The 55213-nt window shown below is 40.2% G+C and carries 66 protein-coding genes, 2 tRNA genes and 1 other RNA gene (1 of these 69 running past the window's edge); 8 read left to right on the top strand and 61 right to left on the bottom strand.

Annotated features, from left to right (window positions below; translation table 11 throughout):
- Nucleotides 1-496, top strand: partial view of an FAD-containing oxidoreductase gene (locus tag HMPREF2893_RS01590; protein WP_070673892.1) — the 3' portion only. The gene continues 821 nt to the left of window position 1, outside the view; 496 of the gene's 1317 nt are visible here — the last part of the coding sequence; the start codon falls outside the window, past its left edge; it ends in the stop codon at nt 494-496.
- A gap of 35 nt (nt 497-531) precedes the next feature.
- Here HMPREF2893_RS01590 and HMPREF2893_RS01585 read toward each other — a convergent pair whose 3' ends face one another.
- From HMPREF2893_RS01585 to pcrA, 3 genes are all read right to left on the bottom strand, one after another.
- Nucleotides 532-1302, bottom strand: coding sequence for an alpha/beta fold hydrolase (locus HMPREF2893_RS01585; RefSeq protein WP_186822235.1), 771 nt, complete (start codon nt 1300-1302; stop codon nt 532-534).
- A 33-nt stretch (nt 1303-1335) separates the two neighbouring features.
- Nucleotides 1336-2610, bottom strand: a complete 1275-nt coding sequence (locus HMPREF2893_RS01580; protein WP_003006568.1) for a DUF2130 domain-containing protein — start codon at nt 2608-2610, stop codon at nt 1336-1338.
- 85 nt (nt 2611-2695) lie between these two features.
- The gene (gene pcrA / locus HMPREF2893_RS01575) at nt 2696-4981 is read right to left on the bottom strand and encodes a DNA helicase PcrA (RefSeq protein WP_037608341.1); all 2286 of its coding nucleotides are present in this window, start codon (nt 4979-4981) and stop codon (nt 2696-2698) included.
- 198 nt (nt 4982-5179) lie between these two features.
- Here pcrA and HMPREF2893_RS01570 point away from each other — a divergent pair, with 198 nt between their 5' ends.
- A complete protein-coding gene (locus HMPREF2893_RS01570; protein ID WP_031576616.1) occupies nt 5180-6373 on the top strand; it encodes a cation diffusion facilitator family transporter in 1194 nt (397 codons plus the stop codon).
- Nucleotides 6374-6460: 87 nt separating this feature from the next.
- Here the strand turns inward: HMPREF2893_RS01570 and lepB are convergent, their stop codons facing one another.
- The 5 genes from lepB to HMPREF2893_RS01545 all read right to left on the bottom strand — a co-directional run bounded on the left by lepB (nt 6461) and on the right by HMPREF2893_RS01545 (nt 13144).
- Complete coding sequence (gene lepB / locus HMPREF2893_RS01565; RefSeq protein ID WP_070673890.1) at nt 6461-7021, bottom strand: signal peptidase I; 561 nt, start codon at nt 7019-7021, stop codon at nt 6461-6463.
- A gap of 165 nt (nt 7022-7186) precedes the next feature.
- On the bottom strand, nt 7187-8692 hold the full coding sequence (pyk, locus tag HMPREF2893_RS01560) for a pyruvate kinase (protein ID WP_049482315.1): 1506 nt from the start codon (nt 8690-8692) through the stop codon (nt 7187-7189).
- Nucleotides 8693-8761: 69 nt separating this feature from the next.
- Nucleotides 8762-9775, bottom strand: a complete 1014-nt coding sequence (pfkA, locus tag HMPREF2893_RS01555; RefSeq protein ID WP_070673889.1) for a 6-phosphofructokinase — start codon at nt 9773-9775, stop codon at nt 8762-8764.
- Between the two features lie 84 nt (nt 9776-9859).
- Nucleotides 9860-12961 (bottom strand): DNA polymerase III subunit alpha, encoded by a 3102-nt coding sequence (locus tag HMPREF2893_RS01550; RefSeq protein ID WP_070673986.1) that lies wholly within the window; start codon nt 12959-12961, stop codon nt 9860-9862.
- Between the two features lie 95 nt (nt 12962-13056).
- Nucleotides 13057-13144: transfer RNA gene (locus HMPREF2893_RS01545), tRNA-Ser, on the bottom strand.
- A gap of 590 nt (nt 13145-13734) precedes the next feature.
- Here HMPREF2893_RS01545 and HMPREF2893_RS01540 point away from each other — a divergent pair.
- Nucleotides 13735-13926: a hypothetical protein gene (locus tag HMPREF2893_RS01540; protein ID WP_009732644.1), complete on the top strand. Its 192-nt coding sequence runs from the start codon at nt 13735-13737 to the stop codon at nt 13924-13926.
- A 167-nt stretch (nt 13927-14093) separates the two neighbouring features.
- Here the strand turns inward: HMPREF2893_RS01540 and HMPREF2893_RS01535 are convergent, their stop codons facing one another.
- The 45 genes from HMPREF2893_RS01535 to HMPREF2893_RS11050 all read right to left on the bottom strand — a co-directional run bounded on the left by HMPREF2893_RS01535 (nt 14094) and on the right by HMPREF2893_RS11050 (nt 46881).
- Nucleotides 14094-14978 carry a hypothetical protein gene (locus HMPREF2893_RS01535; RefSeq protein ID WP_070673888.1) on the bottom strand — a complete coding sequence of 295 codons (885 nt, stop codon included), beginning with the start codon at nt 14976-14978 and terminating at the stop codon, nt 14094-14096.
- Nucleotides 14979-14989: 11 nt separating this feature from the next.
- Nucleotides 14990-15340: a hypothetical protein gene (locus tag HMPREF2893_RS01530; RefSeq protein WP_070673887.1), complete on the bottom strand. Its 351-nt coding sequence runs from the start codon at nt 15338-15340 to the stop codon at nt 14990-14992.
- Nucleotides 15341-15352: 12 nt separating this feature from the next.
- The gene (locus HMPREF2893_RS01525) at nt 15353-15817 is read right to left on the bottom strand and encodes a peptidase associated/transthyretin-like domain-containing protein (RefSeq protein ID WP_070673886.1); all 465 of its coding nucleotides are present in this window, start codon (nt 15815-15817) and stop codon (nt 15353-15355) included.
- 11 nt (nt 15818-15828) lie between these two features.
- Nucleotides 15829-16674: a lytic exoenzyme target recognition domain-containing protein gene (locus HMPREF2893_RS01520; RefSeq protein ID WP_070673885.1), complete on the bottom strand. Its 846-nt coding sequence runs from the start codon at nt 16672-16674 to the stop codon at nt 15829-15831.
- Nucleotides 16675-16741: 67 nt separating this feature from the next.
- The gene (locus HMPREF2893_RS01515) at nt 16742-17002 is read right to left on the bottom strand and encodes a phage holin (RefSeq protein ID WP_049488172.1); all 261 of its coding nucleotides are present in this window, start codon (nt 17000-17002) and stop codon (nt 16742-16744) included.
- 14 nt (nt 17003-17016) lie between these two features.
- Nucleotides 17017-17301, bottom strand: a complete 285-nt coding sequence (locus HMPREF2893_RS01510) for a DUF7365 family protein (RefSeq protein ID WP_049472248.1) — start codon at nt 17299-17301, stop codon at nt 17017-17019.
- Between the two features lie 19 nt (nt 17302-17320).
- Nucleotides 17321-18010 carry a hypothetical protein gene (locus tag HMPREF2893_RS01505; protein ID WP_070673884.1) on the bottom strand — a complete coding sequence of 230 codons (690 nt, stop codon included), beginning with the start codon at nt 18008-18010 and terminating at the stop codon, nt 17321-17323.
- A gap of 213 nt (nt 18011-18223) precedes the next feature.
- Nucleotides 18224-22324 carry a phage tail spike protein gene (locus HMPREF2893_RS01500; protein ID WP_070673883.1) on the bottom strand — a complete coding sequence of 1367 codons (4101 nt, stop codon included), beginning with the start codon at nt 22322-22324 and terminating at the stop codon, nt 18224-18226.
- Nucleotides 22321-23016: a phage tail family protein gene (locus HMPREF2893_RS01495; RefSeq protein ID WP_070673882.1), complete on the bottom strand. Its 696-nt coding sequence runs from the start codon at nt 23014-23016 to the stop codon at nt 22321-22323. Before HMPREF2893_RS01495 ends, HMPREF2893_RS01500 begins: the two co-directional genes overlap by 4 nt.
- Nucleotides 23016-27323: a phage tail tape measure protein gene (locus tag HMPREF2893_RS01490; RefSeq protein ID WP_070673881.1), complete on the bottom strand. Its 4308-nt coding sequence runs from the start codon at nt 27321-27323 to the stop codon at nt 23016-23018. Before HMPREF2893_RS01490 ends, HMPREF2893_RS01495 begins: the two co-directional genes overlap by 1 nt.
- Before the next feature lie 38 nt (nt 27324-27361).
- Nucleotides 27362-27487 carry a hypothetical protein gene (locus tag HMPREF2893_RS11145; protein WP_009732632.1) on the bottom strand — a complete coding sequence of 42 codons (126 nt, stop codon included), beginning with the start codon at nt 27485-27487 and terminating at the stop codon, nt 27362-27364.
- 65 nt (nt 27488-27552) lie between these two features.
- Complete coding sequence (gene gpG / locus HMPREF2893_RS01485) at nt 27553-27846, bottom strand: phage tail assembly chaperone G (protein ID WP_009732631.1); 294 nt, start codon at nt 27844-27846, stop codon at nt 27553-27555.
- A gap of 44 nt (nt 27847-27890) precedes the next feature.
- Nucleotides 27891-28529, bottom strand: a complete 639-nt coding sequence (locus tag HMPREF2893_RS01480; protein WP_070673880.1) for a DUF4352 domain-containing protein — start codon at nt 28527-28529, stop codon at nt 27891-27893.
- 87 nt (nt 28530-28616) lie between these two features.
- Nucleotides 28617-29222, bottom strand: a complete 606-nt coding sequence (locus tag HMPREF2893_RS01475) for a major tail protein (RefSeq protein ID WP_049506706.1) — start codon at nt 29220-29222, stop codon at nt 28617-28619.
- 14 nt (nt 29223-29236) lie between these two features.
- Complete coding sequence (locus HMPREF2893_RS01470; protein WP_031575424.1) at nt 29237-29617, bottom strand: hypothetical protein; 381 nt, start codon at nt 29615-29617, stop codon at nt 29237-29239.
- Nucleotides 29614-30018 (bottom strand): hypothetical protein, encoded by a 405-nt coding sequence (locus HMPREF2893_RS01465; RefSeq protein WP_049488161.1) that lies wholly within the window; start codon nt 30016-30018, stop codon nt 29614-29616. The genes HMPREF2893_RS01470 and HMPREF2893_RS01465 overlap by 4 nt, the downstream gene beginning before the upstream one ends.
- The gene (locus HMPREF2893_RS01460; protein ID WP_049472237.1) at nt 30011-30388 is read right to left on the bottom strand and encodes a hypothetical protein; all 378 of its coding nucleotides are present in this window, start codon (nt 30386-30388) and stop codon (nt 30011-30013) included. Before HMPREF2893_RS01460 ends, HMPREF2893_RS01465 begins: the two co-directional genes overlap by 8 nt.
- Nucleotides 30381-30566, bottom strand: coding sequence for a hypothetical protein (locus tag HMPREF2893_RS01455; RefSeq protein WP_070673879.1), 186 nt, complete (start codon nt 30564-30566; stop codon nt 30381-30383). The genes HMPREF2893_RS01460 and HMPREF2893_RS01455 overlap by 8 nt, the downstream gene beginning before the upstream one ends.
- A complete protein-coding gene (locus HMPREF2893_RS01450; RefSeq protein ID WP_070673878.1) occupies nt 30560-30850 on the bottom strand; it encodes a head-tail connector protein in 291 nt (96 codons plus the stop codon). Before HMPREF2893_RS01450 ends, HMPREF2893_RS01455 begins: the two co-directional genes overlap by 7 nt.
- A 16-nt stretch (nt 30851-30866) precedes the next feature.
- Nucleotides 30867-31979 (bottom strand): phage major capsid protein, encoded by a 1113-nt coding sequence (locus HMPREF2893_RS01445; protein WP_070673877.1) that lies wholly within the window; start codon nt 31977-31979, stop codon nt 30867-30869.
- A gap of 15 nt (nt 31980-31994) precedes the next feature.
- Nucleotides 31995-32765: a head maturation protease, ClpP-related gene (locus HMPREF2893_RS01440; protein ID WP_070673876.1), complete on the bottom strand. Its 771-nt coding sequence runs from the start codon at nt 32763-32765 to the stop codon at nt 31995-31997.
- On the bottom strand, nt 32746-33897 hold the full coding sequence (locus HMPREF2893_RS01435) for a phage portal protein (RefSeq protein ID WP_070673875.1): 1152 nt from the start codon (nt 33895-33897) through the stop codon (nt 32746-32748). Before HMPREF2893_RS01435 ends, HMPREF2893_RS01440 begins: the two co-directional genes overlap by 20 nt.
- Before the next feature lie 53 nt (nt 33898-33950).
- On the bottom strand, nt 33951-34208 hold the full coding sequence (locus HMPREF2893_RS01430) for a hypothetical protein (protein ID WP_070673874.1): 258 nt from the start codon (nt 34206-34208) through the stop codon (nt 33951-33953).
- Nucleotides 34209-34221: 13 nt separating this feature from the next.
- On the bottom strand, nt 34222-35862 hold the full coding sequence (locus HMPREF2893_RS01425) for a terminase TerL endonuclease subunit (RefSeq protein WP_070673873.1): 1641 nt from the start codon (nt 35860-35862) through the stop codon (nt 34222-34224).
- Nucleotides 35859-36203, bottom strand: a complete 345-nt coding sequence (locus HMPREF2893_RS01420) for a hypothetical protein (RefSeq protein ID WP_070673872.1) — start codon at nt 36201-36203, stop codon at nt 35859-35861. The genes HMPREF2893_RS01425 and HMPREF2893_RS01420 overlap by 4 nt, the downstream gene beginning before the upstream one ends.
- A gap of 130 nt (nt 36204-36333) precedes the next feature.
- Nucleotides 36334-36651: an HNH endonuclease gene (locus HMPREF2893_RS01415; RefSeq protein WP_049496599.1), complete on the bottom strand. Its 318-nt coding sequence runs from the start codon at nt 36649-36651 to the stop codon at nt 36334-36336.
- Nucleotides 36652-36864: 213 nt separating this feature from the next.
- On the bottom strand, nt 36865-37407 hold the full coding sequence (locus HMPREF2893_RS01410) for a site-specific integrase (protein ID WP_009732616.1): 543 nt from the start codon (nt 37405-37407) through the stop codon (nt 36865-36867).
- Nucleotides 37408-37462: 55 nt separating this feature from the next.
- Nucleotides 37463-37537, bottom strand: a tRNA-Lys gene (locus tag HMPREF2893_RS01405).
- A gap of 96 nt (nt 37538-37633) precedes the next feature.
- Nucleotides 37634-38083, bottom strand: coding sequence for a hypothetical protein (locus HMPREF2893_RS01400; protein WP_049506695.1), 450 nt, complete (start codon nt 38081-38083; stop codon nt 37634-37636).
- Nucleotides 38080-38334 (bottom strand): hypothetical protein, encoded by a 255-nt coding sequence (locus tag HMPREF2893_RS01395; RefSeq protein WP_148131902.1) that lies wholly within the window; start codon nt 38332-38334, stop codon nt 38080-38082. Before HMPREF2893_RS01395 ends, HMPREF2893_RS01400 begins: the two co-directional genes overlap by 4 nt.
- A 102-nt stretch (nt 38335-38436) precedes the next feature.
- Nucleotides 38437-38718, bottom strand: a complete 282-nt coding sequence (locus tag HMPREF2893_RS01390; protein ID WP_070673870.1) for a hypothetical protein — start codon at nt 38716-38718, stop codon at nt 38437-38439.
- A 143-nt stretch (nt 38719-38861) separates the two neighbouring features.
- Complete coding sequence (locus tag HMPREF2893_RS01385; protein ID WP_070588615.1) at nt 38862-39263, bottom strand: YopX family protein; 402 nt, start codon at nt 39261-39263, stop codon at nt 38862-38864.
- Nucleotides 39260-39673, bottom strand: a complete 414-nt coding sequence (locus tag HMPREF2893_RS01380) for a DUF1642 domain-containing protein (RefSeq protein WP_070673869.1) — start codon at nt 39671-39673, stop codon at nt 39260-39262. Before HMPREF2893_RS01380 ends, HMPREF2893_RS01385 begins: the two co-directional genes overlap by 4 nt.
- Before the next feature lie 46 nt (nt 39674-39719).
- On the bottom strand, nt 39720-41354 hold the full coding sequence (locus tag HMPREF2893_RS01375; RefSeq protein ID WP_070673868.1) for an SIALI-17 repeat-containing surface protein: 1635 nt from the start codon (nt 41352-41354) through the stop codon (nt 39720-39722).
- Nucleotides 41355-41373: 19 nt separating this feature from the next.
- The gene (gene ssb / locus HMPREF2893_RS01370) at nt 41374-41784 is read right to left on the bottom strand and encodes a single-stranded DNA-binding protein (protein ID WP_070673867.1); all 411 of its coding nucleotides are present in this window, start codon (nt 41782-41784) and stop codon (nt 41374-41376) included.
- Between the two features lie 2 nt (nt 41785-41786).
- The gene (locus HMPREF2893_RS01365; protein WP_070673866.1) at nt 41787-42071 is read right to left on the bottom strand and encodes a hypothetical protein; all 285 of its coding nucleotides are present in this window, start codon (nt 42069-42071) and stop codon (nt 41787-41789) included.
- Nucleotides 42061-42462, bottom strand: coding sequence for a hypothetical protein (locus HMPREF2893_RS01360; RefSeq protein ID WP_070673865.1), 402 nt, complete (start codon nt 42460-42462; stop codon nt 42061-42063). Before HMPREF2893_RS01360 ends, HMPREF2893_RS01365 begins: the two co-directional genes overlap by 11 nt.
- A gap of 5 nt (nt 42463-42467) precedes the next feature.
- Entirely contained in the window at nt 42468-42761 is a 294-nt protein-coding gene (locus tag HMPREF2893_RS01355) for a DUF3310 domain-containing protein (protein ID WP_070673864.1), read from the bottom strand.
- Nucleotides 42758-43252, bottom strand: a complete 495-nt coding sequence (locus HMPREF2893_RS01350; RefSeq protein WP_070673863.1) for a MazG-like family protein — start codon at nt 43250-43252, stop codon at nt 42758-42760. The genes HMPREF2893_RS01355 and HMPREF2893_RS01350 overlap by 4 nt, the downstream gene beginning before the upstream one ends.
- A 3-nt stretch (nt 43253-43255) precedes the next feature.
- The gene (locus tag HMPREF2893_RS01345; protein WP_070673862.1) at nt 43256-44065 is read right to left on the bottom strand and encodes an ATP-binding protein; all 810 of its coding nucleotides are present in this window, start codon (nt 44063-44065) and stop codon (nt 43256-43258) included.
- The gene (locus HMPREF2893_RS01340; RefSeq protein ID WP_070673861.1) at nt 44065-44826 is read right to left on the bottom strand and encodes a conserved phage C-terminal domain-containing protein; all 762 of its coding nucleotides are present in this window, start codon (nt 44824-44826) and stop codon (nt 44065-44067) included. The genes HMPREF2893_RS01345 and HMPREF2893_RS01340 overlap by 1 nt, the downstream gene beginning before the upstream one ends.
- Before the next feature lie 3 nt (nt 44827-44829).
- Nucleotides 44830-46155 carry a replicative DNA helicase gene (gene dnaB, locus HMPREF2893_RS01335; protein ID WP_049472200.1) on the bottom strand — a complete coding sequence of 442 codons (1326 nt, stop codon included), beginning with the start codon at nt 46153-46155 and terminating at the stop codon, nt 44830-44832.
- A 9-nt stretch (nt 46156-46164) separates the two neighbouring features.
- On the bottom strand, nt 46165-46341 hold the full coding sequence (locus HMPREF2893_RS11055; protein ID WP_157915963.1) for a hypothetical protein: 177 nt from the start codon (nt 46339-46341) through the stop codon (nt 46165-46167).
- 91 nt (nt 46342-46432) lie between these two features.
- Nucleotides 46433-46711 (bottom strand): hypothetical protein, encoded by a 279-nt coding sequence (locus HMPREF2893_RS01330; protein ID WP_049472199.1) that lies wholly within the window; start codon nt 46709-46711, stop codon nt 46433-46435.
- A gap of 14 nt (nt 46712-46725) precedes the next feature.
- Complete coding sequence (locus tag HMPREF2893_RS11050) at nt 46726-46881, bottom strand: hypothetical protein (RefSeq protein ID WP_160312932.1); 156 nt, start codon at nt 46879-46881, stop codon at nt 46726-46728.
- Nucleotides 46882-47001: 120 nt separating this feature from the next.
- Between HMPREF2893_RS11050 and HMPREF2893_RS01325 the strand changes: the two genes are divergently transcribed.
- Complete coding sequence (locus HMPREF2893_RS01325; protein ID WP_070673860.1) at nt 47002-47274, top strand: hypothetical protein; 273 nt, start codon at nt 47002-47004, stop codon at nt 47272-47274.
- Between the two features lie 98 nt (nt 47275-47372).
- Here HMPREF2893_RS01325 and HMPREF2893_RS01320 read toward each other — a convergent pair whose 3' ends face one another.
- Genes HMPREF2893_RS01320 through HMPREF2893_RS01305 form a run of 4 tightly spaced genes read right to left on the bottom strand, consistent with a single transcriptional unit; the run spans nt 47373 to nt 49206 of the window.
- Nucleotides 47373-47795 carry an ORF6C domain-containing protein gene (locus HMPREF2893_RS01320; RefSeq protein ID WP_070659773.1) on the bottom strand — a complete coding sequence of 141 codons (423 nt, stop codon included), beginning with the start codon at nt 47793-47795 and terminating at the stop codon, nt 47373-47375.
- Nucleotides 47795-48703, bottom strand: coding sequence for a DUF3102 domain-containing protein (locus tag HMPREF2893_RS01315; RefSeq protein ID WP_070673859.1), 909 nt, complete (start codon nt 48701-48703; stop codon nt 47795-47797). The genes HMPREF2893_RS01320 and HMPREF2893_RS01315 overlap by 1 nt, the downstream gene beginning before the upstream one ends.
- 18 nt (nt 48704-48721) lie before the next feature.
- On the bottom strand, nt 48722-48982 hold the full coding sequence (locus HMPREF2893_RS01310) for a hypothetical protein (protein ID WP_070673858.1): 261 nt from the start codon (nt 48980-48982) through the stop codon (nt 48722-48724).
- 14 nt (nt 48983-48996) lie between these two features.
- Nucleotides 48997-49206, bottom strand: a complete 210-nt coding sequence (locus tag HMPREF2893_RS01305; RefSeq protein ID WP_048688859.1) for a helix-turn-helix domain-containing protein — start codon at nt 49204-49206, stop codon at nt 48997-48999.
- Between the two features lie 283 nt (nt 49207-49489).
- Here HMPREF2893_RS01305 and HMPREF2893_RS01300 point away from each other — a divergent pair, with 283 nt between their 5' ends.
- The 4 genes from HMPREF2893_RS01300 (at nt 49490) to HMPREF2893_RS01285 (ending at nt 52403) form a co-directional block, all read left to right on the top strand.
- A complete protein-coding gene (locus HMPREF2893_RS01300; protein WP_070673857.1) occupies nt 49490-49855 on the top strand; it encodes a helix-turn-helix domain-containing protein in 366 nt (121 codons plus the stop codon).
- Between the two features lie 12 nt (nt 49856-49867).
- The gene (locus tag HMPREF2893_RS01295; protein ID WP_070673856.1) at nt 49868-50251 is read left to right on the top strand and encodes an ImmA/IrrE family metallo-endopeptidase; all 384 of its coding nucleotides are present in this window, start codon (nt 49868-49870) and stop codon (nt 50249-50251) included.
- A 12-nt stretch (nt 50252-50263) separates the two neighbouring features.
- On the top strand, nt 50264-51187 hold the full coding sequence (locus HMPREF2893_RS01290; RefSeq protein ID WP_070673855.1) for an exonuclease domain-containing protein: 924 nt from the start codon (nt 50264-50266) through the stop codon (nt 51185-51187).
- A gap of 130 nt (nt 51188-51317) precedes the next feature.
- Nucleotides 51318-52403, top strand: a complete 1086-nt coding sequence (locus HMPREF2893_RS01285) for a tyrosine-type recombinase/integrase (RefSeq protein WP_070673854.1) — start codon at nt 51318-51320, stop codon at nt 52401-52403.
- A gap of 151 nt (nt 52404-52554) precedes the next feature.
- Here the strand turns inward: HMPREF2893_RS01285 and ssrA are convergent.
- The 4 genes from ssrA to HMPREF2893_RS01265 all read right to left on the bottom strand — a co-directional run bounded on the left by ssrA (nt 52555) and on the right by HMPREF2893_RS01265 (nt 55020).
- Nucleotides 52555-52903, bottom strand: a transfer-messenger RNA (tmRNA) gene (ssrA, locus tag HMPREF2893_RS01280).
- A gap of 103 nt (nt 52904-53006) precedes the next feature.
- Entirely contained in the window at nt 53007-53801 is a 795-nt protein-coding gene (locus HMPREF2893_RS01275; RefSeq protein ID WP_070673853.1) for a hypothetical protein, read from the bottom strand.
- Nucleotides 53802-53810: 9 nt separating this feature from the next.
- Complete coding sequence (locus HMPREF2893_RS01270; RefSeq protein ID WP_021152925.1) at nt 53811-54518, bottom strand: ABC transporter ATP-binding protein; 708 nt, start codon at nt 54516-54518, stop codon at nt 53811-53813.
- Between the two features lie 172 nt (nt 54519-54690).
- Nucleotides 54691-55020: a metal-sulfur cluster assembly factor gene (locus HMPREF2893_RS01265; RefSeq protein ID WP_004220168.1), complete on the bottom strand. Its 330-nt coding sequence runs from the start codon at nt 55018-55020 to the stop codon at nt 54691-54693.
- Nucleotides 55021-55213 lie beyond the last annotated feature (193 nt).

Here is a 55213-nt window from a genome sequence, read left to right as displayed (position 1 = left end):
AGTTAACCGTCATTTGGAAACCAGCGTCCCTGGAGTCTTTGCAGTTGGGGATGTCAATGGTGGTCCACAATTCACCTACATGTCACTCGATGACTTCCGCATTGTCTTCAACTACCTTACAGGCGATGGTAGCTACAATCTCGAAACTCGTCACAATTATGCGACAACACTCTTTATTGCTCCTCCACTTGCCCAAGTCGGCTTGACCGAGCAAGAAGCACGTGACAAAGGACTTCCAGTTGCTGTTAAAGAATTGCCAGTTGCTGCCATGCCACGCGGACATGTCAATGCAGACCTCCGAGGGGCCTTCAAAGCCGTGGTCAACCCAGAAACCAAAGAAATTCATGGAGCGACGCTCTTTGGAGAAGCTGCAGGCGAACTTATCAACCTGATCACCATGGCGATGGACAACAAGATCCCTTATACTTACATCGCAAAACAAATCTTTACCCACCCAACCATGGCAGAAAACCTAAACGATCTCTTTGCGATTTAAATAGCATAAAAAAAGCTGGAATTTTCCAGCTTTTTTTAGTTTAAGAATTTACAGACAGCCTCTTGAAATACTTTATTTTCTTCATAAAGAGCATGCCCAGAATGCTTAAGAATGAGGAGTTGACAATCCGAAATCGCTTTTGCTAGTTCCTTAGATCCGTCCACACCAATCACATCATCTTCAAGGGCACCAAGGATCAGGGTCGGACAATGAATTTCCTTTAAGACCTCAAGGCTATCGTGAGTAAGACAAGACTGAGACTGAATGGCTATTCTATTTTCATCTTTGATTCGCCCCAAGCGACCCATGATATTATAAAGCAACCGCCACTTTTGATAGCTCATTTGCGTATAGGAGTGCTTTGCAATATCCAGCATGAGATGCTTAAAATTTCCAGATTGACTAAGTTTTTGCCAATGCTCAATTCGTTCTCTAGCAAGTTGACTAGGTTTTGCAGTGGTCACAGCTAAAATGAGCTTTTGAACCTTTTCAGGGAAATCCGCAGCTAGCCATTGGGCAATCATTCCACCTTGTGAAATCCCCATAACATAGGCTGTATCTATGTTTAGTGTCTCCATTGCTTCTGCTACATCTGCTGCCATATCCCGCGTCGTATAGCCCTGTCTCAGCTCATTGATTCGAGAAAAAACATAAATCTTATAGCGCTTAGCAAGTAGACGATACGAGAGAGAAAAGAGCTGGGCCTTTCCTTTAACGGTCTGTAACCCATCCCCCAAGCCTGGTATGATCACTAATGGCTGTTTACCCTTACCAAATGTTACATAGTCCATGGTTTTCCCATTCATGGACAAGGTAGCGTTCTTAGCTGAATACAAAGATTATTCTCCTTTCAGAGCATCAAACTTCGCTTTCATGGTTGGATTTTTCCGAGTCAATTTTTTAACGGAAACATCATCCAATTTGTTGTTGGCAAGACGAAGTTGGTTTTCTGATGTGGTGAGGAATTTCTTGACCTCTTCCATCCGTTTGATGGCTTTGTCGATTTCATCGATGGCCTTGCCAAAGTTGACAGAAGCTGAATTGTAGTTCTTAGCAAAGGCAACTTTGAAAGCATCCAGGTCTTCTTCAAAGTGAGTGATATCGATATTTTGTTCACGGACAAGCGCCAATTCCTGCTTGTATTTAAGGGAATTGAGGGCCGCATTACGCAGAAGCCCAATAATCTGGATAAAGAACTGAGGACGGACCACATACATCTTCTCATACTCGTGGCTAACATCGACAATCCCTGTGTTAAAGTAGTCGTTATCTGCTTCAAGCATGGTCACTAAAACCGCATATTCACAGTTCTTTTCACGACGGTCCTTGTCCAATTCCTTGTAAAAATCAGCGTTCTTATGCTTCTTCTCTGTCCCGTCGGCTTCATTCTTCATCTCAAACATAATTGAGATAATCTCTACTCCATTTTCATCACACTCACGGAAAATAAAATCGCCTTTAGAACCACGTGCAGAGACCTTGTTGTCCTTTTCAAAATAGGCATTTGGAAAGGCAAAACTGCGAACCTTGTTAAACTCGCTCTCCGCATACTGTTCCAGACTTTCCCCGATGGCCTTGGTCGACTGTTGGGCCTTGAAATTCTTGTAGAACTCGACCTGTTCATTAGCCGCCTTAAGCTGAGCCTCATAATTTTGCTTAACAGAAGTCAGAGAAAGCTCGTTTTCTTTTTCTTGTAATAGGAGCTGATTTTTGACCTGATCTCTTTCTTTCTCTAGATCAGACAGTGTTTTTTGCAGTTGGTTCTCATGTTCCAAGCGCAAGGTGGCCAACTGATTCTCCAGTGCTTGCACTTCTTTTTCTTTCTCTAGCAGGCTTTGGCTAGCCGTTTGCTCCACCTCTTTTTTGGCCAATTCTTTTTCAGTATCAAACTGTTGAATTTGGTTCTGTAATTGGGCAATTTCTTGGTCCTTCTTGGCTAACTTCTCTTGTTGCTCATTAAGGGCCTTTTGCTCAGCTAAAGCTAACTCTTGCCGAATCCGCCCATGAATTTCCTTGTCAAACTCAGCTGTCCGTACCTGTGACAAGAGTTCGCTGTATTGACTTTCGTTGACTGTAAAGACTTCCCCACAGTTGGGACACTTGATTTCGTTCATAGTATGCCTCTTTCTCTATTCTTAGTATATTATATCATGCCACCAGTAAAATCAAAACCAACAAACGAAGCTTGCTGGTTTCAGTTTATTTCTTTTCAATCGGAGCAACACTGGCCAAGAGTTTTTTGAGCCCCACTTCTGGGAAGTTGATCTTGAGTTCTTGGGTACTACCACTACCAGATACTTCAAGCACGGTTCCTTCACCCCACTTCTTGTGAATGGCAATGTCGCCAATGGACCAAGCGACGCTCTCTTTGGCGCTAGAACGGTTGCTATTGCCAAAGGGGAGGCTTGATGACGTGAGAGTACTTGGAGCTGCTTGTCTCTTGCGCTCTTGAAGAGCTTGTGACAGGCTCATCCCTTTTCCAAAGGTCGTTCCGCCTCCATTGCTATAAGAAGCCTTAAAGCTAGTGTTGGCTGGACGAGCTAATCCTTGGTAGGACAATAAATCCGAGCTAATTTCATTGATGAAACGCGTTGGCCTGTTGTAGCTAGTCCGTCCAAAGAGCAAACGTGAGTTGGCATTGGTCAAGAAGAGAACCTTCTCTGCCCGTGTAATCCCTACATAAGCCAGACGACGTTCTTCTTCCAACTCGTCTGGATCCTCTGCTGCACGACTAAGAGGAAAGACATTTTCTTCCATTCCAATCAAGAAGACGACTGGGAACTCCAATCCCTTAGCCGCGTGAAGAGTCATCAAGGTCACTTCTGAAGTTTCTTGGGCCCCATCATCTGTATCGGCAATCAAAGCCAAATCGTTCAAGAAACGACTCAAGGTTTCCACGCCTGATTCGTCGTCGACGGTTTCCCCGTTTTCATCAAAATTCTTGGTAACAGACAGGAACTCTTGGATATTCTCGATGCGGGCCTGACTTTCCAAATTCCCCTGATTGGTTAGAGCCGTCATATAGCCCGTCTTGTCAAGGACTTCTTCGACCAATTCTGTAATGGTCAGCTGGTCCAATCTTTCTCTCAAATCAAGAATGAGATTGGCAAAGTCCCAGATGGCTTGGGCTGCCTTTCCTTTGATGCCAGAGAGCATGATATTGGCTGAAGCATCTAGGAGTGAGGACTCTTGCATTTGGGCAAAGTCGCGAATCTTATCCACTGTACCTGGCCCGATTCCCCGCTTGGGTTCATTGATAATGCGCTCAAAACTGATATTGTCACTGAGGTTGGCAATCAAGTTCAGATAAGCAATGACATCCCGAATTTCCTTTCGGCTGTAGAACTTGGTGCCCCCCACCATGGTGTAGGGAATGTTGGACTTGAGAAGCGCTTCTTCAATGGTCCGTGACTGAGCATTGGTCCGGTAGAGAACGGCAAAATCACGGTGTTTGTAGCCAGCTTCGCGACTAAGCTCTTCAATCGTTTTAGCAACAAAGACAGCTTCATCCTGCTCATCATTAGCCCTGTAATAGACAATTTCTTCCCCGTCTTCATTTTGTGTCCAGAGATTCTTAGGACGGCGGTGGCGATTGTTTTTGATGACATCATTGGCTGCTTGCAAGATCGTCTTAGTGGAACGATAATTTTCCTCCAACAAAACGACCTTGGCATCAGGATAATCCTTCTCAAAGTCCAGGATATTCTGCATATCTGCTCCCCGCCAGCCATAAATAGACTGGTCCGCATCCCCAACGACACAGATATTTTTAAAGCGTGAAGCCAAGAGTTTGACCAACTGGTATTGGGCATGGTTGGTATCTTGATACTCGTCTACATGGATGTATTGGAACTTCTGCTGGTAATAGGTCAGCACATCTGGATGCTGATCAAAAAGACGCAAGGTCAGCATAATCAAATCATCAAAGTCTACTGCTTCTGACTGACGGAGTTCCTTTTGGTAAGCCTCATAGCACTTGGCGACAATCTGGGTATACATATCTCCAGCCTGGGCAGCATAGGCCACTTCATCGATCAAGTCATTTTTGGCATTGGAAATAGTTCCCAAAATGGTCCGTTCATTCCATTTCTTAGGATCCAAATTCAAGGACTTCAAGATGCGCTTCATCAAGGTCCGTTGCTCACCTGGATCAACAATGGTAAAATTGCGATTGTAGCCAATGTGATCCGCATCTCGACGGAGGATACGCACACACATGGAGTGGAAGGTGGCGATCAAGCAATCTTGGGTGGCTGGATTCAATTGATAAGCCCGCTCCTTCATCTCCCGAGCGGCTTTATTGGTAAAGGTAATAGCCAAGATATTCCAAGGATTGACCATTTTTTCATCGATCAAGTAAGCGATGCGGTGGGTCAAGACACGTGTCTTACCAGAACCAGCCCCCGCCATGATCAAGAGGGGACCTTCTGTCGTTTGGACCGCCTCTGCTTGGCGATCATTCATACCATTCAATAAAGGATTCATCTCATACTCCTCATTCATTCAATCGTTCTATTATACCACATTTTCGCCCTTTCTCCTTTTGGAAACAGTTGGCATCATTTGAATTTTGCACTCAAAAAGGCTATAATAAAGGCTTAAGAAGAACGAATATTTCCTCATCAACAACGATCCAAGTTTTTCGCTTAGGAGGAAATCTACAGAAGTCTGGAGGAGTTATCAGTGAATCAATCACAAAGTAATTTAAAACTAGCCGAACGTGGAGCCCTGATCAGTATTGTCGCCTACCTGATTCTTTCCGCAGCTAAATTAGCAACAGGACATCTCCTTCACTCCTCCAGTTTGGTCGCGGATGGTTTTAATAACTTATCCGATATTATCAGTAACGTCGCCCTTCTCATCGGCATTCGCATGGCCCGCCAGCCAGCTGACCGCGACCACCGATTTGGTCATTGGAAGATTGAAGATCTAGCTAGCCTGGTAACTTCCATCATCATGTTTTATGTGGGCTTCGATGTCCTACGAGATACCGTTCAGAAAATCCTCAGTAGGGAAACCACTGTCATTGATCCTTTAGGGGCCATTGTCGGAGTTGGATCAGCCCTTGTCATGTTTGCGGTCTATCTTTATAACCGGACTTTAGCTAAGAAAGCTCAATCCAAGGCCCTCAAGGCAGCTGCCAAAGACAACCTGTCTGACGTGGTCACTTCTTTAGGAACCTCTGTTGCGATTGGAGCTAGTGCTCTTAACTATCCGATTGTGGACCAATTAGTGGCCATCGTTATTACCTTCTTTATCCTAAAAACTGCCTACGACATTTTCATTGAATCCTCCTTCAGCCTCTCCGATGGTTTTGATGAAAGTCTCCTGGATAAATACAAGGCGGCTATTCTGGAATTGCCAAAGGTCAGCCGGGTCAAATCCCAACGGGGACGGACTTACGGAAGCAACATTTACCTAGATGTCGTCATCGAAATGAATCCAGACCTCTCTGTTTATGAGAGCCATGCTATTACCGAAGAGGTCGAGCGCCTTCTCAAGGAACAGTTTGGCGTCTTTGATATCGATGTCCATGTGGAGCCAAGTTCTATCCCTGAAGATGAGATTCTGGACAATGTCCTTCTCAAATTAAAGACCTATGAGGAACGCTTGCAGGCTCAGCAGGAATACCAAACCCTCCTAGCAGACAACTTCACCCTCATCAATGAGTATGGCCAAGAAAGCCACAAAGAGGACCTGGTCCGTTTGCAGGAAGAACATCAAATTCCCTTTAAGAATTTCGAAATTGAATCTATCAGTCAAAAGACCAAATTGATTCGCTATGAGTTAAATGACCAGATCCATACCAGTCTCTGGCGGCGTCATGAACACTGGCAAAAGGTCTTTCACCAAATTACCAGTAAACAGAAAAAATAGAACCCTCTACCTCAATCTAACCAGAATAAAAAGCTACTGCAATTCTTTTTTGCAGTAGTTTTTTTGTAAGAAAAAATAGCCTTTCGGCTATTCTTCAACTTTTATAAATCCAAATTTATTGAGAGGGTAGAGACGTAGATTCACGACTCCTTCGATCTGATTTTTATGGATATAACCAAACTCACGACTATCTTCTGTATCCCCACGGTTATCATTTAAGACTAGAAAGGTATCGGATGGTACACGACCAGCCTTGGTCCCTTTTAACTCTGATAAAAAGAAATCATCAGTATAATACCCATTACTCGTTGGAGCAGCTAGATGTTTGTTCAGCATTTTATTCAGGTAAGGTTCTGGTGTTGCCTGTCCATTCAAATAGAGGACGTCATCTACGTAGCTGACTTCATCGTTTTCTTTGGCAATAACACGTCCAAGGTATTCTTTTCCACCGACCTTGTATAAGACCAAATCACTGCGATCTACCTGAGCATTTCTAGTCGCTACCACAAGATCTCCATTTTTCACAGAAGCATTGGCCATCTTATCATTGATACTAAATGGATGAAATACAAAGATACGAAGCAAAATCAGTGCTAAAACCAGAACACCGACAATGATGACATTTCTAATTAAATCTCTCCTTGGCATGTATGTCTCCCTTCCTTTTTGTTTATTATACCATTTTTTTGATCTTTAAAAAAGAGAAAGTAAGCATTAGTGAGAATTCTTATCAACACAAACCAGAAGAAAAAGAAAAACCTCGCGGTCAATCCTTTCAGATCAACCAACAAGGCTTTCAGATATAATTGTCTATTAACGTACTGTACGGATACGCATTGTGTTTGTACGAACAGCTTCACCAAGTGGCACACCTGCAACGATAACAATATCATCACCAGATTGTACAAGACCAGCTTCAACTGCTTTACGTTCAGCAATTTCAAACATGTCATCGGTTGATGATGGAGCTTCTGTCAACATTGGGATAACACCCCAGTTCAACATCAATCCACGTTCTGTCAATTCGTCAAATGTCAATGCCAAAATATCAGCATTTGGACGGTATTTAGAAATCAAACGTGCTGTGTGACCAGTCTTAGTAAGAGTTACAACCAATTTGATGTCCATTGAGTTTGTAGCATCTTTAACAGCTGAAGCCATAACTTCTGTCTTAGAGTTACGTTCAAATGAATCTGAGTTCAAACGTCCGTATTCTTTCAAAAGTGTTTGAGCGTTCTTGTCAATTGTAGCCATTGTTGTAACTGACTCAAGTGGGTATTTACCGTTTGCAGATTCACCTGAAAGCATTGTAGCATCAGTACCATCGATAACAGCGTTGAAAACGTCAGATACTTCAGAACGAGTTGCACGTGGTTTTTCAGTCATTGTTTCAAGCATGTTTGTTGCAGTGATAACAACTTTACCAGCAGCATTCACTTTAGTGATAATCATTTTTTGGTAAACTGGAACCATTTCAAATGGTACTTCGATACCCATGTCACCACGAGCAATCATAATACCGTCTGCAGCTTCAATGATTTCATCTAAATTATCGATACCTTGTTGGTTTTCGATCTTCGCAAACAATTGAACGTGACCGTTACCAGTTTCTTCACAAATTGCACGAACTTCATTTACGTCTTTTGCAGTACGTACGAATGAGATCGCGATGAAGTTGATACCTTGTTCCAAACCGAAGCGGATATCGTCGTTATCGCGTTCAGCAAGTGCTGGGAAAGGAATCTTAGTGTTAGGGATGTTCACACCTTTTTGTTTAGCAATGATACCGTCGTTTTCAACTTCAACAACAAATTCACGTTTTGCAGCATCTTTTTCTACAACGCGAAGACCCAATTTACCATCATCAACCAATACTTGGTGTCCAACTTCAACGTCATCAAAGATGTCAAGCGCACCAGCAACGTTCAATGCGATAACGTCACGAGTTGATTTGATGCCTTGTTTTGTAGCAACGCGAATACGTTCACCAGTTTTGTATGAGTACTCTTTAGCTTCGCCTTCGAACAATTCAGTACGGATTTCTGGACCTTTAGTATCAAGAAGGAAACCAACTTTTTTACCAGCGATTTCTTCTGCACGTTTAACAGTCGCCATACGTTCACCTTGTTCTTGGTGGTCACCGTGTGAGAAGTTGAAACGGAAAGTGTTAGCGCCAGCTTCGATCAATTTAGCAATGTTTTGTGCTGAAGCTTCAACGTCCAGTTTTTCAGCCCAGTATCCATCTTCACCAAATTTTTTACCACCACGGATTTCTACCGCAGGACCCAAAGTTGCAACGATTTTTACACGTTTGTTCATGATATATATGACTCCTTTTTAAATATATCTGTCTTTTTAAGACAAGGTTAACGAATTTATGAAATAAAATTAGATTGAAGACAAGCTACGGTTCAACTCGGCAAGACCAAGATCAGCTTTATGTGGATTGTTTACCACAATCTTACCATCTTCTGTCAAGCTAAAGAGGGCTCCTTCTTCTGCTTTACCAAGGATTGGGTTTTCAACCATTTTTTCATTACGGATACCAACTGCTACACCACCGATTCCTTGTTTCAACAATTTAACAGCGTGTGCTCCCATACGTGAAGCAAGAACACGGTCACGCGCAGTTGGTGAACCACCACGTTGGATATGCCCAAGCTCAGTCACACGAAGGTCACTTGTATCTCCAGCATCTTTCAAAGCTTGACCAAATTCATCTGCAGACATCACGCCTTCAGCCAAGATAATGATGTTGTGGGTACGACCTTTTGCGTAACCTTCTTTGATGCTCTCAACAACTTCTTCGATCTTGAATCCTTCTTCAGGGATGATGATTTCATCTGCACCAGATGCAATCCCTGCCCAAAGAGCGATATCTCCAGCATTACGTCCCATAACTTCAATTACGAAAGTACGGTGGTGACTAGATGAAGTATCACGGATCTTATCGATCGCGTCCATTGCAGTTGTGACTGCCGTATCAAAACCAATTGTAAAGTCAGTTCCGACGATATCGTTGTCGATCGTACCAGGAAGACCAACAGCTGGGAATCCAAGCTCAGTCAAGCGCATCGCACCATGGTAAGAACCATCTCCGCCAATAACGACAACACCTTCGATCCCGTGTTTCTTCAATTGCTCGATCCCTTTTAATTGACCTTCGCGTTGTGCGAATTCAGGGTAACGAGCTGAATGAAGGAAGGTACCACCACGGGAAATAATATCTCCAACAGATGAGGCGTCAAGGGGCTGAATTTTACCAGCAACCATTCCCGCATATCCATCATAGATACCGAAAACTTCCATTCCTTCTGAAATTGCTTGACGAACAACTGCACGGATGGCAGCGTTCATTCCAGGGGCATCTCCACCACTAGTTAAAACAGCAATACGTTTCATTTCGTTGTTTGCTCCTTTTTTTCTTTTACATTCTACGTAATTATAACACAAAGAAGACTAAAATTCTCGTATTTTTCGCAGTTTTTACCGATAAATCGTTTTCATAACGAGATTCTTTAGTTCATCTTCCAATTCTTTGTTTTTCTGGACTGTATAGCCCCTCAATTGAAGAGTTTTTTTCTCGTCTTCATAGCGTAATATCACAGGATATGGGCCCGGATATTTTTTCAAGATAGAAAGAATCGTTTTATCCTGACGATGATCGAGCAACTGGATCCAGAACTTTTCATTGGTTGCCAGTTGTGCCTCTGCTAGAATCATCTGCAAGCGCCCATCACGCTCTTGTATCTTCCCTGTCAAGTAATAAAAGCCACCTTCTTTTATCAAGGAGGAAAATCGATTGTAGGTTTCAGGGAAAAGGGTCACATCCAATTTTTTCTTGGTATCACTGACTTGTAAGAAAGCCATGAGATCACCCGACTTGGTTCGAATGGTCCGGATGGCTTGCACCTCTATGAGAATTCGCGCCTGCTCTCCTTGTATGAGTTGAGAAATTGGTTGGATCTCGTAGGGACTCGTTTGCCCAATCGCAACCAATGGGTGGGTACTGAGTCCGATCCCAATAATGGCCTCTTCCTTCTCATATTTTTCAGCCTGGCTAAAGTCCTCTGCTTCTGTCCAGGAATAGTTAGAATCTGCAAATAAACTACCTAGCTCATCAGCAAAGACAAACAAATTCGGCAAATTGTGAAGCACCTTGCGCCTATTTTTTTCAAAAATATCAAACAATCCAAGCTCCACTAAAGGTGTTAACAGAGGTAATTTATGATACTGATTGGGGAGTCGTAAAATGAAATCTTCGACACTTTCAAAGGGACGATTATCAATGATCCAATACGCTAAATCTCTCGGGAGTCCCTTGATATTTTTCATTCCTAAGTAGATTTTTCGATCCTGGAACTTATCTCTGTAAGGGATGGTATTGATGGATAATGGCGCGACTTTAAAATCAAACTGGAGAGCATCTGTCAGATAATCGCTACTCGAATAATTGAGCATGACATCAAAGAAAACATCTGGATAATGGACCTTGAAATAGGCCATCTGAAAGGCCAAGGCAGAATAGGCATAGGCATGAGAACGGTTAAACCCATAGCCTGCGAATTTTTCCATGATCGCAAAGACCTCTTTGGCTTTTTCTTCCGTATGCCCAAGTTTAAGAGCACCTGCGACAAAATCGTCTTCCATCTTGTGCATTTCAGCCACATTTTTTTTGCCCATAGCCCGACGTAAGATATCGGCTTTCCCTAGGCTAAAACCTGCAAAACGCTGGGCAACCTGCATGACCTGCTCTTGGTATAGCATGATCCCATATGTGGGCCGTAAGATTGCTTCAATAGCTGGATCTAAAATCTCAACTTTTTCCTGGCCATGCTTTCTTTTGACGAAATTGTCAATGTAATCACTAGCGCCTGGACGATTGAGAGAGGTGGTCGCTACCACTTCTTCGAAATGATTGGGTCTCACTCGTCTCAAGAGGCGAATGGCTCCAGCCTGTTCAAATTGGAAAATCCCCTTGGTATCCCCAGCAGTAAACAAGGCCAAGGTTTCTGGATCTTCTAAATCAATGGCTTCAATCACGATCTCTTCTTGGTACTTTTCATAGACGGCTTCCTTCATTTTCTGAACAAAGGTTAAGTTTCGCAGACCCAAAAAGTCCATCTTCAATAGACCATTGGCTTCAACCGCATGAGCATCGTACTGGGTGACAAACATGTCTTCTCCATACTTGAGAGGAATGTGATCCGTCAAATCCTGGTCACTCATCACAACACCCGCCGCATGGATCGAGGTCTGTCTAGGTTGGCCCTCAATTCTTTTGGCAATTTCAAAGCCACGTTCAAATTCTGCTCGACTATGAATCACTTGTCGAAAAGCTAGATTCTGTTCATACGCTGTCGTCAGTGTATCCCTAAAGCCAATCCGCTTGGTAATGGAGGTTAATTCGTACTCTGGTACCCCAAAACGTTTAAAGACATCTCGAATGGCTTGTTTGGCCCCAAAGGTTGAAAAGGTCACGATCTGAGCTGCATGGTAACTCCCATAACGGTCTCTCACATAACGGATAAATTCTGGACGATAGATATCAGGAATATCAATATCAATATCCGGCATGGTATAGCGCTCCACATTTAAAAAGCGCTCAAACAGGAGGTTCTTCTCCACTGGATCAATCCCTGTAATCTCCAGGGCATAAGCTACCAGTGAGCCTACAGCAGACCCACGCCCCATTCCCATATAATATCCTTGACTTCGTCCGAAACGAAGAAGATCCCAGACAATCAAGAAATAATCATCAAAGCCCATTTGGTGAATAATGTCTAATTCATGATCCAAACGTTCTTGATAGACCGGACTGGTCAAGTTCTTTCGAAGAAGACCCACTTGAGCTAATTCTCTCAATTCCTCAACAGCTGGTTTCTGAGGATTAAAGCGAGGCAATTTCAACTGAGTATCAATGTCGTATTGAATCCCTTGGACAAGTTTTTCAAGATTTGTGATGGCTTGCGGAAATCGCTCAGCAAAATCATTCTGTAAATCCTGAGGAGTTTTTAGGACAGTTCTAGGATCAATTTGTCCTGTTTCTGTCAAGCTTTGATTGTCCTTGATGGCCGCGAGCATCTGCATGGCTTCCATATCTTCCGCCTCAAAAAAACGCACAGTATGAAGAGGAAGCACAGGGTGGCTAAACTCTTGGACCGGCGTAGCCGCAAAAACTCCGATGAAGTAATCTAGATCAAGCGGTATGTCTTCATGAGCAAAAGGCGCTGGGACAATGACCGCTACTCCTTCTGTGAGGTGCTTCACATCTTCCCAATTGTTTTTCCCCATCATTTTGACGGTCGACATCTTCATCAGATTCTGGTAGCCTTTCGTTGACAGGGCCATCATCCGAAACGGAATGGTTTCATTGTCTACTTTTAGTCCAATTTCTAAACCGACCAAGGGGCTGAGGTTGTGGGCCTGACAGGCTTCGATAAATTCATAAGCACCATACAAATTATCTACATCCATGATTCCCAATGCGCCATACCCCATGCTTTTAGCCACTTGGACATAGTCTTTTATGGTCACTAGGCTTTCCATAAAGGTATAGACTGATTTGGTATCTAGCTGTGTAATCACTTTTTCTCCTTTCTGCATTGTCTATTTTGGTGCCTCCTTTGGTAACTCCTTTTTGTACAAAAAAACACCACTGCTACACAATGATGTCTCAACAACGGAAGACATGGGATTCGAACCCACGCACGCTATTACACGCCTACCGCGTTTCCAACACGGCCTCTTAAGCCTCTTGAGTAATCTTCCATGAATAAAAATATGGAGCCGGTGGGAGTTTCTAAAACTCAATTATATAGCTGTTTTTAGGTTTTAGGGTCTGTTTTAGGTACTGACTTCTAAAACTTTCACGGCTCATCATTTGTATTACTAGTTTAGCATAGGTTCCAAGAAAGTTCAAGCTTAATTATAAAAGAGATATAGAATGAAGCTATTTAATAGGAAAAAATCTTTTATTTTTTTAAAAAAAGTTAGTAAAATCTCTTGATTTAATACAACTTTAGTTGTATAATATATACATAAGGTTAAGGAGGAAACCTTAGACAAGGAAACTAAAGAAAGGAAAAATAAATGTTAAGGCGAAGAAAAAAGCCAATCAAAGCTAAGACGAATAAGCTAGTAGTCAAAATCAACTTGTTCATCATAAGCATTGAGTGGCACATCGAATTCGGATAGTGAGCAATCACTATCCGCCCCTTGGTGGGGCTTGCTTTAATTATAACAGGTATCGTGATGAAAGTAAAATTTAATGTTAAAAAAACCACAGCTAGAGAAAAACTTGAGTTTATTTTAGGGCTTCTGTTGATCGTAGTGATCATTTGGTTTTTTGTGAGGTAAATATGTTAGTTGATATCAATGCTATTAAATGGCTGCTAGAAAATGCCACAGCCTATTCTATTAGTAAAAATTGTGGATTATCCACCCAAGCTGTAGACAAATATAAGAATGGTATTTCTGATATTATGAATATGCGTTTGAAACACGCAATTAAAATGACAGAATACGCCAATCAGTTAAAAAACAAAAAGTGATGGTTATTTAATCATCACTTTTTTTGATGTAAAGACCCATTGCTTATAGCAGAGAATCAAAAAAACATAGTCATTCGATTGAGGTTACAACGGACAATTTTAATAATTGCCGTTATAAGCACAATAAAAAAAGCCCCCTCGAATTGAGGGGGTGTGTGTCTTATGTATTATAGAGTTTCTGGCCACGGGTCATCTGTGATATATGACATATCAGTAAACCGCAAGTCTCCGATATCACGATCTGTTGGCACTGGGTCATCGAATTGTAAGCGTAGCTGGTTGCCGTCACCCGGCCCACCTAGATAGAAAGTGCCAAGGCGCTTGCCTTTGTCATTTGTCATAATACCCAGTTTTGAGTTAGTCGCACGAAAACCGACGGGTATACCACCGACGTTTAAGATCACCACGTTTCGCTCACGGTCAGAGCCTTGTGGAACGTAGCTGGGCGCACCTCGTCTCACGATTCCAAACCAACCCCAAGAGAGGCCACCAAAGCCGATCTCAACCGTGGAGTTTATACGTCTAAACTCGACATACGCATTAGTTTGATTTGAGTTGATATTTCTTGGTTTAATTTTGACATCTCCAAACAAGACCGACCAAGCGTTAGAGCCGGTTCCGGAGCCTTTCTTGATCCACTTCACCGCTCCGTTTTTAGCCGTGGTATCAGTATAAATTGTACCGATGTCAGCGTTTAGATTATACGGGAAGCCTTGACCTTTTAATTCCGTTCCAGCACTGCCACCAGATCCTACCGAACGCTTTAATTCCTCAAGATCGTTTTTGCTGGCCAGTTGGCTTGTGTCGATTGTCGGGATTTTAGAGCGTGTTACGAATGGATCACCGCCATTTGCCAATTTTGTATCAATCAATGCATCCAGACCCAATTCAAGGTGCTTGTCTTTGATGTTATTGGCCATCTGGGATTGCAAGGTTGTATAGGTTGGAAATAGTTCGTATGCTTTAGAGGTTGATAAAAATGAAGCCTGTTGTCCTTGAAGCACACCTATATCAACCCCAATCGCCTGAATAACTTGTTTTAGTTTATCCATGCTTCACCTCCTTAGAGGGTATTTTTAGCGGTATTATAAATCTGTGCAAAATCGGTATTTTCCAAGTCAGTAAATTTTTGACCAAGCTCTGTCATTTTAGACACGATAGCCTGATCTGCTGATCCTGCACTGTTAGCAATACGGTCTGCGATTTCTTTGAGAGTGTCAAGTTCTTCTGGCACACCCTCGCCAAGGATTGCGGTTTTCACCCCTTGAATTGCTGTTTCCAATTGTTGTTGTGTGATCCCGCCTTGACCAAGCTCAGACTTGTCAGCTTTATTAGCAAGCGTGGTCTTGATTTCTTTTACGTCAGCACCAACGGCCTGTGCAAATTGTGTGAGGTTTTGTGTGTTTAAAGTCATTTATTTCTCCTTTTAAATTTTAGCTAGGTTATATAGTACGGTTAGATCTGGGAGTTCTTCCGTCTGTGGTCTATTTGGATGTTCTGCAATGTACTTGTCGATTTCAGTCTTGACATCGTTTCTTACAAGCGAAAGAACTTCCACGCTTGTAAATTCGTCTGCTGAACGTGTGATTTCCAAACGTGTCGAGCGGTCACTTGGGAAAATATACCCGTCACAAACGACTTCTACCAAATAAGATCCAATCGGTAGGGGCTTGCTTATTTTAAAAGTAACTTTTGAATTATCTACTGTACTCTCAAATGTAGCCTTTCCTTTTTGATTAAAGATTCGTATTGTAGCATTTTTGCCGTTTAGATCACTAATAGGGCGCATTTGCTCGTCCAGTAGCTCATATCCAAAAAGTGAGGCAGAGTCGCCTTGCTTGACGACTGCCCCTCCTTCAAATTGTTTTAGGTTCGTTGAATTAATGCGCATAATTCACCACCTCAGCTATAATAATTCACCAAATCGTCCTTGTCCCAACACGAAAGCCAGACTGGTCCAAATTGGCCAAATTCAAACAAGCGCCAATAGTAACCACCATAATATCCGCCCTTGCCGGTATCTGTGATATGGGCTTCGTCTAGTTCAAAACTGAAAAACATTCCAGCTTTGAAGTCTTTGTCCGCACCGTCCGGCAAGTTGTTTCCATCCTTGTCAACCCAGTTTACCAAAGACAAGGGAATACCGTTTTCGGTCCAGTCAAAGCCTACTGGTGCTAGGTAATCACACTTGATCTGCCAGATACCGTTGACGTATTTAACTTCGTTTGCTTGGTAAAAGGCCTTATCTTTCGCTTGGACGGCTGTGTTCGCTTGATTGTTGGTCTGTGGTGCCGTATCAGCATATCGCCAAACCTCGATATAAGCTGGTTTATTCCAGCTGTAGTAGTCGTTCCAAGGATAGGTATTGATAGCTTGTCCGACTGCTCCTTGTGTCGAATAGTCGCAAGAAATGAAGTATGTATCATCGATCATCGCTCCGACATGCCCACCAGCGCCACCAGATGAAGACATATCAGCACCCCATGACATTAGAATAATATCGGCCATTTGAGCGTCCCATGGTTGGTTACGGCTCACACGATAGAAGCCGTTATTTGCGAGTTGCTGTCCAAGTGTCACTGTTGACGGCAAACCTTGAATTGGGATACCCGATTCTTTCAATACTTGCGACATGATACCAGAGCAATCCCCTGTCCCATCTGAACCGTTGCGAGAACCTAACATCGAATATGTAATCAGCCCACGACGGCTTGTAAAACCGTTAACTATAGATTGTTGTACACTCATGTTTTTTCAATCCTTTCTAAAATCAAAAGCGACTATCCAAAAGAAGATAGTCGCTAGTACGAAAATATTAATCTTGGTTAGGTTCTTCATAACCTAATGCTCGTGTACTATCACTCAATCCTGTGGTAGTTGGGTCGTTAACAATCCCGACAAGCACAAGGAAGGCAAATAGCACATTGATAAATACAAGAACTTTATCAATCGTTTGCCCGAATTCCAATTTGATGCCAAAAATATCGGCGAATGCTTGGAATAGCAAGGCTAAGGCTGGTACAAGGGCAAGCCAAAAGTTTTTATTTTTCAAACGTACATTCCAGTTGATTTTCATAGTGTTACCTCTTATTAATTATTTTTGTTTTGAATTAATGCTTTAAGTTCTTTCATGTCCTCGCTCAAGGCCTTGACCTGCTCTGCGAGGATCAATAGAGACTTATTTTGTTCATCGTGGTTATCAAGTCGTCTTACTGCCGTTAGACGAAAATCACGCATGTTTTCGATGTCTTTCTCGATAACGACCATGCGTTTTTCTTGTGCCACGACACTTCCTTTAAAATTTCCATAAATTCCAAGTAAGATCCCGACAAATCCGACCATCATCGAGATATCTTCTGGTGTAAAGTGGATCATAGATCACGCCCCTTTCTGATTAAAGTGCTGGTTGTGGTGTAGCTGTAGCCACTGGTTGAGTTTCAAGGTCACCAGAAGGTTGTCCTGGCTTCTCTTCCTTCTCTTCTTTTGGCTTGGTCCACTTCCAGATGCCAATCTTACCATTTTGGAAAAGGCTGTTTAATTGATCCAAGGTTTCGCCCTGATAAGTAAATGGTTCGGTCACTTGGATCATGACACGCTTACCTTCTCCAAACGCTTCTGTGTGGTTTGGATCTTCAACCGTAAAGATTTCTTGTGGTTGATATGTTTTACCAACTTGTCCAAGATCTACTAACTCAAGTCCACGCTTAAAGATTGTAGGGTCCATCGGATTGTCAATATCTGTTACACGAGCTAAAAGATTCCAATCAGCAACGTCCTTGATCTTCTGGATTTGGTTCGCTTTTTCTTCGTTGTCTTTGGTTAGAGCTTGGATTTTAGCAATAGCATCATTGTTAGCTTCGACAGATTTGTCTAGCTCTTTCTTGATCGCTACGACTGCGCCAGATGTATCAAGCTCCATGCGCACGATGTTCAATACTGCTTCAACCAGTGTCGCATCATCTTCGGTCATGCGATTTGTTGGCAAAATTTCCTCAAAGACACGGTACGGGAAGTCTTGCTTGATTGCTACTTTAGTAGTGTTAGCTACTGCATCGTATGATTTAAATTGTACTTTATAATCCATTATTTAGTTACCTCGTTTTTATTTTTGATTTCTTCAAAAAGATCCTTCAAATCTTTATCAGATTCAAGGATAGAGCGATAGCTTTCAACTTCCTGAGCAAGTTGCGCTACAAGTTGTTGTGACTCAGTGAGTCGAACCTTAAATTCGGCCTCATTGATTGATTTGCCAGTTCTGTGATGATTGCTACATAGTTATTTTCGTTCATTACAGCTCCTATCTGTAGTTATATTTCGAAAGAACACCACCGATGTGTCTTTGAGCAGCACTGTTTTTAAGATCCCAGCCATATTTTTGCAGGATACCAAAACATGTGAGCAGATCCCATAAATAAGTTCCAACACTTCTGTGATTACCATCTGCTGTGTAGATCATTCTAAAATCAGATGCAATCATTTCGGAATATGTTGTACCATTTAGCGGTGCAATTCTAGGTTTACCAGCATTTTGAATGATCCAACCTTGCTTGTATTCACTGTGTTGTAAATACAATTTATCTGCATAAAACTTAGTATAATCTTCAACATTTTCATTCGTGCTGTTGTAGATTTCAATACCACTAAATGTCCTGTTCCCACTATTTTCCGTACCATCACGGTTTGACCCGATGATGGTTTTTGAAAATCTGTTCCCGTTTTCGATATGCGTTCCATATCTAATAAACTGAGTAGGAAAGTTGTTGAAAACACGTCTGATAACTGCTGTGTCAGTCAACATATTCATCGCACTGTTATCTAAATCAAATACCAGAGATCCAGTATTTGATTCGAGTCTTCCGCCTTTAATACGCTCTGCAGAAATGTCAATCGAAGCAAGTTGAGTGATAAAGGCTTTTTGGGCCATTAATTCTCTGATAAACGCTTGATTAGATACCAGCTTGTTAATCATGGCAGAATCTACTAGCATTTTATCAGCTGTTACTGAGTTCGAAGCTAAAATCGGTGTGGTGACTGAACCGGCTTTCATATGGCCGGTTTCCACGCTTTCGCTTGCAATATGACGGCCTAAAATGGATCCATCAACTACCATGTCACCTTTTACCTTGATCAATTGAGCGATCAAAGCAATTGCTTCCGGTTCTTGTACCAGCAAGGAGCTGATGGTCCTTCCATTGATGCTCTTGCCTGTGCCAAATGAGATCTGACCATCTGTGATGTTGATGTCTGTTTTTTTCAAAACTCCATCAAATTGGCTGATGATCGTTGCCACTTGCCCATCAACTGTTTGCTGATAATTCGCAAAGCGCCCGTTGATGCTGTCCTTGAAATCATCTAACTTGTCATTGAGGACAGAATTTTGACTAGATAATTTCTTGTTTGTCTCATCTGCTTGAGTTGCCAGTTTGACATCTGTTGAGTGTGCTTGCTCTTCAATCTTGTTAGTAAGTGCCTGTTCCTGGGTTGCAAGTTTATTGTTTAACCCTTCTGTGGCATATCTCAGATTATTCCCAAACTCAGTTGAGAATGTTGAGAATTGACCATCAACAGTCTGCTTGTATTCAGCAAGTTTGCTCTCAATTCGTGAGTTGATTGTATCCAAGCTGTTTGGTTTGTATGCTGGAACTTTAGGCCCTTTGACTAAAATTGGCTTACGAATCCAAAAGTGTGCATTGTTGACTGCGTAGAAGTATAGAGGGAAACTTCCGGATGAGTCAAATTCAAAATCAGTTGCCAGGAATGTGAACTCAGCTTTCAACCATGTATCTTTTGAAGTTGTTTTGTCTGCAAAACTCTTCCCGAATACTTGCTTATTGTTTGAATGTCGTTTAAGCGTCACTGCTATGCCTTTATCACATTCAACATCACTTCTCACTTGATATTCAAAACCTAATGAGTAGTATTCCCCTTGAGTCATTTTGTTGATATACAATGGGAATGTGGGGCCTGCCCATGTATAGGAATTTGCAGGAGATCCAGACACTTTCATTTTGAAAGTCCCGTTCTCTACTGATGCAATTCTGGTTGACCCATTGTTGGGCGCTGTATATTCAGTTAAGCTATCAGCTAATTTCACAAGGTTTTCTTGGTCAATCTGACTTCCTAGAGCTTCAATTCTTCTTGTGATTCCCTCAGAGTCTTCTGTGTACTTATTCTTGGAAATATAATTCTCAGATAGATTCTCACGAATAGTCTTCAGGGTGTTGCTTGTCTGCTCTTCTGTGTATCGCTTCAACCTTGTTTCAAGGATTCCACTTTCTCCTGTGTATTGTTCAAGTGCTGTTATTTGAGTTTTGAGACCTTGTGCTGTACGTTCAAAAGATGCTGAAGCATTTGTGATAATGGCTTCCTGATCTTCTGGAGCAGGTCCTGCGTCTGTTCTGGTAGTGCTTTGTGTTAGCTCTACCTTTTTAAACGAAATCGAACCTGCTTCACTATATCCGATAATGATGCGCCAAAAATCAAACTCATCGCTTTTTTCTAAAGCTGGAACAGAAACTTTGAACATTTTCCATTCATCAGTCAATTGAAATTGAGCATAGATTCTTTCTGGATTGTCTCCAGATTTATGGTTCTCACGCAAAGAAGCCCAAACTGTACCTGATCCACTGTTTCTTTTAGCATAAAAAGAAAGTGTGTAAGGCTCGCCTTTTTCTAGATAGTCTAGAGCAGTTGTTTTTGATGTTGCCCAGCTTGGTGCAGTGCTAGAGAATAACTGTGCTTGCTTCCAAGTGTTTGTACTACCTGAAATAGTATAGACTCCATTTTCTGCTGTACCAGTTGAATCACTTGAATCTCCATGAGCAAAAAACCACAGACCACGAGTGAAATCATAGTCTTCAGCGTAGTTCCTTGAACCAACTTTTAGAGTTGTGAACTCTTCTTTGACTCCTGCCACTGTCTGCTCAACATAAGAGCGATCTGCCTTGCCATTTGTGACATTGGTCAGGTCAGAGATGGCTTTTTCTGTGGTCTGCTCAAAGCGTGATTGTGCGCCTTGGATCCCAACAAATTGGCTTTGCGTTTGAGCCTTGAAATCATTGATCAACTTCTGGATATCAGCATCGCTAGTCTTTAATTGATCAGTAGTAGTTTTCAAACCTTGCATCTTAACTTCGATGCCATTGTACTGAGCTTTAAACTCTTCTACAATTTCATTCTTGTTTGCTTGGTTTGCTGCTGCGATCTTCTGAGTGACTTGTGCTGAAATTTCTTGCTTGACTACTTCAGCTTGCGCTTTGGCTTGTTCGATCCCATCTGTGATTTTATGTTCCAGCTCTTTTGCTTGCTTGTCATACTCAGCATTAGCATTATCTACAAGCTTCTGCACTTTCGCTTCGTATTCAGCATCATAAGACTTCATTTTCTTATCAACGGAATCGTTGACCATTCCCGAAATAGAGTCTGCTAAAGTTCTGGCAACTTCACCGAAACCGATGCTGACAAGTTTGATGCTCATTGGATTAAACTTGTATTTCGTGATCTTTTTACGCAAGTCTACATCATAGTCCTCATGGAAGAGGCTCACAATGTCAAACATGTGTACTGGTTGATCTGCCTGACCTACAACATCAATCTCAAGGCTTTCTTCGATCATGTCGCACAGAGTTTCACGGAAATAGCGCTTTCCGTATTCCTCAAGTGTTTTTTGATCCACTACATCCTGATCTTGTACTTCCATATCTGCTTCATAGATATGTTTGTATTTATTGATCAGTGGGCTATCGATGGTCACAGTTAGGATCTGATCTTTCTTTCCTTCCTCGTGGGCTTCGATAACCTTTTTAAAATGGATCCGTGTTCTCAACTCTTTAGTGGATTTCGATTCTTGAAACGACTTCATGTTTTTCTTGTAGGCAAACAATGATTCGTTTTCGATTCCACCATTTTCTAGCAATCGGACACTGTACTTATCCCGGACAAGGTCTCCACCCCACTGCCCAACGATAGAGTGCTTGTCTTTGGCCAAGGCTTCCATCGCTGAGATATCTTTAAGATTGAGGGTGTGTTTTGACATCACATCGGAAAAAAATGTGAATGGTGTTTCTCGTTTAAATCCGGCAACAAGCGCATTCATTACGGTTGCTCCATTAACACGATCGACATTGATCTTGTTGATAGAATAACCATTTAACAATGTAGCTACTTGATTGGCGTATACTGTGACATATCCGTGTTGCTTTTCGACTTCAAAGATAGTAAAGTACTGTTCTCCGTGCAAGTCATCAGCAACTAATTCTGTTTCCGGAATTAACAATGCCCATTTGGGGTCTGATGTGGGAAATTTAAAGGTAAGCTGATAGGTGCTGTTAGCTTCCTGGACGATTTCAGAGCTAAAAGCTTCGTTAAGAGGGAAATTACCCTCTTGCAGATAGATCATACTTTATACCTCCAGTTCCCTTTGATTGTGATTTTTGAAACCGTTCCTGAAACTGCAATCCCAGACATACCTGGAGCAATTTCGAAGAAACCGCCTCGTTTTCTCAATGTATTTTTCAGATTTCCATTTTTGTCGTAAACATTTTGTTTTTTGTGACGACAGTCAATTGTTGCCTTTGTATCAATCGTGAGTTGCATGGTTTGCTTCCCAATGGTTAGAGAGACATCACCATTGCCCTCGATTGTAATGACAGGTTCAGAATATACCGTTCCTGGATTGTTTACTGTGCCGTTACCTGCTAAAATGACTGCAGCATCATTATTTAAGTAACGGAATGGATGCATCTTTAACTTGATTTCTAAAGTCCAAGCATGCAAGCCGTTTTGTTTAAATGATGCGCTCTGGAAATCAGCATAAAAAATAGAGCCTGGCCGATGACTAAACTCTATTTTATTTTCTTCCGGCTTGAATTGATTTACAATCATTTCGATTTCGCTTGTTTTGACAACGTATAAGCTTACTGTCTTATCGTACCCATCATAAGCTCCATCGTAGAGATTATAATCTCCATTGGCTCCATAAATCGTATTTGATTCGACCCTTGGTGTGGCCGTCTGGTCTTCTCCGAAATCCGTCACATAGCAGTTTGGGATTGATCCAGTGTCAAATCCATTTATAATCATGTTAAACATTAGATTCCCTCCCTAGCCATGATTTTAGAATATCTTTGATAGCTGTTTTGTGCTAAAACATCACCGTCCAGATAGGTTTCTGACGGTTTTTCAAGGATAGCAGTAAGGATCTTTTCTAAACTTGCTCTCAGAATTGCGATCTCAGCAACGATATTTTCACCAGTGTAGCTGTTTCCTGTGGATGTTTCTTTAAATAAAAATTGCTGGCTTGCATTTTTCATTTCTCGCAAGAATTTGGCATCTTCCGGAATTCCGACCCCTGTTGCATATCTTGGGAAGCCAAGATTTTTCATCAGTCGCTTAGTTCTATCAGCTCGCAATACTTTTGATCCACGAGGCAGGTTGAGGACAACATCCCGTCCATCTGGTATAAACGAGCTTCCATCTGGTAAAGTTACCATTTCTTTATAGACCGCATTCCGTTGGTCATTGACCATTGCAAGTCCACCTTCGTGGTAGTCTGTACCATCTTTAAAACCAATCGCGGCTGCTGCTCCACCAATCATCCGCCTTACGACATCAATGTATACTGTCTTACCTTGAACGCTATTGATATTTGATTGAGCGCTCCAAACAGGGCCTGCAGTATTATCTTGTGCATTGATGCCCTTGAAAGGACTTGGAGTGCTATTCCAAGCGTTTTGATTTTCAATAGCTTGCCGTGCAGCAGTTATCGCACCAGTTGGATCACCCAACTGCGGTTTAACTGGACTAGGTGTACTATTCCACTCTTGCTGTTTAGCAATTGCTTGGTTAGCAGCGTTAGTTGCGTTACTTGCATCGGCAGTAAATTGTTTTGTAGGTACTGCGAATCCGTTATACAATCCCAAAGCGCCCATAGCTTGGTTAGTTCCAAGGGTAACACCGTCTGGAGTTGCAATCAAATCCGTCTTGTGGTCAGTTGGTAACGTTAAGATGCTAGACATCGCACTAGCGATAGCGCTCTTGGTCTTATCTTCTGCATCTAAATTAACTACGTGGGCCATACCAGTTAGTGAGTCGACTGCTAGTCGTACACGTTCAGCCTTGTCGCTCGCAGCATCCTTTAAGATGAGTTCTTTCTGCTCTGGTGTGAGTGTGTTCCAGCGTTCGATGATTGCTGTAGCACGTTCACCAGATGAGAGAAAGTCAGTGTTCTTCATCAAGAGTTCCTTGACTGCCGCTGGCATTGCGTTGTACTGTTCCAGCAATGTTTTACTGTCAAGGACGGCTTTCATACCTTGGTTGTTACCGACTACTAACTCTTTCTCTTGTGGGGTTAAGCTATCCCACTTGCCAACCTCAACCAGTGCTTGTCCGATCGTCATCTTAGCGTTAGTCTCAAGGTTTGCGTGCTTGAGGATAAACTGCATATTCTCCCAGCCATTTTCAGCTTGGAGCGCTTTAGTTACTTCCTCTTGCGCATTGGTCTTGACTTGTCCAGTCTTAGGATCAAATACTAATCCATTCCAGATGTTGTTGGCATCTTTGGTCTCCTGCGACATATTTTGCACGCTCTTAGCAACCATACCAGACGAACGACCCACGATGTCGGCGAATTGGTCTGCCTTGGCCATCATCTTATCATAGTCAAGTCCAAGTTCTGCCCAATCCTTGCGCATCTGATCAAAATACATCTTACGTTGTTCGTCGTTACCGAAATTAAGAGGTACTTTCTTACTCCATTCCTTTTGAAGAGCAGCATACTCACGGCCAAATGCTTCCATCTTGGACTTGTGTTGGGCATTTAGTTTTTCCATTTCCTTGTTGTATTCGGACTGGCTATAAATCCTCTTTTCGTGAGCATCTTTCAATGCAGTCACTTGCTCATCATAGAGCTTCTGTTCCTCTTTGAGCCATTTAGCTACGACTCCTGTACCTTTGCGTAGTTGAGTTTCATTTAGATCACTAATCTGGCCATTCATGGCTTTCATAATTGCAGTACGTTCATCGGCAGAATATTTCTGCAATGATAATTGCTTGTCAATAAATTGGTTTTCGTAGTCGTAGATAATCGCTTGTTCTTCGCGAGTGATCTTTCTGTGTTGGTCAGATGCGTTTTGATAAATCTGCACAATCTCATCTGTCATCGACTGGATGTTTTTCTTTTGCTGTTCTGCTTGCGCTACAGCACGTTTTTGGATTGTTTCACTCGCACCAACTTTTTCAAGACCTTTGAGAGTCTTCTCAAGATCTTTGTCGATCGCTTTTTGGATATCATCAGCAAGACCTTGCACACTCTTACGTACATTTTCAACCGCTTGTGCGCCACCTTGACCAAATCCAACGGTAGCCTGATGGACTTCATCGACTTTGGATTTTAACCGTGATAATTCTTGGTCCTGTAGTTTGCTTACGCTTGTACCCCACGTTTGAGTGCGTTCGTTTGCGTCTGCCATTTCTTTTGCTACTGTAGCAATCACACCAACAGCAACACCGCCTATTAGGACTCCCCAGGTGACAGGGTTCCCAAGCAGTGCGATCCCTTTTGCTAATAGACCAGTAGAAGCTACTGCACTTTCTGCAGCAGTGCTAGTTGCAGTGATTCCGGTTGTTGCAGTTTTAAATGCAGAAGAAAGACTGCTACCTTGTTTAAATAGTTGGAATGTCTTGCCTAATACAGAAAGCCCATCACCGACTTTACCAATACCTTGAGTGAGGAAGCCGATACCTTTAGTGATTCCTCCGATAACTCCGATACCTTTGCCAAGGATTGATAAGGCTGGACCTGCGCCTGCTGCAAGCAATCCCCATTTAATGATATTTTGCTGTTGAGACTCGCTCATTTCACTAAAAGCCTTGGCCATGTCAGCCAGTTTTGAAATCCATGGTTTCACAGCCTGCAAACCTGAATTCATAGCTTTTAACAATGGACCACCAAATTCAATTGCCAGATCAGTCACCTGGTTCTTAAAGATCTTCAACTGGGATTCTGTTGTCTCGTAACGTTTCTTAGCTTCGTTTGTGAGAGCTGTATTTTCTTTCCACGCACTATTTGACCTACGGACAGCGTCTCCCATCTTATCCGATGCAGATGCAAGAGATTTCAGCATATTACCTTGACGAATACCTGTCATTCCAAGTTCATCAAGAATACCGTCCATATTCTTGCCTTCATCGTGTGCACGTTGTAGACCTTTAATAAAGGCTTGCAATGCATCTGCTGGTTTTTGTTTCCAAGCTGTAGAGAATTGCTCTGCCGTCATTCCTGCAGTTTGTGCGATCACTTCTAATTTCTCTTTCGCACCTTCACCAACACCAGCTACTGCCTTACCGATACCAGTAAGGGTCTGGTTCATCGCAGTTCCCCCTGCTTCTGCTTCGATACCTACACTACTCATCGCAGTCGCAAGACCAAGAATTTCTGGTGTAGTCAAACCAGCTAGCTTACCGCCTGCTGCCAAACGGTTGGTCATTTCGACAATATCACGCTCTGTTGTGGCAAAATGGTTGCCAAGATCTACTACTGCTGATCCAAAATGCGCAGACCAGGTACCCAGATCTTTCCCAGAAACTTGCATGATATTCCCGATTTTAGCAATTGATGATGCTGCTTCTTCAGAACTTAAGTTTGTAGAGACACCAAGATTGATCATGGTCTTAGAAAAGTCCTTGATTGCTCCAATTGGTACCCCTAATTGTCCAGCTGCTTCCGCAACGTTTGCAATTTCAACTGCACTTGATGGCATTTCTTTTGCCATCTCACGAATACTAGCAGATAGTTTATCGAACTGTTGCGGTGTTCCATCTACAGTCTTTTTGACTCCTGCAAATGCAGTTTCATAGTCGATTGCAGCTTTTAAGGCAAATCCAGCACTTGCAATCAATGGAGCTGTTACTCCTTTGGTTAGTGTCCCTCCAAAGTCAGAGACATTTTTTCCAAATTTTTGGATATTGTCTCCACTTTTAACCAAATTCTTCCCAAGGGCTTCCATTTTACCTGAAAAGCTATTTTCACGTCCAACAGCTTTCAAGGCTTGCTCTACTTTGTAGAGTTGTCCTTCCATTGCTGATAATTTTGCATTTTCTCGCTCAATATCAGCAGCGGCTTTGTCAAATTTAGCAGATCCAGGATCAAGTTTATCGAAGTTCTGCTTCATCTGATCGAGTACTTTTTTTTGCGCTTCAATGGCCTGTCCTAAAGACTTATATTTTGCTTTTAGGAGTTCTGTACTCTTACCATTGTTTTTCAATGTGCTATCGAGCGCTTTGACATTATTTTGGAAATACTTCACAGCGTTCTTTGCACTTGTTAAGCTAGGATTGAACTTTGACACGTCCAGCCCTAGTTCTATATACATTTGTCCTAGTGGCGTTCCACCTGCCATTTTTCCTCCTTTTACAAACAAAAAAGCCCAAAGAGGCTTTATGCTTCCATTTCTCCAAAAATGTCAGCCAGATCTAAAGACGCATTTTCGGTTTGATCTTTATCAAGATCAATAATTCCGATCAGATCTTCCCAGCTTAATTCCATCACATCATGGACATTCATGTTATATGGTCCATCAGCAACTTCCTTAACGAATTTGTAGAAACGTTTTAATGCATTTTTAGGATCTATTTTTTCCCCTTTGGGTCCACATCACCCACAAGATGAGCATAAATTTCTGTGAACACTTCAATGATTTTTGCAAAATCAGTATGTTCTAGCAATTGCTCTACTGTCACATTTTCAAATAGTGAGGCGATGAATCCTAATTGTTGATCCAATTTTTCGACTTCTGTCTTGTCTGATGTGAGTGAGTCGTTCAATACAAGGTAATCACGATAATCACGAGTAGTAATTTCTTTACTAGAGTAAAGTACATCTTCTCCAGCTTCGTTCTTCATGGTAAATGTAATTTTTGACATTGTTTGCCTTTCTATAATTAAAAAAGCACCGAATGGTGCTTATTTCATTTTGTCCAAATTTTATTTAAAAATTCAATTTTATTAACATCATTATTAGAATTATCTTTGTTCATCGCATAGACTATTGCGATAGTTGCCTTTCCTCCAGCTCTAATCACAACACTTTTTTTAGATTGGACTGCGACAGTGTCGTCATTAGTGATAACTGAGTCGTATGCGAGATAATTTCCTTTATCATCACTTACAAGCATTTTCCCTGGATTGATTTCAATGTTTGAAGAATCATTATTGGTAATAACCAAAGTTACTGTAACTGGTATAAAACTATTAGAGTCATGCTCCATTGCCAGCATTCCAGAGGTTTGTTTTTTGGGTTCATTGACTGTGATTTGAGTTTTGTCAAATAGAACTCCGTCCCCAAATTTGTAGCTACTCAATGAATTCATCCCAAGAACGAAATCATTTGCTTCCAGAAATAAATCGTGATCTACGTTTGATACGTATGTAGAGAGCTTATCTTTTACCATCACAGCTCTATCTTTTTCTTCCTTTACGCTCTCCAATTCCTTGTGTGTCTTAGAAAGTTGATTGTTGGAATTTACGAGCATAATGGCAAGTACAATGGAAACTAGAGTAATCATAATTGTTGACGTCAACAAAACTGTATTTTTCTTATTTTTCATAACAAAACCTCCACAACTTATTATATCAATAATTGTAAAGGTTTACAATGATATAAAGATAAATAAAGGGGCTAAATGCCCCAATTATTATCCTGCTGGTGCCATACCAAGTTTGGCTTTTAATTTCTTGATTTTTGCTTCATCGCTACCGAAGTACATTGTACCGTACTTATTCTTAGTTTGCTCATCAGTGCTTGCGCCTGCGGCGAATGATACATCTGTAGTAGCAAGCTCATCAGCTTTATCTTTGATCGTGTTAAGATCGATTGCATCCATTGACAGATTTCCTTTGTAGAATCCGTAGTAAGCTCCACCACCATCTGCAGTGTTTGATTCGAGCAAGATAGCGACATCTTTTGAAACTGTGTCAGCTCCAAAGTCAAGGATGTCATCATCGTTTTCGTAGCCTAGAGCTTTAACGTAAAGCGCTACTGGAATGTCCAAGAGACCAAGATCTACCTTGACATCTCCAACCCCACGGTTGTTTACATGGTAAGCGATGTTGCTTCCAAATGTTTTTGTAGGGTCAACGGCAAGACCGGAGATCTTAGCTGTTTGAGTCGCACCTTCTCCTTTTTTACCCTGGATAATGAAGAGGTTTTCTCCTTCTGTTGGGGTTTGATTCCCATCCAAAATGCGAACTGTCAAACTTTTAAAACCGACTGTCGCTGTACCTTGTTTTTGTTGTGTCATTTTAAATTTCCTTTCTAATAATCGTCATACAGTTTGCTCTTCCCTTTGTAGGTCCTAGCATCTGCATAGCGTTTGATTTCAGGGATCCATTCATCGAGACCCCCAGCAATTTGATAGAATCCTTGTGACTCCATCACCTTTTCAACTAACCCTTGCAATTTTTTGCATTCAATTCGGTTGGTCGATTCGACATTGATTTGATAAAGAAATGTTTTTGAAAAGCTTGTATTGCTTCCCTGGTCACTTTGGATAGGTGGCCCTAGTGGGATAATAACAATACTCGTCTGATCTGTTGGTAAGGTTTCAGGACGCTCAAATGATTTGATAGTGATCTTAGAAAGTTCCTCATCGCTCATCAGAGCATCATATATTTCTGATATCTTGTCTTTAATCATCCAAGCCCTTCTCCTTTCAATTTAGTTGCTAACCTATATTTAAATTTTTCTTTGTTGGCTTCCGAAAATCTTCGGATAACACCAAATCCCCTTGGATGGGCCTTTTTGGCATATCCAAATTCATTCAAATGCTCCAACCGCCAACGTGAGCCAGCACCAAAACCAAGTTTAACCATTGGCACTCCTTCAAAAGCACCCGTTACATTTCCGACTGTTGCGCTTTCGATTGTTTCTCCGGTCTTTCTAAAAACTTCTAGAGCCACTTGAAAATCTTCGAGTGTTTCAGTTGCTGCGCCTTTCAAAGCTCTATTCGCAGACCTTCTCACTTTCGCATCGCCAAGCTTTGCTTCTAAATTCCGGATGACTTCATCGAAGCCTCTTAATGTAGCGCCACTAGTCATTTGATCCACCAATAACAACAATTAAATAATCACGGTTGTCATAATCGGGACGAACGTCAATGATCTGCCATTTTTTATTTTCTAATCGGTGATCATTCACTTGTACAAAATGCTTATTATCAGGTTGATAGCTTGTTAAAGGGTCTCTAATTTTTAAGGTCATCTTTGCAGTCATTGATTTCCCCGTTGAAATTTCGATATCCTTTAAACTAGGTGAGTAGATTTTTGCGAATGTATAAAATACTTTCTCAAAGCTCACATCCCTGCCATCTAATCCTTCAAGTACTTTTGAGTTATAAAATTCTACTGGAGTCCTTAATTCACTTGTATTGGTTTCTGGTTTCTTGTATTTAAACTCAGGCTTATTCATCTTCCACAACTACATCTTCGTTTAGATTTTCCGAAGCTACTAAATCGTATTCTTTAACAAAATCAGGTAATTTCTTCATCAATTCATTTTTTCGATCTTCATCAACTTCAAAAATGTCTCCAACGTGTCGAACGACATTTTCTTTCAAGTCGAAGAAATCTTGGATTGTTTCTAGCACTCTTTTCCTCCTATTGGGTGGTTTTGAAGTGATAATTCAAGGAGTTCTCCTTGAAAATTTGCAAAGAAAAACTCGACCTGATCGTTGTACAGATATCTTGCACGTTCCAAGACAAGCTCTTCAGTGCGAGAATCTGACAAATCAAAAGCTCCTGTTAAGTCGAGAATTGCTTTTTCGGATGAAGTCAACATCCTTGAAAGATTCTCGTCTTCTGCATCATGAAAGATTTTCATCCGCTCCTTGAATGTCCCTAGAAGCGGATGAAGTTGTTTTGTTTCTTCCATTCGGTGTCACCACCTATTATTTAATTTTCAATACCCAGACAGCAGCAGTCTTTTCATCGTGAGCCTTACCGTAAGCAAATTGCTTAGCAGTGTAGAGGTTCAAATCTTCGAGAGCATAAGTCTCGGTGAAGCGACCAAACTCGATTCCACCACCTACGAAGGCATCGTAGCGCCCTTTGACAAATGTAGTCACTTTACCAGCAGTTTGAGCAACTGATTCAACCAAGATCAAGTTGTATGGCATTGCAGTCACATATGTTCCTTGAGCGTTTAATGATGTGTATTGTTTCTTGACATCCCATGCATCCGCTGGGTTGACTACCATCACAACATTACCTTCAACTGCCACTGGATTGCCATCAGACTTAACAGAGTGATGTTTGTACACCGCAGTCAGTTCTTTGACAACTGTTGCAGAGTCAGCAAATGTAAGGTTCGCAGTTTGGGCCTCTTTTTCTGCGAAAGTTGTTTTATTGCCAGCCGCAGTTCCAGTGAGGGTACGAGAAAGACCGATAGGTTTGCCATCTCCGTCACCGTTCAAAAAGGCAGCTTCCAAAGCAGCAGCGAACGCTTCTGTGATTTGAGCAGATACGAATGATTGCAACAAGGCAGGTCCGAATTTTTCAGAATCTTTAGGGATGACTACAAATGCTGTTAATTTGTTTTGAATCGCTTCTTCTTCGTTGAAGGCTTGTTTCAATTGACCTTGAATTTCCCCATTGATCTTGCCCCAAAGAGCTGTACCAGTTTGGGTTGATTTAAGGAATTTAAGGCGGATGCCAGCATTTCGCAATCCGATGTGTTGCAAGAGTGGGCGAGATTTTACCATATCATCAAAGATACGGTCGATAGTTTCTTGCGGGAAGAGTTTTTCTACTCCAACAGGGGCAGTTTTGTCGATGTCGTTGAAGAATTCACGAGATTCTGCTGACATTTTTGCATCATAAGGATTCATTTGCGAAACTTCCTCATGAGCGGCGTTGCGAGCTTGTTTCATCATCTCATTGGTCATCGACTCGATCATTTCATTATAGAGCTTCGCTTGTTCTTCTTGAGGTGCACCATTTGTTACAGCATTCAAAAAGTTCTGGCGAATTTCATTGAATTTGTTTGATAATTGCATTGTCATTAGTATTTTTCCTTTCTAAAATGCAAAAAGACCGAACCCTTTCGGTACAGCCTTGTTTGTGTTATTTTCGCTACTTTCTGGAAAATTGAATTTTTTCTGTACAAATTCGCTATTTTCAAAAGTCTCTTTTGCGATTTGTCGAGCTTCTAGCTTATTAGCTACCAGCTCAGCGATTTTATCAACATCAGGAGTCATTGCTGACTTCATTTTTTCAATAAAATCATGTGGAATCATTGGAGTTTCGCTTGCAGCAAACGTAGGAGCGATTTCTTCAGCAAACATGATCTTGTCAGCAAATCCTTGATTCACTGCTGATTCAGCATCGAACCAGGTTGTCTTATCCATCAGACTTAATAAATCATCTAATGCTTTTCCTGTTTTATAGATATAAGCATTTGCGATTGATTTGTTAAATCCTTCAAGTACTTCAGCTTCATGCAGTAGAGCATTATGATCTCCACTAACGTTTGATGATACGTTGTGAATCATGATTTGGGCAGTAGGGCTAATCTCCACCTCATCACCAGCCATCGCGATAACGCTTGCCGCACTTGCAGCAATGCCCACGATCTTAACAACTACTTTCCCCGAGTAGGACCGCAAGGCGGTGTAAATTTCGCTACCTGCATATACATCTCCTCCTCCTGAATTAATGTGAACTTCTATGTCCTCACCAGTTTCAGGAAGTGCTACGTTTTTAGGAGCTGTGTAGTCCCAGCCGAACCAATCATAAATCCAACTGTCATTGTTTGATACAATGGTTCCCTTAATCGGAATCACTTTCATCTTCTTTCTCACCTCCCTTCTCTACATCCTCACCAAGTTGATAGTTTTTGGTGATCAGAGGCTTGTCGCCCCACGGTACAGCTTCAAGACCAAGTTCCTCGCGAACCTCATTAATGAGCATAGACCCAGAAGAAATCAGCTTGTCAATACTTTGAGCAAGCGAGAATTTGTCCCTCTGACCTTCTCCGACAATGACAAGACGCTTGTTCCCCCTGTGCTCGCTTTTGCTTAGCAAAGCGAAGTTCAGGCCATCGCTCATCTTCTTAACAAGTGATTGATAGCAATAGCTATTAAACATCTTCTGGCTATTCTCTAAATTTGCCATATCTCCATGCATCAGCGCAGTAGGAATTCCTAAGATATCGGCCACTTCATCATCAAATTGCCGACGAAGTTTCTTCAACTCGTCTACAGAAATATTTGATGTACCTGTAGTGTTTGTTAACTCAGAATATTCCATTCCTTCTTGAGCTGGAACTATCGCAACCGTTTTTGTTGTAAACGACTTAAAAAGACCATCGGCATATCTCTGCATCTTCTCACGCTTTTTGTCGTCGAAGCTTGCATTTGTCCTTGTGCTAAGGACTCCACGGATTTGATTATTACGAGCTAGTGCTTCTACTAGACGGGTATGTAGTTTCTCGTAGTCGTTAAACAACTGAGTAAAATACTCTTGTAGCCGATTGTTGTTGTATTGCAAGAAAATAACTTCATTCATCTTGAATGATTTTTTGAAAGTATAACCCTGACAAGTCACAGCAGTGAATGTATCATCATACACAGCATACTTTTGACGAATGTACGAGTCTGCAATCAATAACTGATCATCATTCGACAGAAAGATTAGCACTTCATTCTTGGTCAATAAGCGATAGATAGCTTTTTGCCAAAATTCAGAAGCTGATTCATTCTTGTTGGGCCTAACATTTAGCAGATAATCCCAATCAGTAGCCTTCTTCTTTCCGTTCTCGATGAACTTGAACTCAGACCTTGCAAAGATGCGGGCTACAAATTCAGCAGCCTTATCAATCGACAAGCTCTTTAGTTGCAGATTTCCAAAGATCCGCTCCAGCTCATCAAACTCAAAACTTGGTTCCGGAACTTCTCGCTTGAATAAATTTAGCCATCCCAAGGCACCTCCTCCTTTCTAAGATTTTATGCCTACCACCCACCCGGGATTTTCCCTTATCGCTTAAAGAAAGGTTTCTTAGAGCGTTTTAATTCTTTCTTGATTGACCCAAACTCTTTATTTGTTTGTTCAACATTTTTGGCACAAATCTCTTCATGCCGTTTTAAAGCTTGATTCAAAGTATTCAATTCGGATTTGAGGTCACCAACTTTATTTAATAAGTGCATGTTTTCCGCACTTAATACAACCAACTCACATTCGAACTCATGGATCTTTCGTTCGAGCATTTGTTTCTTCTTAATACGTTTGTTCATTTTGTTGTCCTTTCTAAAATTCCCAATCTTCGATCACATCAAGAAAGTCTCCAACAGTACTTTCTTGAATGATTTCTCTCTTATAGAGAGCAGCAATAAAGGCATGGAAACCGTCAGTCTTTCGTCTCAACGGTTCCTTTTTCAAAAATCTCTTGTTTCCGTCCTTGTCTTCTTTGACAAAGGTATTATCGGTATACCAGAGCATTGATTTGTCGTTTTCAAAAATGAATCTTTCGTTCGCAAATCCGTCCTCAATAATTGGAGCTACCTTTGACTGTATCGCTCCTGGATTTCGTAAAAATTCATATTCGAAATCAGCTTCTTCCAGCAATGGTTTCAGCAGATCCATTCGAAATCCGTCTGCGCAGACAATTTCGATATTGTACAGCTTGCGCCACTGAATCAATTTATCAACAAGTAATCTTGGATCTATACTTGGACCGTCTACGATAGTAAAGAACCCTTGCTCCTGCCATTCACGGATTGGAGCCTTGATCTTAAACATATCCAAAAATTGTTTTCTTGCAAAACTGTGTTGCTTCCAGATAAATTCATCACCGTTTTTAAAGAGTAGTCCCACACTTGCAAAGTCTCTGATGCTTGCGTAGTCGAAACCAGCGACACAAGATCTTCCTGATAGATCTATCCCAGGGCTTCTCAATGCAGCCATTAACTTTTCACGAGTGGTCACATCTTTTTCGATGTCTGCTTCTGGTAGATTCATCCGTTTTGTCATAAACTCTTGTCTGCCTGACGGTTCCAATTCCAAATCATCATAGTCAGCTTTCGTTCTGGCCAGCAGACGCTTGGCATAAGGAGTTGTTTCGTCCAGCATAGGATTCGCTTTTGCCCAGTTGCTCATATCATCCACTTCTTCCGGATCGTCTAGTTTGCAGATGAACGGAAATAAGCGGAACTCCTCAAGTTCTCCATTCAAGATTTTCATTGATTTTTCGATCATCTTATCGTAAAACCCTTCACGGACATGTCCATTGGTACCGTTATAAAAGGTGCGAGCGTGAGCAATCTTACCAAGTCCTGATCGTTGGATCTTAACAGCAGAGTCATTTTCAAATTGGTGAATTTCGTCAAATTCAAGGCAACCATCACGGGCTGAGTCCATTGTCTTTGGATTGTTAGTCCGATAAGAAAAGACCGAGTTGTTCCCTCGGCCTGTAATAGACATTTTTGTTAAATAAAAATGATCTTCCAATCCTCTTCGCTGAACAGTTTCATAAACCTCCTCAAAAGATACTTTCCCCTGTTTCTCCGAATTGGCTGTGATCGTCACGTCATAATCTCGAATTGGATATAGTGGGCTGATAAAGAATGCATCTCGACTAGACATGAAACCATTCTTACCACCCCCACGGGCCAAAGTAAGAAGAAATTCATCAAATTGAGGTTCGCCATCTTCTTTCCTGAAAAGAAAGATGAACGGTGTCAAGAATTTTTGATATTTAGCAAGTGGAAAGAAATTCTTTTCAGTGAACTGAATATATTTTTCAATCAATTCATTGTGAAAATAAAGATCATCCCTTGGATATATCTTTTCTTTGATGATTTTGAATAGCAGTGAGCGCTCTTTGTTGACTTTGATTTTTCCAGATTCAGCAAGTTCAATGTATTCATCAATCAGAGGATGAGAAATCACAATAGATCACTTCCGTCTGATGGTGGTTTCTTCTCGACTGGTGAATTTTCAACCTCAAAGTCAAATGATCGCTCAATAGCTAGTAGCTGATTGCTGGTTGTATTGATTTCTTTGATCAACGAGTTCGCTTTTTGAAATCTTTGCTGACCGTTATGGACGGTGATGACCAATCCATCTTGTTTGAGCCGTTCTTTCAACTCATACAGTAGACGGACCAGGTAGAGATAGCGATGAACTTTCTCGTACTGAATCGCATCTTTCTTTCGTGCGCTGAAATTGTCGATTTTGGAAAGTAACTGATTTTCCAATTCTTTTATATTTTTTTCTGAGTATTCTTCCATGAGCCCCCTCCCCCTTAAAAAATAGTGCTTTGCATTTGGACAATCGACCCCTCCCACCGGTTCCCAGAGATCGATTTTTTCCGATTTTTTTCGACCGGGGGGTCTTTGAATTTTTCAAAATTTTAAATTTTCATCCCCACCATTCGTCAGAACGAAAATTTTTATTTTGCAACTTGGATGATTTGCGAAATTGAAAGCGATGATGTCGCTTATTGTGACACTCCTTGCACAAAGTACGAAGGTTGTCGATATCTAGAGCAAACTCTGGATAATATTCTAGCTCTTTGATGTGATCGACTTCGAGGTTATCTGTCGTTACCTTTCCCTGATCTCGACACCAGACACATTCAAAATGATCTCGACTCATTGCTTCGAGTCTCAGTTGTCTCCATGATCTTGAAAGATAAAACTCTCTGCGACTTTCTCTTGTCGAAACATCTACTTTCAATTCTTAAATCCTCTGTAACATTTCATACTTTCAATTATCTATTTCTGAAATTCATTATATTATTTCTGAAAACTATGTTGTTTTTCTCTCTTGAATTAGACATATCTTATATTCTGTCTGATTCGCCCCGGCATTAAAAAGCCAGTGAAATAAATGAATAGCAGGTAACTAATAAAACTAATTAGCGTTTTACTCGTTGTGTCTAATTGGTAACTATAAATCAAAATTAGACATGGCTTTATCTCGTTGATCTTGTCTAATCCCAATGTACCTCAGCGTAATTGCAGGAGATGAATGATTAAATAGATCCATGAGCATTGCCACGTCTTTAGTCTTTTTGTAGTAATGATAGCCAAATGTTTTTCTCATCGAGTGGGTGCCAATGTTTTCAATCCCACACTCGATAGCTGCGGTCTTCAATATCCAATCGACTGTCCGCCTGTCCAGTGGTTTGTTTTTTCCGATGCGACTTTGAAACAGATAATGATGCAGTGGCATATCTTTGATGTACTCTCTGACTTCTTTTTTCAAAGTCTTTGTCATCTTGAGCTGTTTCCTTTTTCCAGTCTTCTGCTCTTTGATTTTGATATACCAACCTTGCACATCCTTTACTCGTATTCGAAGAATGTCGCCCACTCGTAATCCGGAATTGATTCCAAATAAAAAGAGCAAGTAGTTCCGCTCATTCCATTCTCGTAGATATTCCTTCATAGCTTGGATATCATCCTTATCCCTGATTGGGTCCACAATGTTCATCGACTCACCTCCTTCCAAGGTAAAATAAAAAGCCAGCATTGCTGACTTACACTTATTGAGAATACAGGATTCGAACCTGTGTCCCTGGATTAAAAATCCAGTGCTCTTGTCCAAATTAAGCTAATCCTCAACCAATTTTCTATAAGGAGACCTCTCTTCGGTTTTACCCGATGATATAATTTTACCACCTTATTTTTAAATTTTTTCCACACTTTCGACTGTATTTTTAACTTTTTTCCAAATTAATATTAATCTTAGTGTTCACAGATAGTTCATAGATTTTCTTTTCTAGCCCGCTAAAGAATGGCTCAATCACTTCCTTGTAGGCAAGAGATTTACTGCAATGTAAGTATTTGATTGATGCTCCCTCCACAGTTAGAGTTCCATCAATGTATACTTCTTTGATTGCTGCCCATTGTTTTTCGGGTGTCAAAATTTTGATAGTGCTGATTGCTTCTCGAAGTAGTTCGAGACGATGCAGTTCTGGATCCGATTCTTTCTTGATGATATCGGCCAGCGCTTTCGGTGTCATTACCTTATTACTCTTGATCCCTGTATTTGGATCGGTTGGTTTCCAAGGTACTTCAATTTCTTCGATACGTTCCTTAATTTCTTTTTCAAACGGATACTGCTTCAAAGCTAGTATTAAATACCCATACCTGCTTCTTAAATTCATTTACTAACCTCCCTGCAGTATACTTCTATAATTCCATTCAATCCTAAACTTTCACGGTAAGCAAGTGCCTCGGATCTATCATGGAATTCTTTCTCTGTATACTTTGCTAAGTGTTTAGGATCGCTCCAATATGAATCGGTTACAAAAAACTTTTCCCCAAGTATAGCTATCTCTAGCTTGCCATTTATTTGGGCAATAGATAGAATTCTGTTCGCTCGCATTGGTATATGTACATTATCCAAACTCATCATTTCTCCTTTCTGTTTTTAAAAGCGATCACACTAGCCCAGATCAAGCCAGAGATCCAGACCAATGCGAATAATAAATAGATAAAGTTTTGTAGATCCATCTCGCTACCAAAGTACACCTTTCAATTTATTAAATTCTTCTTTTGAAATATCCTGTCCAATAGTTATTTCAAAAGTTTTAAAGCCAAACCCACTATTCGACAATTTACTTGCGTTAATATTTCCAGAGTTAATGACACTAGAATCTGGAATGTAATCTTCAACAACATTCCCCAGTGCAACAAATGTCTTGCCACCATCTGCACTAAATTTCAAACCTATCGGATGGCTGTTATATAATTTATGATATTTCCTAATCAATCGTTTTCTCGCTTTATTTAATGACATGTCTTGTCTCCTTTGTAATTCTATTTCTTTCTGCTCTCAATTTTAAACTAGTGTTAATGCCAAAATATACCAGTGTTATTTCTTCTTCCCATTGGTTCTTTGTGTAAGGAAATCTGTTTGGTCTCACTCTGTTACCTCCAAAATTAATTTTCATTTGCCTTTTTACCGTCAATTAAATCACCGTCCTCCCAAATATTCCCAATGACTTCGACTTTGAAGAGGTATGGACTGAATAAGTCGTACAGAGGGGTTTCAGGCACTTCATACTTCAAATTTACTTCCTTGGAAATAAACATAGCCTTATCGTGATCGTATTTAACAACTTCAAACCAACTCGAATCATTATTAGCGACTTTCAGTATATCTCCTTCAAAAATCTCCTTGCCATTCTTATCAAGCAAACCTGTTGATTGCATGAGTTTGACTCCCTCGATGCTTCGCTCAACAAACTTGTCTGTCTCTACTAATTCATCGGTAAATCGTAGTGTTCTGACTTCTGCCATAATCTTTTTATCCGTAGACCACGCTCTAAACTTTGGAATCATCTTGCACCTCCTATGAAACTATTAACAATATTTTGCTGTTCAGTATCGATTATTTTATTTTTATAATTCAATATCGGAGCCATAATGTCATTCATCAGTGCAGGCTTCTCTTTCTCAACTGTGTAGCCATCAAGCCAAGCACGGGCGACTAAGTCAAACGGCTTTTCTTGCAAAAACCAGTTACCGACGTCTTCATTTGTAAAATCAAAATCGAATAAATCAGACACATCTTTACAATGTTTTTTTCCTTCCTCAATCCAATCAGCTACAAACTGCGGTACTACCGGCTTCTGCGGTTCGTCTAGTTCAGAAGCGAGTTCTATTACTGCGTCTATTTTGATGTATTCAGATTTATTACCAAAAATATTTTTCAAGGATTTCATCCGTTCAATAAATTCTTGCTTATTCATTCTTTAACTCCTTTTTTCAAAATCAAGGGGGAATATCCCCCTCACATTAGTTTTTCTTTTTCTTCAAAGTGAATGCCAGAGTAGCCATTGAGATACCAAGTGCCACAAGTGACAATCCAAGATCTGATCCAGTTGCAGGCAAGACTGCTGGTGCGCTGTACGCTTCGACTATTTCTTCAGATTCGTTTTTCGCGTGGTTTTCGCTTGATTTTTCACGCGATTTTACGATCTTCACTTCTTCTACTTTCGGATCTTCGTTTGTTTTTGGCGCTGGTGTGTTTGGCTTGTCTTCTTTCGGCTGTGGTTTTGGTTCGTCGCGTTTTGGATCTGGAATATCGATCACTAGTTCTGGCTTATCCAAAACAGGAGCGTCCGGAGGTGTCACCCCGCCTTTCCACTCTGGCTTATCAAGCTGTGGTGCGTCAAACGGTGTTGTACCGCCTTTCCACTCTGGTTTTTCTAATACCGGAGCAGGGGGCATAATAGGAATATCATTCAAATCGATTGATGGTTTTTCATATTTTGGAGCTTCGTTTGGAATTTCCCATACAGGTTTATTCTCACCACTTGCATCACCTTTACCACCAACAAGCTGGATCTTTTGGTATGAAACGGCACCATCATTTTCAGCTTTCAGTTCGATCTTGTTAGTTGGATTAGTTGAGTCTTTGACTGCATTTACAAGTTTAGTCTTGTAATACAGATAGATCATGTGATACAAACGATCCATTTTGATCTCAAAACCATGATCTGACTTGCTGATAGATTTTACAAGATCCATTGCTGATCCTTTGTCAACCCAAGGATTCAAACTCTCAATATTCTTGATTTCAAAGTAATTATCAACTAGCTTTTGATTATTGCTCATTTCATCAATGATGGTCACATAGTTTAACACACGTTTGGCATAGTTCACACGGGCCGTCCAATTAATTACAGTAGGATCTTCTTTGTCTTGTTCTCCCCATTTAGCAATCAATTCATCCTTGCCAATAACTCCCTCATTACCAACATTAACTGTCACTACAGTACCATTAAAATTGGCTGTTACTGGCTTGCCCGACACAACTTTATCTGCCCAACTTGCATCTAGTTCAAGGTTCATGCTCTTGTTTAGAGGATGGTTCTTGAAGTAGTCATTAAATACAGTAGTTACTTTGTTAGTAGTTGCATCTGCTGTAGCTTTACCCACCACTGCTTTTTCTGGGTTATGCACGTCAAACTCGTAAGAGGTCTGAAACTTCACTTCTTCTGGTAAATCAAAGGTCACCTTGTCACCTTCATTCACTGAAATATCATCTGGGATTTTTACATCTTCATACTTGACTTTGAACGGAGTGTATCTGCCATTTCCTTCTGGTTGTTCGATCACCACTTTTGGGTTCTTGACTTCGATCACATTCCCGCTCTTTTCAAAATTTGTCGGAAGTCCATCTCCTCCTCTAGTTGCTTCTGTGTCCGTTGGATCGCCTTCTCCACTTTGAGAATCTTCGTGTTCAGTTCGTACTTCTGAAGGAATAGTCCCTTCTTTTTCAGATCGAGCGTTTTCAGCTCCGACTGTAATTGTTGTATTTTCTGTAATGTTTCCTGGGTCAAACTCATCGGCATTTACTCCCTTAATTCCAAATATAGCTGTAGCGATAGTAGCGACTGTCAAAAATGTTAATTTGTTAGTTTTCATTGTTTTTCTCCTTTTGTTTTTAGAATGGCAAATCACTGTCTTCAATGTCCATCGGATTTGCATAGTTAGGTGGCATCTGTTCAGTCATGCTGTTCTGGTTGGCAGTGTTGTCACGCTTTTCCAAAACTTGGAAATTCTCTGCAACAACTTCAGTAACATATACTCGCTTACCGTCATTGCCTTCGTAGCTTCGAGTCTGGATTCTTCCCGTAATTCCGACCAGCATTCCTTTCTTGGTCCAATTACAAAATCTTTCTGCTTGCTCTCTCCACATCACGCAGTTGATGAAGTCTGCATCATATTCACCATTTGCATTTTTGAAATTTCGATTGCATGCGACATTGAATTGAGCTGTTGCGATATTGCTTGGTGTGTATCGTAGTTCTGCATCTCTTGTTAACCGACCAATAAGGGTCACATTGTTGATCATTATTATCCTCCAACATTATTCATTTCAGCGGCTTCTTTAACTGCTTCTGCTTTCTTTCGTTCCTGCGCTTGGTACTCCCGATTTAATTTGTTTAGGATTACCTCTTGTGCAGTGTTTTGTTCAGCAAAACGTTGAATACTTAATTCATGCTCTTGAATGGTCCACTGCATATCCTTAATTGTTTTTTTTTGTTCAAGCAATCTGGAGTTGAGATTGATGGCAATTACCAATGTAACTCCTGCCAGCAATACCAAGTTAATGATTAGCCAATCGATTTTACGTTTCATCTTCTTTTACCCTTTCTAGTTTTAGATGTCCTGCATTTCGTCCCTGTTCGTTTAAGTGGATGTAATATTTGAGTAATGCACTATCTTTTCCAGTAATTCTGCTTAATTCTTTTAAAGTCCCTGTACAGATATACTTATCACGATCATATAGCTTGTAATCAGCAAGTTCTTCCGGATCGCCCATCAATGTTTTTTCCTCAATACCGAAATACTCACACAATTCTTGGATATGGTTGGGATTGATGTCGTCTTTCGTGATCCACTCTTGTATCGTCTGTTCACCACGATAAAGATTTCTAGAGAGTTCTTTGCGAGTGAGACCCTTCCCTAAAATCAACAATTGCAGTTGTTGACGAAAGTGATCCATTTGATTTTTCGTATAATATCTCATAACTATCACTCCTGTTTGACAATCGCTGTCTTTTCAAGATCCTCACGCTTCAAATCTTCAATAAGCCACTCAAGATATTTCTTAGCCTTATCCAAATCTTCAAGCCCGTTCTTCTTCTGGAATCTACATAGATACTTGATAGTATTTCCCCAGTAGAAGCCTTGGACTCCTTTCAAATTTCCTGCAAAGTTCCGGATGACATCAATGGATTCCAGACCATATTCACCACAATAGTGATTTGGCTTGTTCACTGAATCATTCATCTCTTCTAAAATCTGTTCAAATGACCGTTCTTTCATTTCAACCGTTCCTCCTTGATCCAAATTCCGTCAACCAATTTCCCTTTGCGGTCCTTGATTTCTTCATAGGCTTTATTTAAGCACTCCACAAAATCATAGTTGAGCATTTGAGAGATTCGCATCAACTCATGTACTACACTTTTAAGCTGATAGCCTTGCCGGTTGAAATATGATGCCAAAGCTTGATCCATCATTAATACAAAGTAATCTTCTGTCTTTGCAGCTTCTGATAAAATAAATTTTTCTTGTTCCGGGAAAATTTCTTTTGTGTTAATTCCTAGTTGAAGAGTTAAGCCAATCAATACAACAGTGATGTCACCAATACTGTCTTTAGCTACTTCTTCATCTTTTTCAGCGATGCCTCTTGATAGCTCACCAATTTCTTCATAGAGTTTTAGAAATTGCTTATTTGGTTCTTGCGTGTGTAAGTTGCGATCATAGAACCATTTTTGAACTTTTGAAATTAGCTCTTTTAGTTTGTTGTTTTCCATTCGTTAATACCTCCGACTTTCCATAGTTTCTGGAAATTTAAAAATATGTTTGCTTGCGCCCTTGAAGATCCGGTCAGCAAGGGCCTTGTTGTAAATTGTTTTAATATCGTTACTCGATAAGTTTGTATTAAAAAATGTTGTTTGACGATTGTCCAAGATTTTAAACAGTACTCGTTGTCTCCACTCATTTGCTTCTTTGAGGTTCCCACTCATACTGCTCTCTTTCCCTAAATCGTCAAAGAAAAGAAAATCAACGTTGCTCAGTAGATTTACAGCATAACTTTCTGTGAAGTCTCCTCGATTATTGAAACTTTCTTCAATTTTTGAAAAGAGCGCAGAAGTCGAAATGAATAGCACACTCTTTGGTTGCTTGCATTCTTTAAATTTTTCATTTAATGCTTTAGCTATTCCAATGGATAAATGGCTTTTGCCAACTCCTGGAGGACCGCTTAAGATCACATTTCCTGTTTCGTACTTCAGATAATCTCGCAACATACTTTTTGAGAAGTTCAAAGCTTGTTCACACCGCTTATTTCCAGCATCGTAATTATCAAGTGTTTTATCTTCCAACTCCTTGGAATAGATGCTCTCACGATAAAATACTTTGTATGTATTCGCTAGAATGGACTGTATAGCTGCTTCTTGCTTTAAGTGTTCCTGAAATTTATTGATTTCTTCTTTTTCGCATTCTGGACAAATGTCAAGCGATTTCTGGGATCCATCAATCATGACTTTTGCAGTGATCATCTTGGATCCGTGCTTATTACATATTTTTGGTTCACTAGTTGAACCTACTTCATAATCCTGATGCATTAAAACCCTAACCTTTCGTCTTGCTGTTGAGTTGATGCACTCGAAGGCATCTTCTGATTTAAGTATTTTTCAAACTTACTTGCATTAAACAATGTATCTGGAGTTAAATACTTGGACATTTTGGAGTCATTCTTCCACTCAAGAGTTTTTACGTCAATAACATGTTTAAAATCATCTATTGAGTAATTCTCGCTTAAACGACCATTGATTAGTCTTTGAGTTGATTTACTAGTAGGTTTAAAGTGAGAACCTGTTTTCTCATTTAGATATTTGATGATTTCTTCATATACATCTGATTGGAGCTTTTGCTCCTTATCTATATCTATATCTATATCTATATCTATATCTCCGTTGCCTTTTGTTGCAGTGGTGTTGCATTGCAACGCTTTTTGATTCTCTCGATGCTTGCGAGACCTACGGGTACTTGCTGTTTCACTCCCTACCATTTCTGGAACTTGTTCAAGATTAAACTGATAATTGTCTGATGTAGTCAATAATTTCTTTTTTGTTAAAAACATCAGTGTCAATCTGATTGCTTCTGGATCTTCGTCTATCAATAGAGAAAGTTCTTCAGCTAGATCTTCTGCTAGACCCTCGAAATATAACTTCCCTTGCTCTGCTAGACTTGCCAGCATCATTTTTAGGTAGATGATTGTGATTTCTTCTCCCCCAGGAAGCTTTCTCATGAGCTTCATTTCTTTGGAATTAAAGAAGTCGTCTTTTAGTTGTAACCAGTAATATCTACGATTCTCAGTTACCATTCATCAGGCCTCCTTATTTGAAAATTTCGCATATTCCTTGTGAAAGAATAGTTTGACTGTTCCTAAACTGCCATGTCTATTTTTTTCAAGGATCAATTCTGTAACATTATCAGGTTCTTCCTGCTCTTCACGATTGTAATAAGCTTCTCGATAGAGAAATGCTACTATGTCAGCATCTTGCTCAATCGATCCTGACTCTCTCAAATCTGATAGAACGGGTCTTTTGTCGTTTCGTTGTTCAACTCCACGAGAAAGTTGACTTAATGCAATTACTGGAACTTTCAATTCCTTGGCTAATATTTTTAACTGCCTTGAAATTTCAGAAACTTCCTGCTGTCGATTTTCTCGACCTCTACCAGTAATTAGCTGAAGATAGTCAATTACAATCAATCCAAGACCGCCAGTTTCTTGAGATAATCGCTTGGCTCTGGATCGAATCTCAGCGATTTGAATTCCTGCTGTGTCGTCAATATAGATTTTTCCTTTTGCAAGTTGCTCCTGTGCCAGGATCATCCTGCGCCATTCACTTTCAGAGAGATTACCTGTTCTAACGTGGTACGATGGAATCAAGCCTTCGGCTGACAGCATACGCTCTACAAGGCTTTCTGCTCCCATTTCAAGAGAAAAGATTGCTACTGGCTTTCCAGCTCTTATTGCCACATTTTGTGCGATATTAAGGGCAAAAGCTGTTTTTCCCATCGCTGGCCGTGCTGCAAGAATAATTAGATTGTCTGTGTGTAGTCCAGTCGTGATATTGTCAAAATCTGTAAAACCTGTTGGTGTTCCTGTTACATCACCAACACGTTGTGAGCGCTCGTCAATAATTGACTGCGTGGAATCAATGACATCAATAATTGGACGGAAGCCAGTCTGCTTGTCATTTGCTATGTTTGACAAAGCTTGTTCAGTCTGGACAAGTATGTCATTTAGATCTGATTGACCATCATATACGTTAGCTATCGTTTGATTGAGATCTTCAATAACCTTTCGTGCTTTCGCTTTTTTGGCTACAACCTTGGCATAATGCTCAATGTGAGCACTGGTTGGTACAGCATTGATGAGACTTGCTAAAAATGCCATCCCACCGATTCGATCAAATTCGCCTATCGAGTCAAGCGCTGATTTAACTGATACGGGGTCAATTGGTTCGCCCTTGTCTGCAAGACCTTCCATGATTTCAAAGACGATGCCATGTGATAGTTTGTAAAAACTTTCTTTTGTGAGGTATTCAGAAGCAATGAGGATCTTATCTGGATCGACAAATACTGATCCGATTACTGCTTGTTCAGCAAGGAGATCGTGAGGCAGGATTGTGTTATTTTCTGCCATAACTAGCTCCTATCTACGATATCCAAAACGCATTGCTTCTCGTGCTTCTTGAATACGTTGCTGTTCAGCAATCATCTTCTTCAATTCTCGTTTTGATTCTTTGCATCGCTCGCTGATTGAACTGATGATGATCATTTGGAATAGGACCACGATGATTAATACTCCGACTAAAATTTCTGCTAACATGTTAATTCCTCCAATATTCTTTTCTAAAAATAATTCCTATGTTATAATTAAGTTATAGTTCTTTCAAAGTGCCTTTCTCAAGGTGCTTTTTTTATTTTTGCAAGCTTCGACAGAATCGCTGAACATCTTCCAAATTGTAGAGATACTTCCCGCCCTTTCCGGACTGTTGAAATTGAAATTTCCCTTGGTCTCTCCATTCTTCTAGTTTAGTTCTACCCCATCCGGTCGCTTCCTGTAGCTGTTTGATCGGCACCCATGTAATATTTCTGCTTGATCTACGCTTAGCTTCTTCCATAGCTTTGATGTTGATTGAAACCAGCTCTTCAAAGAGTTTATCTTTAAATTCAGTTCCAAATAGTTCTAGGACCATTTTTTTAATCCTTTCTATTCTTTATTTTTCTTTTGTTCTATAGCTCTTAAAATTACTTCATGAGCTATATCTTTTGTGAGCTTTTGTAACTTAATCAAAGCTTCACTATAAGTTTCTGATTGTTCAATTAGCAAGTCAGATAACTTTATAATTTCATCTTCAAAATCCATCTCAAGACCGATGACCTTTCTATATTATTGTGTTAACTTACTACTGACAAAAAACGATTAAATAAGACCTCTTACTCCTTATGAAAATCGTCTGTCAATTTTTATGAAAGGAGGGAATCTATGAATTACATTAATGGAATGTTGCCTAATGAAGTGAGTTTCTTGTCATATCGTTTTTCAACTTCAGATGCAGATAGTGTTGATCCATCATCTAAACCTGTTTTGAAATTCGCTACAACAGTAGATAATGAGAAATTTATTGATTTATTGTCTGTGCATGAAAATGGTTTAGTTCTATTAGTTAAAAGTGAAGACCATGAAGTTTGGTCTAATAGAAAACCAGTTTCCAATACTGTTGATGGTAAACTTGTAATTACTTTTGAAAGTGAATAATCGAATCACTAAGTTTTACAGAAATTTTCCCATCTTTTGAGCTAAGGACTTGTTTTTTAACAAGTTCTTTTTTTAATTTCATTTTCATTTATTTCTCCTCACCCCACCAAACTCATCTGACCGTTGCGGGCTTTGATTTCTAGCTTGGTATTTGCTGATGGCTCCCAACTATCCCAGTAGTCGAAAGCTTTTTCCTCGTCCTTACGCTTCAATAAGTCATAGCGAGGGATTCGGAAATAGTCCTTGAAGTCTTTAGCAGCCTGTGAAAATACAGATTGTGCAAAATGTCGGTCACGGTAGGCCTGGCTGTCTTTACCACCTAGCAATGCCACGACTTTTTTCTTACGCATTTTTTCCAATGCTAGACAGACCGAAGGGTTGACCGGTTGCTCATTCTTCAGATAATCAACATCAGCTGATAAGATGGACTGGCCTTCTTTCAGCTTTTTTAATTCCTGGAGCGCATGGATCATTGCGTCTTCTACCACTAACTCGGTAGGTTGAATTGTCACTTCATTCATTATTCAAATTCTCCTTCTAAAATGTTGCTTTCTTTGCGGATATCGTTCAGGTCGTTGAAAAAACGAAGCCCTCGGCTGATAAAACTGTCAAATTCATTTCGGATGATTCCATCAGCTTTGAGGACTTTTTCCTCATCTGCATAGATAAGACCACCCATGCTTGCTAAAAAGTCATTTCCTTTTTGAAGTAGGCTTGTGATATTCTTGTAAGCTGAGATTTGCTTCTGTACGCTGTTGAGTTGCCCTTGCGATTCTTCAATCGCTCGTGTCAATTCATCATACTGTGCAGATTTCTTATCGACCTCTTCACGCTGAGCCAGTGTGTCAGCAAGTTGCTTTTCGATAAATTCGGAGCGTTCTTCCATGGCTTTCACGGTTTTAGAGAGTTCCTTATTCTTTTCCAGCAATTGCCTGTTAAGGTCCTGTGTGGCCTTGTAATCGTCTGGTACGACTTCCTTGATGGTTTCCTTGACTTCGGTCTTGGAAGATTTGATTCGCTCGTTTTCAGCTTGTAGACGCTTGTTTGCTAGTTTGCTGAGGTTGAGCTTCTTCTTGATTTCCTGAAGTTCCCGTACCGTCGGATTGTCGCCATCTTCGATACGTTGGATCTGCTCCTCTTTCTCTTCGTCTGGAAGAGTTGCTATGAGATAGAGTGCTGATGATCCTAAATCTGACAACGTTGTCACATTTGGTAGCTGTTTGGCAACTGTCATCATTCTGTTTGCTTCCCGGTAATGGATACCGATTTTATCAAGCCATCCTCCGAATTCTCCATGTGTAAGATTATTTTCCTTCACATGGTTCAATCGTCTGCCGATTTCCCAAATGGACTGGCCGGCTATATGCTTGTGATGGCTGATTTCAAGTTCTATCTGAGATAGATTATTTGATAAAGTAATTTCGTTCATGTTTCTCCTTTGAGTTAACTAACGATTATCAAGGCGGCCTCTCATTGCATAAAAACCGTCAGAACATTCCGTAGATACTATTTGGTTAGTATTGATCATTGTCGGACCTATATGCAAAAAAACACTTTTAGGATCCTTGATGAATTTTAATAATTCATCTATTCGTTCTTTAGGGTTACTGATTTGGATTACATTTCCATTTGATAGATTCATTGTTAGTTTAACTAATCTATCGAGGGCTACTGAATCTTTACCATCTTTATCAACATATATTGTCATGTTGTTCGTTCCTCCTACTCTCCTAAATCGACCCAAGTCTCGTCGATACCTAAGACATCACAGACTCGGTTTTTGAGTCTGTCACTGCCCTTCCCATATTTCAGTAGTTCTGAAATAGTAGGTTTCTTCACTCCGCAAGCACGAGCGAGATGCGTCTGTGTCATTCCTTCTGAACTCAATTTTTCTTTGACCAATTGAATCCATTTTTGATGTTGTTGGCTCATTCCTGACCTCCTTTTTAAAAATTTATCTAAAAAGTTAGCGAATTTATTGACAACTCTAGTCAAATGTTTTAAAATGAAAACATAGAGAAAAGACCTACTAAAAGTAAGGTTTACCTATATAAAACAGACGCCAATCAGTTTACTAGGCTTTATTTTTTAGTTGTCTTATTCGCTAACTCTTTAGCTTACGATTATTATTTTAAAACATTTGACTAAATATGTCAACTATTTTCTACAAATATTTTAAAATTTTTTTTCGTTTGCTTAGAAAGGTTCTAAAAAAATGTTCGTAGCATTCGATAAAATAAAGGAATTAGCTGATAAACAGGGGATTTCTATAAATATTTTGGAAGAAAAACTTGGTTATGGAACTAACACTTTGTATCGATTAAAAAGAAGCAATCCGAGTTCAAAAGTTTTAAAAGAAATAGCTGATTACTTTAATGTAAGCGCAGACTATTTACTTGGTCGCACGGATAATCCTACTATTGCTGGTGATTCAAAAGAGTATACCTGGCAAGGGAAGCCTCTCAATGTTGAAGAAATGGCATCTAATGTTATGATGTTCGGTGGTCGAGAATTAACAGACGAAAAGAAGAAAATCATACAGTCCATTATTGAAGGTTATCTAAAAGAAGCTGGCGATTAGAGGTACTGATTAGTGACCGAAAAAGAAATTATAAGCCATTATCAAGTTCGTATTATCGATTTTGATGGAGATTTAATGCCGGATGAACTCGGATTTTATGAACAAGAAACTAATACAGCTTTCCTATCTAGTAAACTCAACAAAAAAGAGAGAGTTAAGGTACTATTACATGAACTGGGACACAAGGACCACACACGTTCAGAGTACCAGAACGCTCGCCTACGATGTGAAAATGAAGCTGATAGGAATATGATTCATCATCTTGTAAAAGATGCACTAGATAACCTAGAAGACCCTAGAGAGTTTGATTACCTAAAATTTATGTCTTACTATAATCTGAGAACTATAACAAATGAAATTATGGTTCAAGAGGAATACTTAGCATTAGTCGAATAAAAGGAGACTCATATGTCTTGCTCATACGTTGCTTTAGATATTGAAACTGCTAATGATTTTAGAGGAAGTATCTGTTCAATCGGTTTGGTAAAATTTCAAGATGGGAATATTATTGATACTTTTTATACTTTAATCAATCCAGAAGAAGAATTTGATGATTTCAATATTTTCATCCATGGCATTACACCTGAAGATGTTCGTGATTCACCTACATTCCCAGAGGTGAGAAAGGCGATTGTTGATTTTATTGGTTCTGATATAGTTGTAGCCCACTTTGCACAGTTTGATATGGGGGCTTTGAATGATGTTTACAATAAATATCAGTTGGATTATGACGATATAAAATATATTTGTTCGTATAGACTTGCAAAAGTTGCTATGCCAGGACAATTAAATTATAAGTTAAAAAATCTTTCGAAAGCATTGAATATTCAATTAGACCATCATAATGCTTTGTCTGATGCAAAAGCTAGTGGTTTAATTCTAGATCACCTATTATCAGCCAACTCTTTTTCTGATCTCAATGACTTTTTAAAAGAGTATCGTTATGACAAGACAGGTCTACTTGGCCAGCGTGGTTTTAAGAGAAAAAAAGACGCTAAGTACAAAGATAACCTCATCTATACTCCTACAGAAGAGGAAAAAGAAGCAATGGACCCAGACCACTATTTCTACGGATTGTACTTTTGTTTTACTGGAAAACTAGAGAGAATGACCAGAAAAGAAGCCAATAAAGCGGTAGCACTTGTTGGTGGAGTCCCAGAAAAAGGTGTAACTAATCATACAAATATTCTAGTTGTCGGTGAACAAGATTGGCGTGTGGTAGGTGTAGACGGTCTAAGTAGTAAAATGAAGAAAGCACAATCATTGCTTGAAAAAGGCCATGATATTGAAATCATGACAGAAAATGATTTCATAAGATTGCTTGATGATTAATTAACAAGAAATAACAAAAATCCCCACAATCGCCTGCAAGCTAAAATGTGAGGATGTGCTGTATAGAAAGAATGGCATTAAAAAGCCCTCTTTACTATACCCATTTTATCAAGAAATGAGGTGAAACGCAATGGAAATAAAGTCTTACAAAAAGAAAAATGGCGATACAGCTTATAAGTTTAGGATCTATGTCGGTAAAGAAAATGGAAAAGACAAGTATGTGAAGCGTCAGGGGTTTCAGACAAAAGCTAAAGCAAGAGCAGCACTTCTCCAACTTCAAACTGACCTTGAAAATAGCGAGGAAATCACTGTCGAGGAAATCACTGTCGAGGAAGTCGCTGAAAAATGGCTCAAGGAATATGCTGACACAGTACAGGATAGCACCTACATCAAGACCGAAAGGAATATTAAAAATCATATCTATCCGACTTTAGGAGATCAGAAGATTTCTACTCTCACTCCTCTGCAACTTCAGGAACAAGTCAATGACTGGTCCAAAAAACTTGTTTATGGACGTAAAATGAAAGGCTTGATGAATAACATATGTAAGTACGCTATCCGACATGGCTATATCTCAAACAATCCGGTTGAGAGTGTAACAACGCTTGTCAGGAAGCAAGCAGATACAGATAGCGATTTTTACGATAAGAAGGAACTGAAATCCTTCCTTGAATTAGTAGACCAAACAGATGAACTGAGAAAGAAAGTCTTCTTTCGTCTTCTAGCCTTCACAGGGGCTCGAAAAGGGGAGGTTTTAGCCCTCAAATGGGAAGACTGGACCAATAACACTCTGAACATAAACAAAGCCATTACGAGAGGATTTGATGGGGAATCTGTCGGTCCTACAAAAAACAAAAGTAGCAACCGATTGATCAGCTTGGACGAAAAGACAAGTGAACTGCTCACAGAGTGGAGAGAAATGAATCCTACTACTACTTTTATCTTTGAGAATGAATTTGGAAAACCAATACCAGGAACACTACCACGGAAATGGCTACAACAAATTGTCAAAGATTCGGATGTGCGTCCGATTAGGATCCACGGATTCCGACATACACATGCCAGCTTATGCTTTGAAGCTGGAATGACACTCAAACAGGTCCAGTATAGACTTGGTCACTCAGATTTAAAAACAACCATGAACATCTATACTCACATCACCAAAGAGGCTAAAGATGACATTGGTGAGAAATTCGCAAACTATATTGATTTTTAAACAAATAACAAAAAACAGACCCTTTGGATAAAAAAGGGTCTGTTTTTGGGTCTGTTAGTTTCAAAAAGGTTCAAAAAGTAATAGAAAGTATAAAACAAAAAACGTTGTTTTTACAACGTTTTAGAAAGTTTTAGAAAGCTTTAGAAACTATAGATGGAGCCGGTGGGAGTCGAACCCACGTCCAAACACCTGCCAGCATATTTGTCTACAACCATAGGTTATGTCTTCTTTTAACAGCTACATGACACATAACTCAAGCCCTGTACCTGCGAGTCTATCAATCTCTTATCTAACTCCTAGACCAAGCTAGATCGTATCTCGCTAAAATAAAGACCTGTCATCAAACACGAGCGATTCGAATCGGGTCACGCCTGCTGGTGTTTAGGCAGCTAAAGCGTAAGAATTATTATTTTTTGCAGTTATATTTAACTGGCGTTTTACATCCGCTAGATGAGTTGCAAAATATACCTCATAATGCCTGTCGAATCCGTAACGACCCCAAAACGAATACAATTAGTATATCAAAATGTAGCTAAAAATGCAAAAGAAAAAAATTGAACAAGAAGGCTTCCACTGGGAAGCTCCTTGCTCAATTTGCTGTTATTATTGAAGATTCAACTTGTACTTGCTGATGTAGTGAATGGTGAAGTACATAGAAACAATCTTAATAACTTCATAAATGAGACCTGGGATGAAGTTTGGTCCAAAATCATCAATATTTCCATAAACCAATGCATATCCGACAGCATATGAATCTTTTAATGGATTGACTGCTGTACCTATGATACTTAACACAATACACAAGAGAAAGAAAAACAGAATAGCCTTCAATCCACGACGATTTTGGAACAGTTGGCCAAGTGCGATTGATACATAAAATAGTAAGATTCCTGAAGCTGTGGTAAAAATCCACCAGATGATAATCCAATAAGCAATAGAATGACTAAAAGCCTCAGCGATAATACTAAATACAGGAGAGAGGTCTTGTCCAATGACAGCGCCCATCACAATAATTGTGATAAAACCACTAAAAAATAGAAGGAATAGGCAGTAAAGACTCGCTACTAAAGCTCCCACAAATTTAGACAAAATGATCGCATGAGGGCTAGCTGGAAGGGTCCAGGTCAAGTAACCTTCACGTCCGTATAAGTTGGAATAGAAACGACGAATAATAATATAGTAGTTACTAAGATAAAGACCAATGACTCCTCCAAAAATGAGAATCCCAAGAGTCCCAGTTATGATTTGCATACTATTGGTTTCCATATCCACAAAACCGTTTGTAGCACTTCCACCAATAACACCTGTAATCACTGACAAACCTAGTGCGATCAGGGTGATCAATAAATACCACTTAGCTGTCGATTTAAATTCATATTTTAATAATTTACCAAACATGGGGTCCTCCTAATAAACACGGAATTGATCACGGAAGATCTCATCGATTGATTTTCCGTGTTGATTGCGCAAAACAGTCGTATTTTCATGCAAGAGGATTCTTCCTTGGTTGATGAAAATCGCTTCATCCAAAACTTGCTCAATATCCGCAATCAAGTGAGTAGAAATCAAGACAGAAGAGTTTGGACGTCGATTTTGAATAATGGTCCGCAAAATATAATCACGCGCTGCTGGGTCGACCCCACCGATTGGTTCATCAAGGACATACAAGTCAGCTTCACGACTCATCACCAAAATCAATTGTACTTTTTCCTTGTTCCCTTTTGAAAGGCTATTCAATTTTTGATTTGGATGCAAATGCAAATCGTTGAGCAATTGGTAAGCTCGTTGGACATTAAAATCTGAATAAAAATCTTGGAAATAGCTAATAGCATCACTAATTTTTATATTTTCACTCAGATAAGTCGTATCCGGCAAATAGGAAACAACTTTTTTAGAAGCTGGGGATGGTAATTGCCCATGAATATAGATATTTCCAAGGCTTGGTTGCAACAAACCATTAATCAATTTAATGATGGTTGTTTTCCCGCTACCATTAGGCCCCAAAAGGCCAATAATACGGCCAGGTTGGATGTTCAAACTAACATCCATGAGAGCAACTTCATGCCCATAATTCTTTGTCACATGGTCCAAGTAGACCAAAGGATACTGATTCATGTAAATCTCCTTTATTTTCTATTTATGCTATTATACCTTGTCCTCTTGATGATTGCAACTTTATCTGAAAATTTGCTAAGAATTTGAAAATGGTTGTTCAAAAATACAGATGTAAACAAATCAGAGGTTAGGGAAGCCCCCAACCTCTGATTTGTTTTGATGAATAGAATGTTTAACTAATTCCAAGTGCAATCCGTGCATAGCGGCTCATTTTTTCAACCGTCCAAGCAGGATACCAGACCAACTTCACATCCACCGATGTCACTTCTTCTACTTCTGCTAAAACATCATGAATCTGATCTGTCAGAAGATCCGCTAATGGACATCCCATGGTCGTTAGCGTCATATCAATAATGGTCGCTCCAGTTTCACCATCAAAATGGATCTCGTAAACAAGACCTAAATTAACAATGTCAATCCCAAGCTCAGGATCGATTACCTCTTCCAAAGCATTTAAGATTTTATTTTTAATTTCTTCAATTTGCTCAGTTGTATATGCCATATGACACTTCCTTTTTTTGTTATGTTACTCTCGATAGAATTGCTTAGCTCGGGTTAAAAAGGTCCCACGGACATAGGTCGCTTTTTCATTTCTTGGCGACCGTTAAAAATGTCCACTGGACCTAGGTCGCTTCTTCATTTCTAGGCGACCGTTAAAAATGTCCCCCGGACCTGGGTCGCTTTTACATTTCTAG

Source organism: Streptococcus sp. HMSC072C09 (assembly GCF_001813105.1).
GTDB lineage: Bacteria > Bacillota > Bacilli > Lactobacillales > Streptococcaceae > Streptococcus.
The sequence above is the reverse complement of the archived record's forward strand: the minus strand, read 5'-3'. Positions and strand labels throughout refer to the sequence as shown.

Excerpts from the sequence above, each read along its gene's own strand:
- HMPREF2893_RS01585 (WP_186822235.1), bottom strand. The coding sequence starts at position 1,302 with ATGAATGGGAAAACCATGGACTATGTAACATTTGGTAAGGGTAAACAG.
- HMPREF2893_RS01580 (WP_003006568.1), bottom strand. The coding sequence starts at position 2,610 with ATGAACGAAATCAAGTGTCCCAACTGTGGGGAAGTCTTTACAGTCAAC.
- pcrA (WP_037608341.1), bottom strand. The coding sequence starts at position 4,981 with ATGAATCCTTTATTGAATGGTATGAATGATCGCCAAGCAGAGGCGGTC.
- lepB (WP_070673890.1), bottom strand. The coding sequence starts at position 7,021 with ATGCCAAGGAGAGATTTAATTAGAAATGTCATCATTGTCGGTGTTCTG.
- pyk (WP_049482315.1), bottom strand. The coding sequence starts at position 8,692 with ATGAACAAACGTGTAAAAATCGTTGCAACTTTGGGTCCTGCGGTAGAA.
- pfkA (WP_070673889.1), bottom strand. The coding sequence starts at position 9,775 with ATGAAACGTATTGCTGTTTTAACTAGTGGTGGAGATGCCCCTGGAATG.
- HMPREF2893_RS01540 (WP_009732644.1), top strand. The coding sequence starts at position 13,735 with ATGTTAGTTGATATCAATGCTATTAAATGGCTGCTAGAAAATGCCACA.
- HMPREF2893_RS01535 (WP_070673888.1), bottom strand. The coding sequence starts at position 14,978 with ATGGATAAACTAAAACAAGTTATTCAGGCGATTGGGGTTGATATAGGT.
- HMPREF2893_RS01530 (WP_070673887.1), bottom strand. The coding sequence starts at position 15,340 with ATGACTTTAAACACACAAAACCTCACACAATTTGCACAGGCCGTTGGT.
- HMPREF2893_RS01525 (WP_070673886.1), bottom strand. The coding sequence starts at position 15,817 with ATGCGCATTAATTCAACGAACCTAAAACAATTTGAAGGAGGGGCAGTC.
- HMPREF2893_RS01520 (WP_070673885.1), bottom strand. The coding sequence starts at position 16,674 with ATGAGTGTACAACAATCTATAGTTAACGGTTTTACAAGCCGTCGTGGG.
- HMPREF2893_RS01515 (WP_049488172.1), bottom strand. The coding sequence starts at position 17,002 with ATGAAAATCAACTGGAATGTACGTTTGAAAAATAAAAACTTTTGGCTT.
- HMPREF2893_RS01510 (WP_049472248.1), bottom strand. The coding sequence starts at position 17,301 with ATGATCCACTTTACACCAGAAGATATCTCGATGATGGTCGGATTTGTC.
- HMPREF2893_RS01505 (WP_070673884.1), bottom strand. The coding sequence starts at position 18,010 with ATGGATTATAAAGTACAATTTAAATCATACGATGCAGTAGCTAACACT.
- HMPREF2893_RS01500 (WP_070673883.1), bottom strand. The coding sequence starts at position 22,324 with ATGATCTATCTGCAAGAGGGTAATTTCCCTCTTAACGAAGCTTTTAGC.
- HMPREF2893_RS01495 (WP_070673882.1), bottom strand. The coding sequence starts at position 23,016 with ATGTTTAACATGATTATAAATGGATTTGACACTGGATCAATCCCAAAC.
- HMPREF2893_RS01490 (WP_070673881.1), bottom strand. The coding sequence starts at position 27,323 with ATGGCAGGTGGAACGCCACTAGGACAAATGTATATAGAACTAGGGCTG.
- HMPREF2893_RS11145 (WP_009732632.1), bottom strand. The coding sequence starts at position 27,487 with ATGAATGTCCATGATGTGATGGAATTAAGCTGGGAAGATCTGATCGGA.
- gpG (WP_009732631.1), bottom strand. The coding sequence starts at position 27,846 with ATGTCAAAAATTACATTTACCATGAAGAACGAAGCTGGAGAAGATGTA.
- HMPREF2893_RS01480 (WP_070673880.1), bottom strand. The coding sequence starts at position 28,529 with ATGAAAAATAAGAAAAATACAGTTTTGTTGACGTCAACAATTATGATT.
- HMPREF2893_RS01475 (WP_049506706.1), bottom strand. The coding sequence starts at position 29,222 with ATGACACAACAAAAACAAGGTACAGCGACAGTCGGTTTTAAAAGTTTG.
- HMPREF2893_RS01470 (WP_031575424.1), bottom strand. The coding sequence starts at position 29,617 with ATGATTAAAGACAAGATATCAGAAATATATGATGCTCTGATGAGCGAT.
- HMPREF2893_RS01465 (WP_049488161.1), bottom strand. The coding sequence starts at position 30,018 with ATGACTAGTGGCGCTACATTAAGAGGCTTCGATGAAGTCATCCGGAAT.
- HMPREF2893_RS01460 (WP_049472237.1), bottom strand. The coding sequence starts at position 30,388 with ATGAATAAGCCTGAGTTTAAATACAAGAAACCAGAAACCAATACAAGT.
- HMPREF2893_RS01450 (WP_070673878.1), bottom strand. The coding sequence starts at position 30,850 with ATGGAAGAAACAAAACAACTTCATCCGCTTCTAGGGACATTCAAGGAG.
- HMPREF2893_RS01445 (WP_070673877.1), bottom strand. The coding sequence starts at position 31,979 with ATGACAATGCAATTATCAAACAAATTCAATGAAATTCGCCAGAACTTT.
- HMPREF2893_RS01440 (WP_070673876.1), bottom strand. The coding sequence starts at position 32,765 with ATGAAAGTGATTCCGATTAAGGGAACCATTGTATCAAACAATGACAGT.
- HMPREF2893_RS01430 (WP_070673874.1), bottom strand. The coding sequence starts at position 34,208 with ATGAACAAACGTATTAAGAAGAAACAAATGCTCGAACGAAAGATCCAT.
- HMPREF2893_RS01420 (WP_070673872.1), bottom strand. The coding sequence starts at position 36,203 with ATGGAAGAATACTCAGAAAAAAATATAAAAGAATTGGAAAATCAGTTA.
- HMPREF2893_RS01410 (WP_009732616.1), bottom strand. The coding sequence starts at position 37,407 with ATGAACATTGTGGACCCAATCAGGGATAAGGATGATATCCAAGCTATG.
- HMPREF2893_RS01400 (WP_049506695.1), bottom strand. The coding sequence starts at position 38,083 with ATGAATTTAAGAAGCAGGTATGGGTATTTAATACTAGCTTTGAAGCAG.
- HMPREF2893_RS01395 (WP_148131902.1), bottom strand. The coding sequence starts at position 38,334 with ATGATGAGTTTGGATAATGTACATATACCAATGCGAGCGAACAGAATT.
- HMPREF2893_RS01390 (WP_070673870.1), bottom strand. The coding sequence starts at position 38,718 with ATGTCATTAAATAAAGCGAGAAAACGATTGATTAGGAAATATCATAAA.
- HMPREF2893_RS01385 (WP_070588615.1), bottom strand. The coding sequence starts at position 39,263 with ATGATTCCAAAGTTTAGAGCGTGGTCTACGGATAAAAAGATTATGGCA.
- HMPREF2893_RS01380 (WP_070673869.1), bottom strand. The coding sequence starts at position 39,673 with ATGAATAAGCAAGAATTTATTGAACGGATGAAATCCTTGAAAAATATT.
- HMPREF2893_RS01375 (WP_070673868.1), bottom strand. The coding sequence starts at position 41,354 with ATGAAAACTAACAAATTAACATTTTTGACAGTCGCTACTATCGCTACA.
- ssb (WP_070673867.1), bottom strand. The coding sequence starts at position 41,784 with ATGATCAACAATGTGACCCTTATTGGTCGGTTAACAAGAGATGCAGAA.
- HMPREF2893_RS01365 (WP_070673866.1), bottom strand. The coding sequence starts at position 42,071 with ATGAAACGTAAAATCGATTGGCTAATCATTAACTTGGTATTGCTGGCA.
- HMPREF2893_RS01360 (WP_070673865.1), bottom strand. The coding sequence starts at position 42,462 with ATGAGATATTATACGAAAAATCAAATGGATCACTTTCGTCAACAACTG.
- HMPREF2893_RS01355 (WP_070673864.1), bottom strand. The coding sequence starts at position 42,761 with ATGAAAGAACGGTCATTTGAACAGATTTTAGAAGAGATGAATGATTCA.
- HMPREF2893_RS01350 (WP_070673863.1), bottom strand. The coding sequence starts at position 43,252 with ATGGAAAACAACAAACTAAAAGAGCTAATTTCAAAAGTTCAAAAATGG.
- HMPREF2893_RS01345 (WP_070673862.1), bottom strand. The coding sequence starts at position 44,065 with ATGCATCAGGATTATGAAGTAGGTTCAACTAGTGAACCAAAAATATGT.
- HMPREF2893_RS01340 (WP_070673861.1), bottom strand. The coding sequence starts at position 44,826 with ATGGTAACTGAGAATCGTAGATATTACTGGTTACAACTAAAAGACGAC.
- dnaB (WP_049472200.1), bottom strand. The coding sequence starts at position 46,155 with ATGGCAGAAAATAACACAATCCTGCCTCACGATCTCCTTGCTGAACAA.
- HMPREF2893_RS11055 (WP_157915963.1), bottom strand. The coding sequence starts at position 46,341 with ATGTTAGCAGAAATTTTAGTCGGAGTATTAATCATCGTGGTCCTATTC.
- HMPREF2893_RS01330 (WP_049472199.1), bottom strand. The coding sequence starts at position 46,711 with ATGGTCCTAGAACTATTTGGAACTGAATTTAAAGATAAACTCTTTGAA.
- HMPREF2893_RS11050 (WP_160312932.1), bottom strand. The coding sequence starts at position 46,881 with ATGGATTTTGAAGATGAAATTATAAAGTTATCTGACTTGCTAATTGAA.
- HMPREF2893_RS01325 (WP_070673860.1), top strand. The coding sequence starts at position 47,002 with ATGAATTACATTAATGGAATGTTGCCTAATGAAGTGAGTTTCTTGTCA.
- HMPREF2893_RS01320 (WP_070659773.1), bottom strand. The coding sequence starts at position 47,795 with ATGAATGAAGTGACAATTCAACCTACCGAGTTAGTGGTAGAAGACGCA.
- HMPREF2893_RS01315 (WP_070673859.1), bottom strand. The coding sequence starts at position 48,703 with ATGAACGAAATTACTTTATCAAATAATCTATCTCAGATAGAACTTGAA.
- HMPREF2893_RS01310 (WP_070673858.1), bottom strand. The coding sequence starts at position 48,982 with ATGACAATATATGTTGATAAAGATGGTAAAGATTCAGTAGCCCTCGAT.
- HMPREF2893_RS01305 (WP_048688859.1), bottom strand. The coding sequence starts at position 49,206 with ATGAGCCAACAACATCAAAAATGGATTCAATTGGTCAAAGAAAAATTG.
- HMPREF2893_RS01300 (WP_070673857.1), top strand. The coding sequence starts at position 49,490 with ATGTTCGTAGCATTCGATAAAATAAAGGAATTAGCTGATAAACAGGGG.
- HMPREF2893_RS01290 (WP_070673855.1), top strand. The coding sequence starts at position 50,264 with ATGTCTTGCTCATACGTTGCTTTAGATATTGAAACTGCTAATGATTTT.
- HMPREF2893_RS01285 (WP_070673854.1), top strand. The coding sequence starts at position 51,318 with ATGGAAATAAAGTCTTACAAAAAGAAAAATGGCGATACAGCTTATAAG.
- HMPREF2893_RS01275 (WP_070673853.1), bottom strand. The coding sequence starts at position 53,801 with ATGTTTGGTAAATTATTAAAATATGAATTTAAATCGACAGCTAAGTGG.
- HMPREF2893_RS01270 (WP_021152925.1), bottom strand. The coding sequence starts at position 54,518 with ATGAATCAGTATCCTTTGGTCTACTTGGACCATGTGACAAAGAATTAT.
- HMPREF2893_RS01265 (WP_004220168.1), bottom strand. The coding sequence starts at position 55,020 with ATGGCATATACAACTGAGCAAATTGAAGAAATTAAAAATAAAATCTTA.